Below are 57671 nucleotides of genomic sequence, written 5' to 3'. Positions count from 1 at the left end.
ATATGAAAAAAATTAATAAATTTGCTTTATCTTTTGCTGTGGCAGCTGGTTTTACCGTTGCAACTGCTGCTGTTGCTAGCGCCGATACAGTAACTGTTAAATCAGGCGATACATTATCACAAATCGCACAAAACTATAACACCACTGTTGATTCTATTCAAAAACTCAATAACTTAACTAACATCAACTTAATTTATGTTGGCCAAAAATTACAAGTTAATACTAACAATACTCAAACAACAACTGTTGCAACGCAAGCAACAGCTAATACAAGCCAAGCAACAGTGCAAACAGCCAACACTACCACAGTAGCTAGTGCTAATACTAGCACCAATACCAATACAACTGCTGCTTCAACTGTAACGACGACAGCTTCAACAACAGAAGCTGCAGCTCGTGAATGGATTGCAGCCCGTGAATCAGGCGGCAGCTACACTATTACTAACGGGACTTATGTGGGCAAGTACCAATTAGCCGGCTCTTACCTCAATGGTGATTATTCAGCTGCTAACCAAGAAAAAGTTGCCAACAACTATGTTTTATCACGTTATGGTTCTTGGGCAAACGCCAAGGCACACTGGCTTTCAACCGGCTGGTATTAAAATTTTTAAGAGAGGCTTAGGCCTCTTTTTTTTTGCAGTTTTATCAGTAAAGTAATTTATGCTATAATTAATTGAAATATAATGAGACTGAGGTGGAGAAGTTGCGGTTATCAATCGTTTTGATTATTCTGTTATTTGCCTTCTTCGGTTTATTAATGATTGTCAGTGCAGTGGGTATGCATGAACGTGATTCATGGGTGACACGAATTATTTTATTTATTGTCGGGGTCGGCTGTCTCATATTGGGTGGATATCTGTTTTATATTTACGTTTTAGCAAGTTAAATATGAAATAAAAGAGCTTATTTATAAGGTAAGCTCTTTTTTCATGCTTTTTTTTAGAAATACGGTATAATGGAAGAAAAACATACGAAGGATGAAAAACGATGAAATATGATTTAGCCCAAGAAAAAGAACAATTTACTAACTTTATGATGGATCAATACAACATCTACAAGGAAGTAAATAATATTTATCAAGATTATTTAAAATTGCCGCTTTTATTAACAGATGCCTTATTTACCATGGCTAAACATGCCGGCTTATATACTAGCATGAGGATTACCAAAACAGCTTTGGATGCCGGTCAACAAAATGTTGCCATGGACGACGATGATTGGGAATTAGTGGTTACTATTCACAACAAATTGGTTGATTTTATTTCCGATACTTTAGGGCCTAAATTTGACCCGCAAGCAATTGATATTGTTGCTGAAGATGATGAAGATTTTGCTCAAAAAGTGATGGCCATTGTTGATGGCACCTTCTCGCAAGCTTTAGGCGTTGAAGAAGAAGCTGATGAAGACCAGGATGAAACTTCACAAAACATGCAGCTTTTGAAGCATGATGATCAAAAATAAGGATTAGAAAAGGTGGTTGCTGATGACTGTGCCTTCTAAAAGAACTAAGCGGAAGACCAGGAAAAAAGCACCGGTTAAAAAAAGCAAAAGGCCTGTTAAGACCCGCAACTTCAAAAAGCCGAAAGCTAAAAAAAGTTTTTTAGGCAAGATGGTTTGGGGCGTTTTACTGGGACTGATATTAGGTGTCGGTGGCTATGTGGCAGCGCAGTTTTATCCTAGCCAAGCCAAAAAAATAGAATTGACGGTTGTTGGTAAGTATAAGGATTTAAAAGAAAATCTAAGCAAATTTTTACCAGTTAAGCCGACGGAGACCGGTTTGGTGCACAAAAAGCATGTTGAATTTGATGTGCCGCAAATTAATCAGCTGGATTTTCCCCGCTATGAAAATGGTTGTGAGGTTACTTCCTTAGCGATGCTTTTAAATTACCGCGGGATTAATGTGACCAAGTCTGAATTAGCTGCTAAAATTGCTAAAGTGCCTTATCAATATGCTAATGGCCAATATGGCAACCCTAATGTCGGTTTTGTCGGTTCGATTGCTGGAACAGATGAGCCCGGGTTTTGTGTCTATCATGATCCCATTTACCAGTTGGCTAAGCAATATACTAAGCACGTTTATGATTTAACCGGCTCGAATTTTTCGACGATTATTGAAACGTTGGAAGAAGGCAACCCGGTTTGGACGGTGACGACCTTAACCTTTACGCCGGCTGATGATATGCGGGTGTGGGATACACCGCAAGGCAAAGTAAATATTACTTATAAGGATCACAGTGTAGTGATTACAGGTTTTGACCGTCAGCAAAAATTAATTTATGTCAACGATCCCATGGGGTATAAGAACCGCGCTGTTTCTTGGCAAATTTTTGTTAAAACCTACAATCAGATGGGAAAGCAGGCTATTTATGTAGCACAGTAAAAGTACGGCTAGGCCGTGCTTTTTATTATGCTTTATTTACACCAAATTTGATAAATGTTAAGATTAAAATGCTTATATAAAAGAGAATTTAGGTGAAGAGATTTGGCACAATTAACTTTAACGGTTGCGGTTGAATTGCTAAAGCAGCATCAGTTGCTTAAACGAGTGGTTAAGCCGGCCAAGGGGATTGAGATTACTTATGTGAGCTATGATTCGCGCAATATCAAAAAGCAAACGATGCTATTTTGTAAGGGAAATTTTAAATACGAGTACCTTTTAACAGCTATACCTCAAGGGGTTATGGTTTATGTAGCCGAACATGAATATGATGTTGAGATTTGCGGCCTAATTGTGACTGATATTCAAAAAGCGATGGCGCTTTTGGGGGCTGCCTTTTACGGCAACCCTGAGAAAAAATTGCATATTGCAGCTTATACGGGAACCAAAGGCAAGACGACCTCGGCTTATTTTACTTATAATATTTTGCAGCAGTATACTAAGCAGCATACGGCGCTTTTTTCTACGGTGGACCGGATTTTAGGCTTGCATGATCAATTTAAGTCAGAATTGACGACGCCCGAATCGCTTGATTTATTTCACGATATGCGCAAAGCAGTTGACAATGGGATGACTCATTTGGTGATGGAAGTATCGTCACAGGCGTATAAGATGAATCGGGTGTATAACCTGCATTATGATGTTGGGGTCTTCTTAAATATTTCGCCTGACCATATCGGTCGAAATGAGCATCGTGATTTTCAAGATTACCTGCAATGCAAGCTGGAATTAGTCAAAAATTCTCGAACGGTTATTTTAAATGGCTCTAGTCAAGTATATGATACTTTACGGGCGACAGCTGAAAAATATTGTCAGCATATTTATACTTATTCCAGTCTGGATGGGGTGGGCGACGTTTGTTTTACCCAGGTTAAGACGACACTGCAAGGCAGTACCTTTAGGCTTGAAACGCGAAATCAGGCGCAAAAGCTGGCTTTAGACGGGCCTTATCAAATCAAAATTGCGGGCAGCTATAACGTGGAAAATGCCACCAGTGCAGCTTTGGTAGCCAGTCTTTTGGGAGCTGAGCCAAAAGATATTAGGCAGGGGCTTTTAGTAACTAAGGTTAAAGGGCGCATGGAATCGTTGGATGCCAAAAATCATGGAATGGTTTATATTGATTATGCGCATAATTATTTGAGCTTAAAAGCTCTGCTGGCTTTTTTGAAAAAACAAACCCATGCCGGACGCGTGATTGCCGTTTTAGGTTCACCCGGGGATAAGGGGATTTCGAGGCGGCCTGGTTTTTCAGAAGCTTTAAATGAAGAAGCTGATGAAGTCTATCTGACGGCTGATGATCCAGGTTTTGAAGATCCTTTGGAAATTGCCCAGGAAATTGACCGTTTTATTGATCATGATTTAGTTAAGGTGCATTTTGAGATGGACCGTGCTCAAGCCATCAAAAAAGCTATTTTAGCTAGCTGTCAGCATGATATTGTTGTTTTGGCTGGTAAGGGTGAAGATCCTTATCAAAAGATTAAAGGAAAAGATTACCCTTATCCAACCGATGGGGTGATTGCTAAGAAAGTTATTGAGGAATTTGATTAATGAGTAATTTACCTGAATTTACGCCTATTTTATTAGGCAGTGACTTTAACGTTTACGGGATGGCCCGCTCCTTTTATGAATTAACGCAAAAACCGGTTAAGGCCTATGCTCAAGCTGATTGGGCGCCCACCCGCTACACTAAAATTGTTGATCGGACCATTATTCCAGGATTTTCAGAGGATCCAACTTGGATTAATACCATGCTGAAATTAAAAGAAGAGTACCGGACGCATACAGAACCGGTGCTTTTAATCGGCTGTGGCGATGGGTATGCGGAATTAATTGCCAAACATAAGCATGAATTAGATGATGTCTTTATTTGCCCTTATGTCGATTATGATTTGATTATTAAGCTCAATAATAAAGAAAACTTCTACCAAATGTGTGAAAAATATGGTCTGCCTTACCCTAAAACACAGATTATTACTAAAAAAATGTTTGAAGAAAATGCCGTTAAGCAGCCGTTTGCCTACCCGGTAGCTTTGAAGGCCGCCAATAGTATTGAATGGCTGGAAGTGGATTTTGAAGGGCGCAAGAAGGCTTTTCGAATTCAAAATGATCAGGAATTAAGCTATGTGTTAGAACAAGCCTACCATAACGGCTATCAGTCAGATTTTATTTTGCAAGATTTTATCCCCGGCGATGATAGTAAGATGCGCGTTTTAAATGCATATGTTGACCAAAATAGCCACGTCAAGATGATGTGCATGGGACATCCGCTTTTGGAAGACCCTGAACCTGACGCTATTGGCAATTATGTGGCGATTTTGCCTGATTTTAACCAAGAGATTTGTGATAAAATTAAATCCTTTTTAGAAGCAATTTCATTTACTGGCTATGCTAATTTCGATATGAAGTATGATGAGCGCGACCACAGCTATAAGTTATTTGAAATGAACTTAAGACAGGGACGCAGCAGCTTTTTTGTGACCTTATTCGGCTATAATTTGGCGCAATGGGTGGTGCGCGATTATGTGGTCAAAAACTTAAAGGACGCCCCTATCGTGTTAGCCAAACAGGATAAAACTAAGGACGCTTTGTGGCTAGGCGTACCACCAACTGTTTTTGCCAAGTATGCTCGGCAAAATGATGATAAAAAATTAGCGCTGGCTTTGATTAAGCAAAAACGGTATGGTAAAACATATGAGTATGCTAAAGATATGAACTTTAAACGCTGGCTTTTAATCAAGTGGCTTGAACATAACTATGCTAAAAACTTTGACCGCTACTTTAAAGAAAATAAAGGATGATTTGCAATGAAAAACTTTTTTGTCGTATTAGGCGGTATGGGAACGATGGCTACTGAGAGCTATATCCATGCTGTTAATGAATTAACCAAGGGTAAAAATGATCAGGATTTTTTGGATTATATTTTAGTAAATCATGCGACGATTCCTGATCGCACAGCTTATATTTTAGATCATACTAAACCCAGCCCGTTAATGCCTTTGTTAGATGATATTAAAAATTTTAATCAATTAAAGCCCGCTTTTTATACGCTGCCTTGCAACACCGCTCATTATTTTTATGACGAATTAAGCAAGGCATGTCAGGCACCTTTGCTGAACATGCCGCAAGAAACGGTTAAAGAAATTAGAATGAAATATCCGCAAGCCAAAAGAATCGGTGTTTTGGCAACGGAAGGAACCATTAAATATGGCATTTACGACCAGGAAATTTTGAATGCTGGCTATGAACTGGTCAATCCGACTGCCGAAATTATGCAATTGACCATGGATTTGATTTATACTGGCGTTAAAAAGCAAAATTACGTTGATCGGACTTTGTATCATACTTTAGTTAAAAAAATGGTTGAAGAACTCAACTGTGATGCTATTATTTTGGGTTGTACCGAATTGTCGGTGGCTCAAGAAAGAGAACCGGTAACAAACCTGCCTGTGGTTGACAGTCAAATTGTTTTAGCTCAAAGAACAGTTGATTTAGCCCGGAAAATGCGCAAATAAAAAGATGCCCCGATTTCTTCGGGGCATCTTTTTATTTGATAAAAGTTAAATTAGTCGGTTGTTTGGCGGTTAAATGGTCATGCTTTTTGAGGTAAGCTACAATTAAACCAGCCACAGGGTTTTCATCGACTTTGACCATCTTATCAGCCGAAAACATCGGATAGTTGCCACCACCGACGCCACGGTATTGGTTAATAACGACTTTAAGCTTTTGGTCCTTAGCAACAGGATGGTTATGGTAAGTTAAAGCCGTAATTCGTTGGCCTTTAGGTTTGGTGATATCAATAGTATAGTCAATTCCAGAATAATAGTCATAGTTATACAATTCAACTTTAGGAGTGGAAAATTCCGCTGAGATGCCGACGGTTCCATCAGCGTTTAACTCAAAGAAACTGGCGCTGCGCTCCAAAGCGTCGTATAAATCTTGACCGCTAATTTCTTCGACAGCCAAGGTGTTAGGATAAACGTAAGAATTCATGACATTTCGCATGGTAACGACTTCATCTAAGCCCCTTACTTCATCGTTAAATAACGATGTTCCTGAAATATCAACGCCTAAAGCGTCCATTTGTACCTGGTTGACCAAGGCTAAGTAAGGATGGCCAAACATCCGGGCTTGCATGTGGTCAGTAATATTCATGCCACCGTCGATTTGAGCTAAAGGCTGGTCTAGCCACGTTTGCACCTTGGATTGCAAATCATTGACCAAGGGCATCATGTCAGCTTTTAAAGGAGCATCTTTAACATCGAGCAGTTCGGAAGAAGCAGCTGCAACATGCTTATTTGAATCCAAATCTAAGGTCAGCATGCCGACAGTTTCCCCGCGAAAACCCGGCTGCGTAGTGGGAATCTGCTTTTTTACTGTGGCAATTTTGCGGTGCTGGTGGCCGGTGACTAAAGCATCAATTCCTGGAACATTGGTTAAAAGCTCATAGCCCTCATTTTCACCGGTTAATTTTTCGGTAGGTTGGCCTGAAGTTAAATCTTTTTCAAAACCGCCATGGTAAGCAACGACTATCAAATCAACCTGATTTTTAAATTGGGCGATAGTGCGTTTAGCAGCAGAGGCTGCAGCTTCAAAATGCCAGCCTGAAATGTGCTCAGGCTTTTCCCAGTGGGGAATATATTGGGTTGTTAAGCCAATAATGGCAATCTTTACGCCTTTTTGTTCCACAATGCGGTAAGGAGCAGTAATAATATGACTATTGGGTCCTTCTTTAATATTGGCTGCTAAGATAGGAGCTTTAAGTCCTTGGTAGCAGCTTTCCAAATATTCAGGACTGTAGTTGAATTCATGGTTGCCTAAGATAACAGCATCCGGAGCCATCATGTTTAAAATTTTAGCAAAATTTTGATGATAATGGCCGCAAGCTGCGTCTTTTGTTTGATAGGCATAATCGGTCAGCGGCGAGCCTTCTAAAAAGTCGCCGTTTTCAATATATAAGATGATGTCATCTGGGTTTTGCTGGCGAATTTGGTCAATTACGCTGGCAGCTTTGAGGTAGCCGAAAGGATGATAGTCGGTTTGACTGGCATAGTTGGTTGGAAAAAAGTTTCCATGCACATCACTGGTAGATAAAATGCGAACTTTCATTTAGACCAGCTTCTTTCTTAAGGTACCAGACAACCAGTCAATGGCGGTAACCATGATGATAATCCCTAACAAAATAATGCCGACACGAGGCCAGGTTCTGGTTTGAATGGCAAATAATAACGGCGTACCAATCCCGCCGGCGCCAACCATTCCTAAAATGGAAGCGGAACGGACGGCAATTTCAAACCGGTATAAGGTAAATGACAAAAATTCAGGGATAATTGTCGGAATAGTAGCTAAGGTAAAAACATCAGCACTGGATCCGCCGGCAGCGATAATGGCTTCATCGGCACTGCGATCCATATTTTCGATTGCTTCAGAAAACAATTTGCCAAGCATCCCGATGGAGTGGATTGACACCGCTAAGACCCCGGCAAAAGAACCTGGTCCAACAGCTTTGATGAACATAATAGCCAACACCAATTCAGGAAAGGTTCTGATTAAAACCAGGATAAATTTACCACTGGTTGATTTAGGGTGAATCTTTTGGCCTCTTTCTTTAGGACTGCGGGCAGCCCAAAAAGCAAAGGGAATTGACAAGATAGCCGAAACGATGGTACCCAAAAAGGCAATGGCTAACGTTTGAATAATGAGCGAAACTAAATCTTCACCGGAACCATCATAAACATAAGACCAGTCTGGATGAAAGAGGCCATGAATGATTGATTTAGAAACTTCACCAGCTGAATCTTGGATACCCGAAAAAGTTAAGCCAGTAATAGCCCATACGTAAAAGCAAATAACTAAAACAACAATGGCCAGCCAGCCATAACGCTGCCAAGGTGTTTTTTTGATTTCAAGATTTTTATTTTCCATCTTATTGTAATTTCTCCCGTAAGGTATTTGATACTGCATCGATAACAACCACAACTACTAAAATAGCCAAAATAATGACTGCTGTTTGGTCATATCTGAAGGACGAAAGTGACCGCTGCAAGAAGACACCAATCCCGCCGGCACCTAAGTAACCTAAAACAGTGGAAGCACGCACATTAATTTCAAAAGTATAAAGGAAATATGAGATAAAACCATTTAACACTTGTGGAATAACGGCAAAGACAATTACTTGGATGTTATTAGCGCCGGCAGCTCTTAAAGCTTCTAGCGGGCCGCTTTCGATGGTTTCGATGGTTTCGTAAAAAAGCTTGGAAATCATCCCAAAGGAGAAAATAGCCAAGGTCCAAACACCAGCGGTAGCCCCAATTCCTACAATGGCCACCGCTAAAGCTGCTAAAAGCAAGTCAGGCAAAGTTCTGACCAAATTTAAGATAAAGCGGATAACCCCTCTTAAAAAGGCGTTTTTGACGATGTTGCGCGCTGCTAAAACGGCAAAAGGTACGGCAAAAATCGTTCCTAAGGTTGTCCCTAACAAGGCCATTTGAATGGTTTCAATGATAGGTTGAATCACAATTGAAGTATAGCTACAATCGGGATGGGCCATCCGATGGAACAATTCGAGAAATTGATCAAAGTTTTTGAAGAAGTCAGACCATTTGACCCCCGTCGAAATGCTGGATAATTCCAACAAAACAAGCAAAATGACAGTCCAAAAAATGCCTTTAACATGGTATTTTTGCAGCCAGGTCTTTTGAGGTACTTGATTTTCCATCTATTTCACCTTTCCATTTTCGTCATAGATGCTGTCAAAGTCAGTTTCTTTAACGTCGGCAATCATCTTATCGTAAACTAATTGACCTGCTCTTAAACCGATAATCCGGTCGGCATATTTCAAAGCCAATGGCACTGAGTGGAGGTTAACTAAAACAGTCATACCAAAATCACGGTTGAGCTGCTTTAAGTCATCCATCACGGCTTCAGTAGTCAAAGGATCAAGGGAAGCAACAGGTTCGTCGGCTAAGATAATCTTAGGGTTTTGCATGAAAGTTCGTGCAATCGCAACCCGCTGTTGCTGACCGCCGGAAAGTTCATCGGCACGTGAATAAATTTTGGAAGCCATGTTAACCCGCTGTAAAGCTTCTACAGCTTTAGCTTTATCTTCTTTAGTAAACAAGCCTAAAACACTCTTCCAAGTAGGGTAATAGCCCACACGTCCGGATAAAACGTTGCGTTCAACAGAAGAACGTTTAACCAAATTGAAGCCTTGGAAAATCATCCCTACGCTGCGGCGTAAGTTGCGCAAAGCTTTGCCTTTATAGTGGATAATCGATTTACCTTCAAGCAAAATATCACCATCAGTAATATCATGCATACGGTTGATAGTGCGGAGCAAAGTTGATTTGCCGGCGCCGGATAAACCAACGACTACGACAAATTGGCCTTCTTCAATATCAAGGTTGATATCTTTTAAACCAACTGTGCCGTTAGGGTAAATTTTTTGTACATTTTTAAATTGAATCAATGGTTTTGTTTCCATTATTTATCCTCTTTCTCATAAAAAAGCTGGGAAAGGTAAGATTCCCCAGCTTTATTTGTTATTTATCTAATTTAGTAGCAATTTTGTCGTATTCACGAATGATATCAAAGTTGCTGTCTTTGGAGTTAGTGTAGCCTTCATGTGAGTAAACACTTGAAACAATCTTGTGACCTTTTTTAGTCTTAGCAATCTTTTTGAAGGCTTTTTGAATCTTCATTTGCCACTTAGCACTCATATCGCCACGCACGGAAATCGTATCGTTTGGAATCTTAGCTGTAGTGTAGATTGGAACAACTTTTGTCATCACACCAGAAGCATCTTTCTTAACTAAAGCACGTGCACCTTGGAAGATGAAGGCAGCATCGGTGTTTTTGTTGTAAACAGATAAAACGCCTTGATCGTGACCTTTAACAACAACAGTTGAAATGTTTGACTTGTTGATGTTAACACCTTTTTTGTACATAGAAACAGCTGGGAAAATCCAACCGGCTGTTGAAGTTGTATCTTGAACAGCGATTTTTTTGCCTTTCAAATCTTTGATGGATTTGATTTTGCTGTCTTTACGAACAACGATTTGGGAACGGTAGTAATCAACAAGCTTAGTCTTGTCTAAAACATCATTTGAATTAGGCTTGTAGCCATAACGCAAAGCTTGCAAGATAACTTTAGCGTTGTATTGTTTATGTGCTAAAACATAAGCATCAGGTGGCAAGAAGCCGACATCAACTTTTTTAGATCCCATAGCTTCAACGATAGTATTGTAATCAGTTGAAACGGAAACTTTAACGGGAATACCTAATTCCTTCTTCAACAATTTTTCTAAAGGCTTAGCTTTAGCTTCAATTGTAGTAGCGTTAGAGGATGGGACAAATTGGACGGTTAATTTCTTAGGTGCATAAGAAGCTTGAGCAGTACGGTTATTGGCGAGAACGCCTGCACCGAAGCCAGCTACTAAAGCAAACACAACCATGAGTTTTTTGAAGACTTTCACGATAATTGCTCCTTAAATTTATAAAGTTTTTCTTAACAAGACCGATTATATTAGACATTCTTTTGTAAGGCAAACAGGTGACATCACATGTTTCTATAATTAAAAATTAATAAAAACCGGTTTCAGACTAGTTGTGATCGTTTTTGCAAAAACTATTTGTAAAAAATAAGCACATGTCGTGTGTGTCATTCGGTTTTAAAACCATTTACTAATGTTGAACGCTTAAAAAACAATTAGTTAAAATTAATTTAAATTTTTTGAGTTTCGTAAGAATTTTGTCAAATAATGGTAAAAAGCGAAATATTTCGCGGTACATTGTGATGTTTGTTGGTAATAATGTTAATAATATATGCTTTAGCTAACAAAAAAGTGCGTAAAAAAACTAGGCCTAAAAGCCTAGTTTTTTATCGTTTAGTTGTGCTATCGCGGACAACCAATTTAACGGGCAGGGTGATTTCTTGCGCAGGACCATCATTTTGATCAATGCGTTGACAGAGTAATTTAAAGGCGTAAAAGCCCAGGTCGTTAATTGGCTGTGCAATGGAAGTCAAAGGCGGATTTAAGTATTCATCCAAGTCGATGTTATCATATCCTACCACGGAGTAATCAGCAGGAATTTTTTTGCCGGCCATATTTAACCCGCGGTAAAGCCCTAAAGCCACTTCGTCATTAACCGTTAAAACAGCCGAAGCTTCGGTTTGAATAAGCTTTTTGGCGGCTAAAACGCCGCCTAATTTTGTCATTTCTGTTGGGATAACCAGCTTTTCATCAAAAGGGATGTGATGGCTGGCTAAGGCATTTTTGTAGCCTTGCAAGCGGCGCTTTAAGTTATCAGTGGGATTTTGAGCCATAATCATGGCGATTTTGCGGTGGCCCAATTGAATTAGGTGATCAACAGCTAATTTGGCGCCGAGAGCATCATCGGTCATTACACGGTCGCCGTCAGCCGAGTTTTGATCAATAAGCAGGTAAGGAATATGATTTTTTTTGAGCAAAGAGTCAATTTCTTTTTGACCTGTGGAAGGGCTGGCGATAATTAAGCCATTGACCGAACGATGTACCAGCTGATCCAGATACTTAAGTTCCAATTCTTTATTGGCATTGGAACTAAGAATCAACGGAATATAATTTTCTTCCATGGCGCTGTGCTCAATGCTTTTGACAAAGGTGCTAAAAAAGGGGTTGCCGATATCAGGGACAATGACACCAATTGTCTTGACGGCATTGGTAATGAGGTTGCGGGCATTAAAATCAGGAACATAGTTCAGCTTATCTCTGGCTTCGAAGACTTTTTGGCGGGTTCTTTCCGTAAAACGTTTTGACTTGCCATTTAAAATCAAAGAAACAGTTGTCATTGAAACTCCAGCATGACGAGCAACATCTTTAATGGTAACTTTATTTTTCATGGTTAAATTAGGTCCTTTGTGGTGGTGGAATTTGCTATTATAATGCATATTTATGATAAATTGAATAAATTATAGCATACTTGAAAAAATATTTTCACGTAAAATACATAATAAAATCAATTATAAAAGTGAGAAATAGATTATTATATGATTAATGCGTAAATGAGAATATGGAGTAATTGGAGGAATATACATGAGGATTTATTTAAAAAAAGCAAAGGAGAAAAAGCCGAAACATAAGTCGCTAGGGCGGTTTGTCAGCTGGCTGACAATCGCTAGTGCAGTCATTTCTATTTTGGCGATGTTTTGGGTCTCGTATCGGTTGACACAAAGCATCTTGAATGAAAGAAATGAACTTTCTAAAGAGACGGCAACGGAAGTTATGGAAAAGACACTTTCGGATATTTCGTCGGAAGCTGAAGCCAAATTGAATGCCGGGACGAGTTTGACGGGCTTTACCCAAGGAAGTTTCAATAAAGATACCATCGAAGATACTTTAAAGACAGCTTTTTCAGGCAATAGTATTTACTCGAATGCTTATTTTGCTACGCAAAGCGGCAAACTTTATACGTTAAACAGTTTAACGCAAAAGATTAATCCTAAAACGCAGGATTGGTATCAAGGAGCTTTAAATAATACTTCCAGCTTTTACTGGACGAAACCTAAATATGATGCTGCAAGCGGCCAGTATTATTCCATCGTGGCGGGCGCCGTTTCAAATAGCAGCGGGCAAAGCGGGGTTTTGGCTTTAAGAGTTGAATATGACAAGGTTGAAGCGACAATTGGACCTTTGAATGTGGGTAAAAAGGGTACAGTAGCCATGGTTTCAAAGCAGGGTAAAATCATGGGGACTAAGACAGGGTCAAGCAGTGAAGCTTTCAAAAAAGGACAGGATATTTCTAACCGTGAAATCTTTAAAGCCATTAAAAAAGCTAAAAAATCAAGTGGTACGCTTACTTTAAAAAACTCCGGCACAATTACCAGCATCCACTATAACCGAGGCGGAGCTAACAGCCAGGCTTGGTCATTTGCCTATGTTCCTAAGGATGACTTGCGCGAAGAATTGAAGCGCTTAGGCGAAGGCTCAGGTATTGTGGCTTTGATTATGCTTTTGGTAATTATCGGCGTCTCCGTATTCGTTAACCGGACCATCAGGGCAATGCTTGGTGTCTTCACCAGGGCTTTTGGCAGGGGACAAGCAGGCTATTTGGAACGGATTAGTCCTGATCATTTGCCTAATAATCCGATTGGACGTTTTGCTAAAATGGCAGTGGAAGCTCGAACAGACAAAAGCGAACTTAATTTAATGGCGTTTGAATACAATTCAATGATGGATTCAATTGCTGCTTTGGCTCAAAGAGTTAAGCAAAACTCAATTGATACGGCTAAGAATGCTGAATTTTTGCGGCAAACAGCTGAACAAACCGCCAGTGCTGTTGATGAAGTTTCCCAAACGATTACTGATGTAGCAACGGTAACAGAAAATCAAGCACGCGAAACGGTTGAAAGCGACCGGCAAATGAAGACTTTATCAACGGTTGTGGAAAAATTAGCTGATGATGTTATGGTATTAGATACCGTTTCGCAAAAAGCGGCTACTTTAAACCAGCAGAACATGGAAATGATGACTGAAGTTAGTGCTAACTGGGATACATCACAAGAACAGACAGTTCGCTTAGTTTCAGAAATGCAAAATCTGAGTGACAGTGTGCAAAATATCACCAAGGTTATCGGTGTTATCAGCGAAGTAGCACGGCAAACAAATCTTTTGGCTTTGAATGCTTCTATTGAGGCAGCTAGTGCCGGCGATGCAGGGAAAGGTTTTGCGGTTGTGGCACAAGAAATCCGCAAGTTAGCGGTTCGAAGCCATGATGCTACGGTTGAAATTGCGGGAATTATTAATGAAATTAAGGCCAAATCAGACAGTTTATCCGATGAAGTTCAAACTGCTAATGAAGTTGGCAAGCGGCAAACAGAATTAATTGATCAAGCAATTGATTCAACCAAGGGTGTTTATGAACATACTAAGCAATTGATTGATACTTCAAAGCGGATTAAGCAAGGCAATGACCAGCTTAATGAAATTAAAGTCAAGGTTAGTGCCAGCTTGGAAAATATTTCAGCTTCAATTGAAGAAAATGCGGCTGGGACGCAGGAAGTTTCCGCTAATGCTGAAGAAGTATCAGCTTCAATGGCTGAATTTGCGGTAGCTGTCAATGATTTAAGCAAGACAGCTAAAGCTTTAGCTGAACAATCACAAAGTTTTAAATAATAAAAAGAAGTTGTCACAAATTAAATGTGCAGAATTGATAGGGATCAGTAGCACTGCCCTTAGCAATTATGAAACAGGTAAGAAGAAGTCTGGATTAGATACTATTGCCAATATCGTAAAAGCATTGGATGTTTCAATTGACTATTTATGTTATGGAACAAATCCGCAACTTCTTTTAACCAATTCTGATTCATATGGCGAAAACTTGATCAATAGTATCGTCGCGCTTGGGGAAAAAGATATGATCGACTACATTGGGAGCTCGAATCAAAAAACTGCAATATTTCTGAAAAATGCTGATCCTCAGATTTTAAAAATGTGGTCACAGATTCAGACCTTCGAACAACAGCAAGATATGATCCCTGATCCTGATTCATACAAGAAAACGATCATTAATTCCAGTATCGAAATTGTCAAGAACAATGAAATATACCAGAAAAAGATAAATGAGAAGCTGGCAGTTGTGGTTCGTGTTCCATAATCTGGTAGAGAAAGACATTAAATTATGACTCTAATTAAGTAGTAACGACGATGAAAAAGATGACGATTTTATTTCCTGGCAGTTACATGAATTACCATGTCATAGACGATGATATGAGCGAAGAATTTCAAGCTGCTGAAAAAACAGAGCTTTTTAACACGGTCTTGTTTAACTACGACAATTGGCTGGCCGGAGACAAACTAAAGCTGACCGATCACGGCAACATTTCAAATCCTGTTATTTACCGGGGCTGGATGCTGAAACCGGAGGAATATCAGCGGCTTTACGAGGAGCTTGAAGCTAATGGAATTCACTTGTTGACCAAGCCAGAAGCTTATTCGAACATGCATCTCTTTCAAAATGTCTATCCGCTAATAGACAAGCAAAACCTCCCTCTAGATTACTAGGGGGAGATTTTTTAGAATATAGGCTATAATAAGCAACAGAATAAGAATTTGATGCGTTAAGGGGTAGGAAAAATGAAGTTTCCGATAGAACAGCTGACTTGGACCAGAGAGCCAGCCAGCTATACTATTTCGGCTGATAAGATTGGGATCGTGACCAAGCCGCACACGGACTTGTGGCAGCGGACTTACTACCATTTCCGCAATGACAATGCCCCGGTTCTGCAAGTGTCCAGTGATGAGAAGTTCTTTTCTTTCATCGTTAAAACTAACTTTGCCAGTCACCACCGCTTTGACCAATGCGGGGTGGTGCTGTACCTCGACAGCGAAAACTGGCTTAAGGGGTCAATAAAAAAGTTACTCAGCAGCGGCGTCTCTGATTCAAGTTATGTGGAGAAAACGCTTTACTAACAAGGGATGGGCTTATCAAATTCGTAGTACTTTGGAAGTATGATTAACATCTGCTATCAGTAATTTTCAATTATAATACGTTCCAAAAACGTTATAGCAAAATATGAGTAATGTCATATCGGAGACTAAATAGCGTGACATATGTAAGCGGTTAATCGAAGAAATGGTGACAAATAGTATCTTTGCAAGCGCTTTTACGAGTGATAAACTCAACTGCGAAAGTTAATCAAGGAGGTAAGAAAGTGAAGAAGAGAAATCTTGCTGTTTCATTGGTTGTTCCGTTGATGATGTGTTCAAGCACATTAATGATGTACTCGGGCACGAAACCAGTATTTGCCGATTATACTACGAGCAAATCTGAAGAATCAAAGGGCGACTTTAATACAAATTTGAAATTTACCACTCTTAACGGTTCTTATGAATACACGAAGGATGGCTTAAGAGGTCACGGTAATGGCGATAACTTTCTCTACAGTGATACGCAGGGGAAAGACTTTGTTTATGAGGCTGATGTTCATTTCAACGAACGCAAAGGTGCCGCATCACTTGTCTTCAGAGCCGACAAAGATCACAAGTATATGTATGTCGCTAACCTGAATGGACAAAATGGCGAATGTCGTGTCTTCAAATTTGGTGACCCTGTAGATCTTGGCCCCATCAAGAAAGTTGATTTGACCAAGGATAACAACTATCACTTGAAGATAGTTGCTATTGGCAAACATATTCTTTATTACGTCAATGGTCAATTGATGATAAATACTGCTGACTATACGATGAGCAATGGTCATTATGGCCAAAATGACGCGCTGACAGACGGCAATTTTGGAATTTTGACTTGGGAATCTGACGTAAATTATAAGAATGTAAAGTTTTCTCCAATCACTGATGACAACTCTCCGCAATTAAAGGACTTGTCTATCAGCTCTAATGAAGGCAAAGTAAACATGCCAATTCAGTTTTACAAGGACCAGTATGTTTACATTGCTTACGTATCTAATGATACCAAGACGATTAAAATCAATCCTAAGACTGATAACGGCACTAAGGTTGAAGCATTTGGTGAAAATAACCAGCAAGTTGATTTGAACAAGGTGCCTGTACTTGAAAAGAAGCAAGTCATTACTTTAAAGTGCACTAAAGGTAATGCAAATGTTATTTATCGGTTAAGAATTCACCGTTCAGAGAAAGAGAGCAGCTATTACAATGAGCCGTGGCGTGATCAGTACCACTACTCAGTTAAGGATGGCTGGGCTAATGACCCGAACGGGATGGTTTACTTCAACGGTGAATGGCATCTTTACCACCAATACTATGATGCTACCAAGTGGGGCCCAATGCACTGGATTCACGCTACAAGCAAGGACCGGATCCACTGGACTCAACATGCTGTAGATGTTTATCCTGATGAATATGGGACGATGTTCTCTGGCTGTGCGGTAGTGGCTGACCACAAGACTGCTCCAGACATCTTCAAAGAAGGTGAAAAGGGGCTTGTTTACTTGATTACAGCTAACGGTGCCAACGGCAACGATGACCAGAAGATTATCGGTGCTTACTCATACGATGGCCAAAAGATCTACAAGTACGACAAAGGCAAAGTCTTGATTGACTGGCGCGATGACCCATTGCAAAACAGTGCCTTTAGAGATCCAAAGGTCTTTCGTTTTGACAACAAGTGGTTTATGGTTGTTGCTGGTGGTCCATTAAGAATCTATTCATCAGATGACCTGGTTAACTGGAAGGTTGAGTCGACTTACAAGGACCTGAACACTGAATGCCCAGACTTGTTCCCTGTTTATGTCAAGGATGCTGCCGGCAAAGACACAAACGAAGTCAAGTGGGTTCTCTCACGTGGTGGCCGAAAGTACAAGATCGGTGACTTCAAGAAGGTTGACGGTCACTATCAATTCATTCCATTGGACCAATATAAGTCATCTAACGTCAGCGATGGCATGGGCGATGACGCCAACGATGGTACGATGAACTTTGGCTATGACTCTTACGCAGCGATGACCTTCTATCATGGCGGCTTTGGGACAAGCGACCATTACAACAAGAACGTCTTGGATGACGTCAGTGCTATCAACTGGATGAATACTTGGGAAGGTGGCTTCAACAACGCCATTCCAGATAAGAATGGGAATACGGTCTTTAATGGGACCTTCAACCTCATTTTGAACATGGGGATCAAGAAAGACGACGGGAAGTATTACCTGACCCAGACTCCGGTTAAGGACTATGACAGCTTGAGAGACGTTGACCACGCTTCTACTTACAAGAATATTTTATTAACTGCAGACAACAAGGCTTTCAAGAAGTTCAAGTCTGATTCTTATGAATTGGATGCCCATATTGTGCCTAACCACGCCAAGAAGGTTACCTTTGCCGTAAGAGTTGGCGATCAAGAAAAGACTTTGATTACTTACGATGTTGACAAAGAAGAAGTAACCATGGACCGCAGCGAAAGTGGCATTATCGTCAATGATGGGATGGGTCAAGTAAAACACGCTTTAAAGAAGAATGCTGATGGTTCAGTAGATTTGAAACTTTATGTTGACCGGGCCTCAGTTGAATTGTTCAATGGCGATGATACCGTTGAAGGTGCTTTGCAAATCTTCCCTAAGGAATCGAGCAACGGCTTGAAGATTTACTCAGATGGCGACGCAAAGGGTGACATTACGATTTACCCAATGAAGACTATCTGGAACAAACTTTCTTTGAACCAAGATGAAATTAATGGCTATGTTGGTCAAACTTACAAGCTCAACGCAAACCTCACCGGGAGTGAGAAGAACGTTTCATATAAGGTCAAGAATGGTCAAGATGTCATTTCTTTAAGTCAAGACGGCACTAGTGCCAACGTCAAAGCTTTGAAGAAGGGGACCGCGACGATCACGGTCACGACTGATAGCGGCTTGACGCAAGACATTCCAGTAACGGTTAAGGAAAACAACTTCAAGACTAACCTTGATGTATTTGATGCCGTTAGCGGAAAGTGGGGCATTGATGGCTCAGACTACGTTGGTGACAGTGACGATGAAGGTTTGCTCTTTAACGAATACCAAAAGAAGAACAACTTTACTTATGATGCAGACGTTAACTGGGACAGCGATGAATTCTCCTTGTTGATGAACACCAGCAAGCGTAGCCTGGATGGAACTGGTTATGATTTCACCATTCAAAAGGATGGCTCTTACACCTTTAAGGACTTGGCAGATGGTACTGTATTGGCTGCCGGTAAGGTTACGGTAACTGGTAAAGACCATGTTCAATTTACCAAGAAGGATCATCAATTAAGCTTTTCACTTAACGGCAAGCAGCTCTTTAGCTTGACCGTGCCAGATGCTCACTACTATGACCATGGTTACACTGGCGTCGGCTTCAATGATGGGGAAGTTAAGTTAAGCAACGTTTACTGCTCTGAAATTAAAGACGATACTGACAAGACGCCAACCACTCCGTCGAAGGACAGTGGCAAGGAAACTACTAAAGTCGTCCAAGGAAAGGTAACTATAAATATCGGTACCTTCGCGGCTAAGAAGAATGCATCTTTGAAGAAGATCAAATCTTTGTTGCCAAAGACTTTGTTAATCAACAACGCCAAGAAGACGGTTGTTTGGAATACGAAGGCAGTAAATGCTAAGAAGTCCGGCACTTACAAGGTTACTGGCAAGGCTGGTAATGTAACTTTGACGGCAAAGGTCAAGGTTACCTACCAGGACCCTCGTCTTGCAAAGGTAAAGATTACCAAAGCTTCTTCTAAGAAGAACAAGATATCTCTTAAGTGGAAGTCCGTCAAGAAGGTTAAGTTATATCAAGTGGCTTACCGTACAAGCAAGAAGTGGCACTACAAGAAGGTAAGAAAGACTAACGTCAAGCTTACTCTTAAGCGCCATAAGAAGTACCTTCTTAAGGTTAGAACGGTTGTTGGCAAGAAGAAGGGCACCTTCTCACTGCCGAAGGCCGTAAGAACTAAATAGACTTTAAATTTTTAACTCCTTGAATTGGAGCAAAATCTGTTCAAGGGGTTATTTATGCCGAAATACCGCCTGGGGAGTTCCAGACGGTATTTCAGTTTAAGAAGGATCGTCGATTGTAAAATCAAATTGAACACTGTTCCGATTTAGTGAGTAAAAATCGTTTTTACTGAACCAGACCACAAAAAATCCATTTCAACCTTTTGGTAGAATATGAATTATCATAATACAATTTCTAGAGAGGTTAAAATGGAAAGCAGCTTTCGAAGGATGATCGAATTACAATTCAAATGATGCATTCTATTGGCTGCTCAAATCGTTCCATTGCTAGAGAGCTTAACTGTTCGCCAAGTACATCCTGTGAAAAAGGCAGCGTAGAAGGTTGCACTGGGACTTTCAGATGCTATATTCCTAAGGGAGATTGCATGGATAAATGCAGCGCGGAAGCCATTGCTAAGATCGAAGTATGGTGCAACTCTCTTCCGCTAAAGATCTTAAACTACAAGACTCCAGAAGAGTGCTTTGACGTAGAGCTTGACCATATTTATCGGCGCAGATAGTCAAAATCTACCAGATATTATTGGTAAGTGTTCAATTTGTTTTTTCAATCAGCGTTTCTTTAAAAAAATAAAATTTTTGATAATCTGAGACGTTGTGCTTGATCTTTTTTATAATTGAAGTATTGACTCAGAAAGATAGGAAATTGGTGAAAATTGTTAGTAATGATTTGAATACTAGAGTTAGTAAGCGCAAGAAAAAGAACAAGTTTTGGAAAATCTTTTGGACAGTAATTGCAGTGATCGTGGTAGGTCTAGGTGGTGTCGTTGCCTATGAATACAACAACCTAAAGAATGCAGCAAATACCGCTTATCGATCTGGTGGTTTATCCGATGCAGAAAATGGGAGCAAGAGCTCGGTTTTGAATAATTCAAAACCAATCGCTATCCTTTTGATGGGGACTGATACTGGGGCTTTGGGCAGAACCTACAAAGGCCGAACTGACTCCATTATGGTTGCGGTCTTAAATCCTAAGACTAAGAAGACAACCCTGGTCAGTTTTGAAAGAGACATGCAGGTCAACCTACCGGATTACCCAGAATATTCACCATCAAAGCTAAATGCGGCTTATGCATACGGGAATGCTAAAGAATTAGCCAAGGTCTCAAAGAAGTACTTCAATATACCAATCAACGCCTATGTCTTGATCAATATGGGGGGGCTTGAAGACCATTATCAACAAGGTTGGCGGGGTCGACATTACGCCAACCTTATCCTTCACTTATGAAGGCTACAGAAAAGATGAGCTTAACAGTCAATCTTTACTACCACGGGCAAAACGGCAGTGCCCGCAAGTTCGCGGAAGAAATGAAAGCAAGCGGGGTGGCCCAGGCCATCCGGGAAGAAGCCAGCAACCTCCGCTACGAGTACTTCCAGCCGCTCGCTGACCCGGAAACCATCCTCTTGATCGACAGCTGGGAGAAAGCCAGGAGGCGCTGGACGTCCACCACGCTTCACCGATGATGGGCCAGCTGGCTGAGCTGGTTGAGCGCTATGTTTCAGCAAAAGAAGCAGCTGGCGACGAGCAATTTATCAGAAAATAAAAAAAGCTGGGAATTTCCCGGCTTTTTTTACCTATCAAAAAGTTCAAATAATGCTCTAAAAAATTTCAAGTATGATATATTATGTAAATAAGCCACAAAACGCTTAATTTTTGTTAAAATTTACCGATATAGAGAATAAAGTATTTCAGTTAGTTATGGAGGGAAGAATAGTATGGATATATTTCTGATAATTGGTTTGGTACTTGGGGGTATATGTATTGTTGCAGCCTTACTGTTGAAAGGTGCCAGTGTTGCCATGCTGATTAACGGTGAAGTTGCTGTTATCATCTTTGGCGGTACCATTGCAGCTACAATGGCATCATACACCATGGAAGATATCAAGCGTTTGCCAAAGACCTTTGGAGTGCTTTTTTCAAATAAACATCCTGATTTTAATTCAGCAATTGAAAAGCTGGTTGAATTGTCAAATATTGCTCGGCGTGAAGGCTTGTTAGCTTTGGAAGCACCGGTTAATGAGTTGGAAGATCCTTTTATGAAAAAAGGCTTGGAACTAGTGGTTGACGGGGCTGAAGCTGAACAAATCCGTGATTTATTGGAAGTTGAAGTCGAAGCTATGGAAGGGCGTCACCGCCGGATGTCTGGTTTATTCAAAAGTGCTGGTGCCACTTCACCTACTTTAGGGGTTATGGGGGCTGCCATTGGGCTGATTGGTGCTTTAGGCAACCTGTCTGATATCAACAAATTAGGGCCAATGATTGCGTCCGCCTTTGTTGCCACTATCATGGGTATTTTCTTGGGTTACTTGGTTATGATTCCTTTTGGAACTCGTTTGGAAACCAAGAGCCAAGAAGAAGTTTTGCTGAAAAATATGATTATTGAAGGCGTGATGGATATTCAAGCCGGTCATTCAGCTAAAATCATTGAACAAAAGCTTTATGCACAAATTCCACCAGCAATGCGTAAAGAGGCTGATGAAGAATAGGAGGGATTTGCGTGGCTAGAAGGAAAAAACAACAACACCAAGAAGAGGGAGTGGGTGAAGGCTGGTTGCTGCCATATTCAGATATGCTGACGCTTCTTTTAGGGCTGTTTATCGTTGTGGCTGCGATGTCCAATGTTGATTCGACTAAATTTAACGCTTTGAAGACGGAATTTAACCAGGTAATGGCCTTAAATCCGGTTAACAGCGGCGCTGCAACCAATAGTGTTATCGATACGGGCAAATCAACAGCGAGTGCTACCAGTGGTGCTGACTCGGATAATTCTTCCAGTTCTTCTTTAACCTCCAAAGAAGCTGCTGAATCAAGTGAAAAAGCAACCGAATCAAGCTTGAGAGAGCAAAAAGAAACACAGCAATTAAAGCAGGTTGCTCAAAATTTGCAGAGTGATATTAAGGCGAGCGGTAATTCGGCGAATGCATCGGTTTCTGTTGAAAGTGACGGGATTCACCTCACCTTGTCGTCAAATATCTTATTTAATTCAGGCTCAGCTGACTTGACTTCATCGGTTAAGACGATGCTTTCGAAATTAGTGCCGGATATTAAAAAAGTTAACAGCAATCCGGTTGTGATTGCCGGATATACCGATAATGTACCGTCTAATACTGCTAAGTATCCTTCTAACTGGGAATTGAGTTCAGCACGTGCTTTAACGGTTATGCGGTATTTTGTCTCCCAGGGAGCGATTTCACAAAGCAAAGTTTCCATTCAAGCTTATGGAGAAAATAATCCCAAAGCTTCAAATTCAACGGCTGCTGGTAGAGCGCAAAACCGGCGGGTTGAAATTATTATTCAAAGAACTAACAGTTAAAATTAAAAGAAAGCCTAGAGGCTTTCTTTTTTTATTTTCAGCAAAAAGCGCAGCGGAGACGATGCGTGCAAACGTTTTTAAAAGAACATAAAAAATTCAAAAAAAAGACATATATTTAAGCCTAAAATAAGTTTTTATTAAATAATATTTCAACTAATAGACCTATGAAATTATAATCGCTATGTCATAATTAAATTAGTAATATAGCCCTAATGTATATTTTTTAATTTAAGGCTTAAAGTTAGTTAAAAAAGACATCAAAGTCAGTTAGTAGTTAAGTTTATTTTGGGAGGAAAAAGTATGGATACTTACGGTTTACTTAAAACAGCTTTGAACGTTTCACAAACCCGTTCAGAGCTCATTTCTAATAATATTGCCAATGTTAATACTCCAAATTATAAAGCCCAACGTGTTGTTTTCGAAAGTCAATTATCGCAAGCTATGAATGGTATGAGCTTAACGGAAACACACAAAAATCACATGCAGCCAGGCGGAAGTGATGTAGCTTATGTTACTTCAAGAAGTACCGGTTTTTCTAAGAATGGAAACAACGTTGATATCGATACTGAAATGGTTAATCAAGCTCAAAACAGCTTATATTACAGTGCGCTCACATCACAACTCAACGGGCGTTATAGCATGATGAATTATGTGGTAACACATTAGGAGGTATTTAAATGAGCATTTTTAACGGACTTCAAATTAATGCCAGTGGGCTTTCACTAGAACGTTTGAAGCTTGATGTGGCTTCAAATAATATTTCTAATGTTAATACAACCAGAACTGCTGAAGGCGGTCCTTATAAAAAAGAGACCGTTGAATTTTCCGAAAATCTGAAACAAGCTGAAGGGGCTAATTACTTAACACATGCTGGTGTTAAAGTAACCAATATTGCTCAAGATGATACGACTAAATTAACGTATGATCCTGATAATCCTGACGCAAATGAAAACGGCTATGTTGAATTTCCAAATGTTAACATGGCTGATGAAATGGTCGATATGATTCAGGCTATGCGGACTTATCAGGCAAATGTTTCTTCTAGTGAAGCCAATAAGACCATTTTGAAAAAGGCATTAGAAATTTCTAAAGACTAGTTTTAGAGGAGAAAGCATATGAGTTCAATTAATTCAATTTCAGGTTTAGAAAATTATCAAAATCAATTAGCTAAGATTACGGGGCTTGACACTAACAGTCAAAGCGCATCTAAAACTTCAGCGACATCTTTTGGCGATATTTTGCAAAATGCTATTTCAACTTTGAATAACAATATGAACACCATGGATAGCGCTACCAACGGAATGGTCTCAGGTACTGAAAACGACCTTGGCAGCGTTATGGTGAAGATGACTGAAGCACAATTGTCATTGGAAACGGCTGTACAAGTTAGAAATAAAGTCGTTGAAGCTTATAGTGACATCAAGAATATGCAGTTTTAGTTGTTAGCAGGGGGTAACATTAGTGGATAGAGTAAGAGAGGCTTTAGAAGCATTAAGAGCTAGATGGAGCTCTTTAAGCCGTCTAGTGAAAATTGCTATTATTCTAGGCCTAGTCAGTTTAATTACGATAGGCGGTGTGGCCTACTACTTAAATACACGGGTGCAATACAGTGTTTTGTTCTCTAATTTAAGCCAAGGCGACGCTGGGACTATCACACAACAATTAGAATCAGATAATGTTAGCTATAAATTAGCCGATAACGGGACAACCATTCTGGTTGATAAAACCAAGGTTGACCAATTGCGGATTGATTTAGCGGTAGATAATAAATTGCCAAGCAGTTCGAAAGGGTTTGAATTGTTTGATTCTTCAAATGTTATGACAACTGATTCAGACCGTAAAATTATGTATCAAAGAGCTTTGACTGGCGAATTGGAAAAGTCGATTGAAGCTTTAGATGATGTCAGCAAGGCTAAGGTTAATTTGACCATGGCTTCCAGCGACAATGTTTTTGACAGTTCAAACAGTAAAAAAGCTAAGGCCTCAATTGTGTTGACCCTTAAAAATGGTTCGATTTCAAATGATGCTGTACAAGGGATTGTGGCTTTAACAGTTGGCGCAGTACCTAACTTGAACAAAACCAACGTTAAAGTGGTTGATCAATCAGGCAAAGTCTTGAATAAGAGCGACAGTTCAAGCGATAGTACAACCGCTACTAGCAAGTATATGAAGCTCGAACGTCAATACGAAAAACAGATGGAAAAGAAGATTTTGAAGTTGATTGAACCGATTGTTGGGACTAATAAGATTCGTGTTTCAGTCAATGCTGATTTAAACTTCAATGCCATCCAAAGCAAGACTACTAAATACAGCAATCCACAAGTTAGAAGTGAAAATGTTCAAGCTAGCGGCAATAATACGACCGTAACGCAGGCTCAAACCGGTGCAGTCAACGATAACGTCGATAACGTTTATAACGGCAGTGATGGCAGCAACGCTACTTACAGTCGAACTGTTAATAATGAACTTAATACCGAAATTACCAAGGTGATTAATGCACCGGGGTCAATCAACCGTTTGACCAGTTCTGTGGTAATTGACGGTGATTTATCTGCTGGTGACCGGCGCAGTATTCGGCGACTGGTTCAAGGAGCTTTGGGTTATGATCAAGCTCGTGGTGATACGGTACAAGTGCAGGCTGTCAACTTTGCTCGACAAAAGTCAGCTAAGAAGAAAGCTGCTACGAAAGCTAAAAAGGCTCAAACCAATTGGTGGCTTATTGGCGGTATCATTGCTGGGGTTGTAGTTGCTTTAGGTATTTTAGCCTTTATCTTAATTCGGCGCCGTCGTCGAGCTGAAGAAGAGGAAGAAGAGTACTATGATGATGACTATGACGTTGATGTTACTGGTGAAGATGAGGAAGACGATGCCCAAGCTCAAGCAGCTCAAGCAGAAGCTCAAGCTGAAATTGAACGGCGTGAACGTGAAAATGAAGCAAAACGGCGCCAGGTTGATTCAAATGAACAAAAAGCTAAAGTTTATGCTGAATCCCATCCGGACGTGGCAGCTGATTTGATTACCGCTTGGGTCAAGGAAAGCATGGCTAACGGAAATAACAATAAAAAGTGAGGTGTTTGAGTAGATGGCTGAATTAACGGGGATAAAAAAGGCAGCAATCTTGATGATTGCGTTGGGGTCAGAAACCTCATCTAAAATTATGAAACAACTGCCAGAATCAATGATTCAACAGGTCAGTTATGAAATCGCCAATACCGATTATGTTTCACCTGAAGAACGTGATCAGGTTATGAACGATTTTGTCAATACAGCTCAAGCACGTCAGTATGTACTGGATGGCGGGATTGATTACGCTAGAAATTTGCTTAACCAAGCCTTAGGTCCACAACGTGCTAAAGAAGTTATTGATATTTTAAATCAAATTCAATTGCGGGAAAGGCCTTTTGATATTGCGCGCAAGGCTGATGAAAAGCAACTTTTGAACTTGCTTTTGGATGAACAGCCACAAACCATTGCCCTCATCTTATGCTATTTGCAGCCAGATAAGGCTGCCAGCATGATTTCAGAACTTCCGAATGAATTGCAAGCTGAAGTTGCAGAACGCATTGGTTCGATTTCATCCACTTCACCCTGGGTTATCAAGGCAATTGAAGATGTGATGAAGACCAAGTTTACCAGTTTTGATGAAGTTGAAGCCGAAAAAGTCGGTGGGGTCAATACTTTGGTCAACATCCTCAATGCTGCCAGCCGCAGTACCGAAAAGAATATTATCGACGATTTGGAAAAACGCCAACCGGAACTTGGTGCCGAAGTCAAAGCCAACCTCTTTACCTTCGACGATATCAGTACCTTGGAACCACGCGATGTGCAAAAAGTATTGCGCGATGTGCCAAACGATGTTTTGGAACTTGCCCTCAAGGGTGCTTCCGACGATATCAAAGAATTCCTGTTCCAAAATATTTCATCACGTGCGGCCGACAATATCCGCGAAGATTTGGAATACATGGGGCCAGTTCGGTTGTCTTCAGTCGAAGAAGCTCAACAAAAGATTGTTGCAGTTATCCGCCGCTTAGACGATGCAGGCGAGATTTACATCGGAAGAGGCGATCAAGATGCAGTGGTCAAGTAATCGCAGCAGCATAGTTAAAAATTCAGCGGTTAAACCTGGGGAAGGTAAGGAAATTGTCACCAAAGTTGAAGTTCCTCAAGTAATTGATCCCAAAGAAGCTGAATTACTTAGCGAGGAAGAAAGAAGATTTGCTAAAAACAATCAGCGTTTAGCTAAAATTGAGCTTGAACATAAGCAAAAGTTAGCGCAAATGGAAAAAGATTCGCTTGCTAAGGCCAAAAAAGAAGCTGAAGTTATTCAACAAAAGGCGCAAGAACAAGGATACAAAGCTGGTCAGCAGCAGGGGTATCAAGACGGTTACCAAGCAGGATTAAATGAAGCACAAAAAATCATTGATCAAGAGCAAAAAAATCTTAACCAAACAACGGCTGATTGTCAGAGACTGGCGCAGGAAAAAGAGGCGCAAATGCGTGAATTTTCGATTAAGATGGCCGAAGTCTTGCTCAAAAAGCAGTTGGAACTTAAGCCTGAAATGATTGTGGATGTGATTAATCCGGTTTTGGTTGAGTTTGAAAAACCAGATGAGATGCTGATTATTAGAGCTAATAGCCGGTATCATGAACCATTAAGCGACCGCATGGGAAAAATGCACCAGGAAATTCCTAACCTGCGCTATTCGGTTTTAGATGATGATGCCCTTGGTTTAGGCGAAGTTAAGCTTGAGTCCAATGAATCATTTGTAACTGTTGATATTCAAAAAGAACTGGAACTTTTTTTACAAAGCCTTGACGAAAAAGATAAGGAAGATTAATCATGGTAGAATTGCTTTTTCCGACAGATAAATATTTAAAAAAAGCCGAGCGTCACAAATTTTATACAACTTATGGCAAGGTTAGCGAAGTTGTAGGCTTGATTATTAAAGCTGAAGGCTTAAGCGTATTTGTCGGTGAAATCTGCGATGTTGTAGTTAAGGGCGGGCATAAAGTTACCCCGGCTGAAGTGGTAGGCTTTGTTAAACAAACGGTCCTTTTGATGCCTTTAGATGAACTTGAAGGCATTGGACCGGGTTGTGTGGTGAAACCGACTGGTAAAACTCTGCAAGTTAAGGTAGGACCGCAACTTCTAGGCCATACCTTAGACGGGTTGGGGCGCCCGTTTGAAGCGGATGATATCGATGAGAGTAAGCTCGTCGAATATCCGGTTATTCATGATTCGCCCAATCCTTTCAAACGCAAGCCAATTTCAAATATTTTGCCAACAGGTGTTAGAGCCATTGATGGCCTGTTAACGGTTGGCGAAGGCCAAAGAATGGGGATTTTTGCCGGGTCAGGGGTTGGTAAAAGCACCTTGCTTGGGATGATAGCCCGCTATTGCCAAGCGGATGTGATTGTTATCGGTTTAATTGGTGAACGTGGTCGTGAAGTAAAGGAATTTATCGAAAAAGATTTGGGTCCAGACGGCTATGCCAAATCTGTGGTCGTTTGTGCAACCTCTGATACACCGCCTTTGGTTCGCTTGAAAGGTGCCCATACAGCCACAGCGATTGCGGAATATTTCCGGGATCAAGGCAAAAAAGTTGTTTTAATGATGGATTCTGTAACCCGTTTTGCCATGGCGCAAAGAGAAATCGGCCTTTCGACAGGCGAACCTCCGACAACCAAAGGTTATACCCCTTCTGTTTTTGCTGAATTACCTAAATTGATGGAACGCAGTGGGATGTCGGATAAGGGTTCAATTACGGCCTTTTATACCGTCTTGGTTGAAGGTGATGATATGAATGAACCAATTGCTGATGCGGTTCGTGGTATCTTGGATGGCCACATCGTCTTATCTAGACAAATCGCAGCGCAAAACCATTACCCAGCCATTGATGTTCAGGTCAGTTTAAGCCGTTTGATGAAGGGCTTAGTTTCAGACGAGCACAATAAAGAGGCTGGCGAGGTACGTGAAAACATGGGTGTTTATAACAATTCGAAAGATTTAATTGATATTGGTGCTTATAAAAAAGGATCAAATGCAGTGATTGATTACGCTGTTTCCTTGCATGTGCCGATTGAAGATTTTTTGAAACAGCGGGTTGAAGAATTTTCAAGTTTTGAAGAGACGGAGCAGAAATTGCATAATTTATTTGCTGATATTCCTAACGGTCAATGGGCCGGCTAAAGCCGTGTGAGAGGAGATAGCGATGAAAAAATTTGAATTTTCACTTCAAAAAGTACTTGATTATCGATTAACAGTGGAAGAACAAGCAAAAGCCAAATTCGCTGAAGTTCAACGCCAAATTAATGAAACAGAGCAACTGATTGTTGATTTGGGACATGAAAAGCACGATATGATGGATGTCAGAGAACTGAGCTTAGGACGTCTACAGGTACAACACCGCTATTTAGCTCAGCTCGACAATGAAATTATGATGGCTAATGCGCATTTAAGACAGCTTGATGGCGAGCAACAAAAGACTTTAAATGCATATGTCGAAGCTCAAAGGGAGCGCAAAGTTTTAGAAAAATTACGTGACAAGAAAAAGGCCGAATATCAGCTTGAAGCCAATCATGAAGAGCAAAAGCAGCTTGATGAGATGGCTAACCGACCTAAGTACAGTCTAGATTAACGTTGAAAGGAGGTGAAAAAATGAATCCAACAGTGGCAAACACGATTGATACCGATGCTACTTATCAAGCTAATACCAGCAGCATTAGTAGTGCAGATAAGAACAACTTTAAGCAGATTTTTAAAAGTAAGACTCAAACATCGGCGACAAAGCAAAAGCAAAAGCAAACGTCAACTAAGACTAAGGTGAACCAAGATCCAGATAATGCGGATACTAAGCTTAAAACAGCTGATGATAACACAACTTCAGCAACGGTAACAAAAGACACCACAAAAACAGTTTCTGATGCTAAAGAGCAAACCGTAAAAGACCAAACGGATAATTCAGAAGCGAAAACAACCACGTTAGATGCTGATACGCAGGCAGCGGCTTTATTGGCTAATCAAGTACAAACGATAGCAGATCCGCCAGCAGCTCAAGTTGTGCAAACAACTCCAACTGGGCAAACAGATGCTGCAAGCGAAAATGCAACTGTCGATGTGAAGACAGACACAGATGTGGACGTTAGTCAGGATACGGCCGTTTCCATTGTGGATGTAACGCAGGTTGTCAGCGGTCAAAACGCTGTTAATGATATATCAGGTCAAACAAATAGCAATCCTGATTTGAATCAAAATCAGGGTCAGGCAGCTCAGAATCAATTAACCAGCCAAGCTGTGCAAACTGCAGCCAATAATGTCAACAATGTGCAAACGAACCAACCGGCAGCAGCGGATAACATTACCGTCGAACCTAATTTGGCAGTGGATACGGTTGATGCAACTGTTGATTTGAACCAAGTAGCTAATTTAAGCGGGCAAGCCCAAACAGTGGCACAAAGTACTTCGCCGGCGGTTAAAGCGGCTTTTAGTTCACAATTAACCCAAGCGGCTGATAAGGTAGCTGAACAAATTGCACAGCCGTTGATGGAAAAAGCACAAACAACGGTATCGACTAATGGCGAGGTTAAAACCATTACCTTACAGTTAACGCCGGCTAAATTGGGCAATGTTAAAGTTGTGATGCAAGTTAGCGATCAGGGTGTTTCCTTGAAATTCAATGTGCAAACTTATCAAGCTAAAGAACTATTGCAATCGGTGACTGGCAAATTAGACCAGATTATGAGGAATGCTCAAACAAGTTCGACTAGTCAGGCTAATCAGCTTTTTAATCTGCCGGAACAAAAGCAGACTGAAAATGTGGTTAAAGCCCCTAAATATGAACAAAATTTTGGCAATATGCTTAATTTTAACAGCCAGGGTCAAACGCATCAATTTGGGCAAGATCAGGCTATGCGACAAATGCGCACCGTAGCTGGTTATCAAAAAGCACCAGTTTTAGAAGAAACGAGTGAAACTAAGACTGAAGAGCAAGTACCAACCAGCACAATCAGTATTTTAGCTTAGAAAGGAGCAACAAGATGACAGAAATCGTCAATACAAAAAATACTATTTCTACCGATCTTGCCAATGCCGTAGCCGGTTCATCATCGGCACAAGTTTTAAAAAATATTGGCAATAACAATACCACCATTAAGATGGATGACTTTTTGAAGATTATTTCGACTGCTATGAGTACCCCTTCGCTTGACGGTGATTCATCTTCAAGTTCTAGCAGTACGGATTACATTTCACAAATGTCACAATTTGCGATGTTGCAGGCTGTGACGGATTTGGAAAAAGAAGTTACTTCTTCAATGATGGTTTCGCAGCAGCAACAAGCTTTTTCATTGATTGGCAAAAATGTTACAATTAATGATTCAACCGCCGGTACTGTTACTGGTAAAGTTGAAAAAGCGCAGATTAAAGATGGTTTTGCGCAAGTCTATGTCAACGGAAGTTATTATGACCTAGGCAATTTAACGGAGGTTGGTGGATAAATGCGTATTGCTCAAGTTAATTTGGAAAGTCAAAGCAAAAGTTTAGCTAAAAGGCAAGCTGTTAGCAAGCAAGACTTCGCCAATGCACTTGATACAGCACAGTTGAAAATTTCCAACCATGCCAAAAAGCGAATGAGTGCTAGAAACTTGAATCTAGTCGGCGAAGACTATGCTCAGATTTCAAAAGCTGTCTCTGAGCTCGAAGCAAAGGGCAGTCGTGAATCACTGCTTTTATATAAAGATATGGGCTTAATTGCCAATGTCAAGAACCATACCATTATCACGGCCATGAACATGGGTGAAATTGGTACGGTAACTAATATCGATAGTACAAAATTTATTAAATAACAGCTGGACCGCAAGGAGGCTGTTGTATCCTTTGAATGCTTGAGAAGGATACCGTGATTTAAACAGGAGGAAAAATTAATGATTAGATCTCTTTATTCTGGCGTTAGTGGTATGAAGGGCTTTCAAACCCAAATGGACGTTATCGCAAACAACATTTCAAATGTTAACACGCACGGTTTTAAATCAAGTCGTGTTTTGTTTGAAGATATGATTAGTCAAACAAGTTCTAATGCCTCTGCTCCCGGTTTAGGGCTTGGTGGTGTCAACGCTAAGCAAGTAGGTTTAGGGGTTCAAGTTGGCGCTACAGATATGAACACGTCACGTGGTAACATGGAATCAACCGGTTTGACATCTGATTTGTATATCAGTGGCGAAGGCTATTTTGTAACTAGACGTGAAGCAACCGCCGATTCCGATGCTGAAACCTACTATACCCGTGATGGTGCTTTTAAGCGTGATAGTACCGGTTTGTTGGTTAACCCCAATGGGTACCATGTGAAAGGCCAACCAGCCCGCCAAAATTGGACAACCAATCCGGTTGAATACAATAACTCATTTAGCAGTGCTAATTACTTTACCACACCAACAGGTGCTGATGATTTAGCTGATATCACCATTCCGGCTCAAATTACAGTTAATGGTACGACCCAACGTTTCTCAGCTTATACTATTGATGGTGACGGGTTGGTTACAGCAACTTACGGTAGTACTAAGTATGTTATGGGTAAAGTTGAATTAGCTACCTTCAATAACCCATCTGGCTTGCAAAAAGTCGGCAGCAATAGTTTCCAAGTAAGTAACAACTCCGGTGATCCAAACTTTACTACTCCTGGTGCCGGCGGTTCTGGTTCACTTGAATCAGGTTACTTGGAAATGTCAAACGTTGACTTGGCTGACCAATTCTCACAAATGATTGTTGCCAGCCGTGCTTACCAAGCTAATGCTCGTAGTATTACAACATCTGATACGATGCTGGAAGAATTGATCAATTTGAAGCGTTAATGAGATAATCTAATAAAAAGCGAGTGATGTGTGTGATTGAACTAACAGCTTGGAGTGGCGGACGATTTTTTTTAAATCCAGATATGATCGTCCGCATCGATGAGACGCCAGATACGGTTGTAACCTTAAAAGATGGGACACCGATTGTAATTAAAGATAAAGCTGAAGAAGTGGTGGAACGCATTATTGCATACCGTCGCCAAACTTTTAGCGAATTGTTTAGTGGTAAAATAGCAGCGCATACACCAGAAGCTGCTATCAATGAAGAAAATTAATGACAAGGGAGTTGGGTGAAAATGGATAACAATCAAAAAAAGCCAAGAGGCAAAAAGGTTGAAGAACCTGAAGCAACAGAAGGTAAGAAAGGGCCAAAATGGGGACTCCTAATTCCATTGATTGTCATTTTGACAATTTGCGGAAGTGTTGGCGGGACCGTTTTAGCAACACACTTTCTTTCACCGGATGCAACATCTTCTTCATCTTCATCAAGTTCAGTAAACCGTAACATTGGCAGCGGCAAATTGGGCGAAGGCGAAAAATTAGTTACAGTTTCAAAATTCGTAGTTAATTTAACTTCAAACGATTCTTCAACACATTATGCTCAATTAAAGATTGCTTTACTGGTTTCCAGCTCAACTAAGGCTAAAGAATTAAAGAAAAATATGCCGATTGTGCGTGATGCGGTTATCAGCGTTGTGAAAAAGAAGCAGGCTAGTGACTTACTGAATAATACTGGCAGTGTTACGGCCTTGAAGAATGAACTCAAATCAGGTATCAACGAAGAGTTGGGTGAATCGATAGTTGAACAAGTCTATGTCACTCAACTGGTTGTTCAATAAAACTTCGCAATTTAATTAACATAATTCCGTTGCATGCTTCTTAAAATTTATGATAAATTACATTTAAAAAGTATTTAATATACTGAACATACAACGGCTAGGGGGCTGTGTGAATCACAGCCTCCATCCTTAGTTAATGGTGGAGGCTTATATGGGTACTATTCTCGCATTGATTCGGGTTATTTTGGGGCTGGCAGTCGTTTTGCTATTGCTGATTTTAACGCTGAAATATCTAAATTGCTTTACAAATCAAATGGACAGCCATTTTAAAATTGTCAAAAAAATTGCTGTTACCAAGGAATCATCGCTGGCCATTGTTTTGATTGTTGATACCTACTATGTGATGAGTTTTTCAGAACATGGCAGTGAAATTATCAAAGAATTAACAGAAAATCAAGCCCAGATGCTGCTCGATGAAGAAGAGCAAAATATAAAGCACCAGCAGGAGATGGCAGCTAATTTTAAGCAGATATTTGATAAGGTTAGAAAGAGGAAGTAGGTTATGGGGTTTAAACAAAAAAAAGTTAAATTTGCAGTCTTACTGCTGATGGGAACCTTATTATGTATGCTTTTGACGCTTAAAGTTCCTGATAGTGTTACAGCCGCCAGTGTCAGTGATGCGACTAATACGTTGAATAAATTACTGTCGAGCAATGGTCAAGGGTCATCAACTAGAATTGTTGATACTTTTGTGGTAATGACTCTTTTATCATTTATTCCGATTATTTTAATCATGACTACTTCGTTTACGCGGATTATTGTTGTTTTGTCCTTTGTGAGAACGTCACTGGGGACTAACTCTAATCCGCCTAACCAGGTATTGATTGGATTAGCGCTCTTTTTGACCCTCTTCACAATGAGACCTGTTTACAGCGATGTTTATCAAGATGCGATTAAGCCCTATAATGCTAATCAGATTACTGAACAGCAGGCTTTTAACCGGTCGGAAAACCGCATTAAGCAATTTATGTATGAGCAGGCTAACAAAAAAGATATCAAGTTGTTTAAAGATCTTGATCAAAAAGAAGCTAAAAAGAAGACCAGTTATAAAACCTATAAAGATATTCCTTTCACAGTGATGGCACCGGCCTTCATTTTAAGCGAATTAAAGACAGCCTTCAGTATTGGCTTTTTACTCTTTATTCCGTTTATGATTATCGATATGGTTGTCGCCAGTGTGCTGATGTCGATGGGGATGATTATGCTGTCGCCGGTCATGATTTCACTGCCGTTCAAGATTTTGCTCTTTGTTTTGGTTGATGGCTGGTATCTTTTGGTCGAATCACTGGTTCAGAGTTTCAATTAGTAGGGGGCGCAAAATGACTATTGAAATTGCAACGGATTTAATGCGGGACGCCTTAATGCGGATTTTAATTGTTTCAGCACCGGTTATCTTAGTAACCATGGTGGTGGGACTTATCATCAGTATTTTCCAGGCGACAACGCAGATTCAAGAACAAACACTGAGTTTTGTGCCTAAGTTGGTGGCGATTTTTGTTACATTGATTTTAGCAGGTAATTTTATGATTAATATCCTGCTGGAATTCACACGCAATGTTTTTAATATGATTAGCAAGCTGTGAGGTAAGATTATGAGCATGGTTCAAATTCAAATTCTTGGTTTGATTGCCTGCCGCATCTTTTCCTTTATGGCAACAGCGCCGATTTTATCGGAAAGAAACTTTCCAAATCTTTGTAAAATGGTTTTGGGCTTTTCTTTTGTAATTGCAGCCTTTCCTTTAGTGACAGCTTTTGATAAAGAAGTCGGCATTGTCGTTTTCTTGCTCATGGCGATTAAGGAAACGGTCTTTGGTTTAGCGATGGGCTTTATTTGCCGGCTGGTTTTTTATGGCGTTATGATGACGGGGCAATTTATTGATTTCCAAGTTGGTTTTATCATGGCGCAAGCTTATGATCCAACAATGCAGACAACGACATCGCAATTTGGCAAGATGTACTATTGGTTAGCTACGATGGTCTTTTTTGCTACTGGTTTATATCGGCAAATGATTCGCGGCTTGGTAATCTCTTTTCAAATTGTCAATTTGGGATATCCTAAGCTGTCTAATCTGACCATTGGCGGAGTGGTCAAATTATTTACCCAGTCCTTTGAAATGGCCTTCAGCTTAGGGGCGCCGATTTTAATGTCGGTCTTGTTGATTGATATTGTTTTAGGGATTTTATCGCGGTCGATTCCGCAGCTTAATATTTTGATGTTGTCGTTAAATATTAAAACAACCGTAGCTTTCATTATCCTCATGCTTATTTTGCCAAATGTGATTGACTTTTTAAGCAGCAGCTTGTCAGATACAATTCAAAATATGGCTGATTTCATTAAATCAGCAACATAAATTACGAAAGGTGGGTGAGAAGTGAGATGGGTGATAAAGATGGAAAAACAGAAAAACCGACTGCCAAACGTTTGCGGGATTCGCGCAAACGTGGGGAAGTGGCTAAAAGTATTGACGTGGTTTCAGCCGTCGCACTTTTGGTATACGCCGTTTTGTTTGTTCAACTTTGCGAATTTGCCATCAACCACTTCGCGCCTTATTTTGTTAATTATTTAACGATGTTATCTGATCCCAGCAAGGCTATGGATAATCTCAATAAGATTTTAATTCAAGGCTTGTTGATGATGCTTATTATGGCAGCGCCTTTCATGGTGATAGCTATCTTTATTGGGATTGCAGGTAATTTCATTCAGGTGGGCCTCTTATTTACGACCGACCCGCTGAAACCTGATTTTAAAAGGCTCAATCCAATCAATGGCTTTAAACAGCTTTTTAGTCTTAGTGCTTTGCAAAATTTTGCCAAATCACTGATGAAGTTAGCCATCGTAGGCTACTTGTGTTATCAAGAGTATGTGAAAGCTATTCCTGAATTAACTAAGCTTGATGGTGTCGGTACAGGGAAGATTTTGCAATTTACCTTAGATACCTGCAAAAATTTAGGAACAAAAATCGGGGTTTGCCTAGTAATTATTTCGGTTTTTGACTATGCTTTTCAGCGGTATACTTATACCAAAAACTTGAAGATGACTAAGCAAGAAGTCAAAGATGAAGTTAAGCAAATGGAAGGTGATCCGCAGGTCAAGGCGCAACGGAAGCAAAAACACCAAGAAATTGTGCGCAATGCGGTTTCGAAGGTTAAAGATGCAACCGTAGTTTTAGCCAATCCAACCCACTTGGCCATTGCCATTCAGTATGATGCTGCTGGTGCTGGGGTTCCACAAGTATTGGCCAAAGGGGCCGATGACGTGGCGATGCGGATGAAAGAAGAAGCGCGCAAGCAAAATGTGCCCATTATTGAAAATAAACCTTTAGCGCGGGCACTGTATCCTAAAGTTAACCCAGGTGATTTTATTCCGGCGGAATTTTATGAAGCCATTGCGGAAGTTATTGCCTTAGTTTACAAGTTGGAACGTGAAGCTAAAGGTAAAATTTAGCTAGACAGGAGGAAGAAAGTTGGCCAAGAAGAAAAAAGCGCAAAAAGTCGGTTTGTCCAGACCTGAAATTATTATTTCATTTCTTGTGGTCGGCATTGTGGGATTGATCATGATTCCATTGCCAACCCAGGTATTGGACGTTTTGATTGTTACTAACTTGACAATCGCCATCAATATTTTATTGATGACTTTGTTTACCAAGACTGTCTTGGAATTTTCAACTTTTCCAACTGTATTGCTGTTTACAACCATGTTTAAGCTAGGGCTTAACATGGCTTCAACCAGATCAATTTTAACATCTGGCAATGGTGGGAAGGTTATCGAAGCCTTTGCCGATGTCGTGGCTGGTCAAAATTATGTTGTTGGGATTATTTTATTTGTAATTATCATGATTGTGCAATTGGTCGTCGTTACGAATGGGTCAGGACGTGTCGCTGAAGTTTCAGCACGTTTTACCTTGGATGCGATGCCTGGTAAGCAAATGGCGATTGACTCAGACCTTAATTCTGGTGCCATCACCGAAGAACAAGCCCGCAAACAGCGGCGGGATTTACAGCGGGAAGCTGATTTTTATGGTTCCATGGATGGTGCTTCCAAATTCGTTAAAGGGGACGCGATCGCTGGGATTATTATCGTGCTGGTTAACTTGATTGGTGGGACCATTATCTTTTCCGTCAATGGCAGTATGACGGTTGTTGATGCGCTGAATCAATTTGGTAAGTTATCCATTGGTGATGGGTTGGTAAGTTCAATTCCTTCCTTGCTGATTTCATTAGCAACTGGTGTTATTGTTACCCGTTCAGAAGATGATAGTACTTTTGGGACTGATATGGCTAAGGACGCTTTAAGAAATCCGCAGCTTTTCCGGGTTGTCGGTGTTATCCTGCTGATTTTGGCGTTAGTACCAGGTTTCCCTAAAATTCCATTTATTGCACTGTCAATCGGTATGTTTGTGGCTAATAGCCTGGTTAAGAAAAATGAAGAAAAGGCCATTGAAAGAAGACGCCGTGAAGAGCAGACTTTGGCTTTAAAGCGTAAAAAAGAAGCTCAAGACGAAGAAGAAGATGTGGCTTCCTTCCAGGTTGAACCTTTGTCAATTGAAATCGGCTATGGCTTGATTCCTTTGGTTGATAGTACCGTTGATAATAGTTTGATGAACCGGATTGCAGCTATTCGGCGGCAAACAGCGCATGAATTAGGGATTTTAGTCAGCCCAGTGCGGATTAGAGATAACCTCTATTTGAAGGCTAATGATTACTCGATTAAAATTCGTGGTAATGAAGTGGGACATGGCGATATTTATCCTGATAAATTTATGATTATCAGTCAATCAGATGATGGAACTTTTCCTTTCCAAGGGATTAAAACCAAAGAACCAGCCTTCCAATTGGATGCGATGTGGATTGATGCCAAGGATAAAGAAAATGCCGATTTGCAAGGATTTACTATTATTGAACCTTTGACGGTAATTGCAACACATTTGAAAGAAGTTATCTATAGCCACGCTCCTGAACTTTTGGGACGGCAAGAAGTTCAAAAGCTGCTTGAAGGGATCAAGGCTACCAATAATGTCGTTATTGATGAATTGATTCCCGACATTATGCGGTTGGGTGAAGTTGAAAAAGTTTTACAAAACCTGCTTGAAGAAAAAGTTCCGATTAATGACTTGGCAACCATTTTGGAAACATTAGCCGATTATGGGACAGTTACCAAAGATACTGAAGTCTTGACAGAATATGTTCGTCAAGGCTTGCGACGGACAATTGCCAATAAATACGCTGATGAAAATGACAAGATTAATGTGGTTACTATTCATCCTAAAGTCGAAGAAATGGTTTCACAAAGTATTCAAAAGACCGCTACAGGCTCTTATCCAGTGATGAAGCCTGAAAGTGTCAATAAGATTTTGACAGCCATTGGGAATATGGCACAGCAAATGGCGCTTAATAATAAGCAGTATGTCATTTTGACATCGCCTAAAATCCGCTTAGCCTTTAGAAAGCTGATAGCCTTTAACTTCCCTGATATTGCCGTTTTATCGTTGAATGAAATTCCTAATGAAATCACGATTGAATCGACCGGTAATATTGAAATTTAGTTAGTTTAGTTTTAGTTAGTTTAGTGAAAGGAGATGGGCTATTGCATGTATGAAGTTGATCGTGAACAAGAGATAATGAAGTATTTGCCGTTAGTTGAACGGGTAGCCAATCGAATTTCCATTAAAAATACGGAATATGAATATGATGATTTCTACAATATTGGGGTAATCGGTTTGATTGATGCGATGCAAAAGTTTGATGCCAGTAAAAAAGTTCCTTTTGAAGGTTATGCGACGATTCGCATTAAAGGGGCAATAATTGATGAAGTGAGACGTCATGCCAAGATATCACGCTACCGCATGGAAAATGTCAATAATTTTTACAAGGTCAAACAAGAGCTGAATCAAAAATTGAAAAGAGAGGCTACTGATAAAGAAATTGCTAAAGAAATGGGGCTTACCCAAGAGCAGTTGAATGATATCTATGATAATATTCAGTATCTTTCGTCAGTTTCTTTAGAAAAAACCATTTTTGCTGAAGATGAAAATGTTTCTCTCAAAGATGTTATTCAAGATAATCAAACACCAAACGGCGAAGATGAGCTTTTAAAACAAGAGCGTAAAGCAGAGCTGATTCAGGCTATTCAAAAGTTAACTGACAGAGAACAGTTGATTTTAAGTTTATATTACGAAGAAAATGCTACGTTAAAAGAAATTGCGGCGATATTAGATATATCGATTGCACGTGTGTCGCAATTGCAGGGACGCGCGATTGCTAAATTGCGCAGTTATATTGAGGAGGAGAGTGCTAAATGATTCGAGCAATTGATACTTTGAAAAGTAATTTTGAAGTTTTACAAAAAAGACAAGAAGCGACAGCAGGAAATGTCGCTAACGTTAATACCAATGGTTATCGGGAAAAGAAACTCTTCCAATCAACCTTAGAAAATGTAGCGTTACATAACTATATGGGTGGAGTAAAAAATAACCAATGGGTTGATGTTGGTGATTTTACTTTTGGCAACCAAATTGATGGTTCATACTTGAATACATCATCAGGTGCTTTAAGGCAGACTGATTTGCCAAATGATTTTGCCATCAATGGTGCCGGTTATTTTACGGTGCGGATGAATAATGGCCAAATTGGCTATACCCGCAATGGTAATTTTACGGCTAATGAACAAGGACAATTGGTAACACAAGAAGGCTACACCGTTTTAGGAGCTAATGGCCAAGCGGTCGCAGCCAATACGCAAAATCCGCAACTGATGGTTGTGACTTTTAACGACAACGTTGAATTAGAAAATCAAGGTAATACCATCTATACCACCAATGCTGCCGGAACCCAGATTCGAGGCAATGTCATTCAAGGCATGCTTGAAGGATCAAACACCGATGTAGCTGAAAATATGGTTGATTTGATTAAAACTTCGCGTGAATTTGAAGCTAGCCAAAAGGCTTTGAGTACCATGAATAGCACCTTAGAGAAGGCTGTTAATGGTTTGGGCAGCATTTAGGGGGTAATTAGCGATGAATATGGGACAATTATTATCAATTAGCAAGTCCGGATTAACCGGTTATCAAAATTATTTGGATGTCATTTCAAATAATATCGCTAATGTTGATACTAAAGGTTTTAAAGACAAGCGGGTGGCTTTTCAAGAATTGCTGAACAATGGCACTTACGAAAATGAAGTCGGCTTATCTGACAATGCCCAGCCTTTAGCCATGAATACTGGGGTTAACATTCAGCAAGTCAATGAAAATGAAGCTCAAGGCGCTTTACAAGAAGCATCAGGTGTCTACAATGTGGCTATTGAAGGTGATGGCTATTTTGGGGTAAGGGATGCCAACAATAACCTCTATTTAACGCGTGACGGCTCTTTTTACCGTGATTCGCAGGGAAATTTGGTTAATCAAAATGGTTATCAAGTTGATGTTCAATCCCAACTTCCTGCAAGTCAATGGCCGACAACCGGCGCAGTCAGCATTTCACAGCAGGGATATGTGTCCATTGGCAATACACGGGTTGGACGGATTTTGATGTATCGTCCTGAAAATTCAATTGATATGAATGCAGTCGGAAATAACTTGTACCAATGCACTGGTAATCTTATTTCTTCAGCTAATACCAATAATGGTTTTGGGATTATTCATCAGGGAATGTTGGAAAATTCAAACGTTGATATGGCCGATTCTATGTCGAATCTAATTATTACGCAAAGAGCTTATCAGCTCAATGCTAGAGCTTTACAAACGACTGATGAAATGATGGAAACCATCAACAAGTTTACAGAATAAGGTGATGCCCTTTGATTAAATTTACAAACGTCAGCAAGCGTTACGACAATGGCAACTATGGTCTGTTAGATGTTTCATTTAAAATTGATCAGGGGGAATTTGTGTATGTTGTAGGCAAAAGCGGTGCTGGCAAATCAACGCTGCTCAAGATGTTCAACCGTGAAGAAATGCCCACTTCAGGTGAAATATTGATGGGTAACGTTGCACCTAATAAGCTAAAAGCCAAACAAGTTTATAAATTGCGACGGCAAGTAGGCGTTATTAGACAAAAAGACCTCTTTTTACCAAGGAGGTCTGTTTTTGAAAATATTGCTTACGCTTTGGATGCTTGTGAAGTTGATCCTGCAAGGCATCGGGAACTGGCTTTAAAAGCCTTAAAGACCGTGGGAATGGAAGCTTTTTTTGACCGGCAGATTGAAGCACTATCGATTGGACAGCAAAAAAAAATTGCGATTGCGCGGGCGATTGTGAACCAGCCGCCGGTCTTGGTAGCGGATGAAGCAACAGCTAATTTGGATGATAAATCAGCGCTGGACATTATGCGTGTATTCACCAAGATTAATCAGCAGCATTTTACCGTAATTTGTGCCAGCCATGATTCAACGATGGTTAACACCTTCAGGCACCGAACATTGGAACTTTCATATGGAAAATTAGTGCGTGATGATCCTTTTGGCGGATATTCATTAAAATCTGACCCAAAGGACATATATATATGGTAGATTATTCGCAAAAAATTAACAAAAATATACGATATTATTAGTATAGGATCTTCAGTTGGAAATTAAAAAAAGGAGGGCAATTTTTTAAGCAAATTCAAATGAAGATTAAGGGTAATAGTAAAGTTGAAAGGACGTCGTTTCGTTATGAAAAATGTTTTAAGAAAATTAGTTCTATCTTTTATTACATTAGTCATCGTGGTGGCAGCTTACTTCTTGGTTGCACCAGCTAATAAGACTGTTTATTGGGTTTGTGCAGTTATCTTTATTGTTTTGCAAGCTTTATATTTGTTGTTTGGCAACCGGATTGTTGAACAAGCAGGCTTAAGCAGCTTAGGCTTTTTAGAAGATCACTTGCAACAAATTGCTTCAGGCGACTTGCGCAAGGTCGATGAATTAAAAGAAGCTGAAGATGATACCACTGATCTTGGCCGGATTGCTTCTTCAATTCATGCCGTGGGTAATACCTTTAAAGGCTTCACTTATCAATGGACTGAAGATAATAAGGAATCTGAAAAGACAATCTCAGCTTTATCAAATGCTGTCAGTCGTGCTAAGTCATCAACTGATAATGTCGGCAGCACAATGGATTCTTTATCTGACAATGCTCAATCAATGGCACAACATGCACAAGTGGCTACAGAAGATATGAATTCTTTGGCCAATGATATTGATGATATCAACAATGTTATCAATCGCTTAAGCACTTCAGCCGATAAGTCGCAAGAAACGAATCAACGCAACAAAGAAATTATGAGTGCCGTTGCTAGTTCTTGGAGTGAAGAACGTAAGCAGCAAGAACGTTTGGTTCAAGAAGTTGATCAAATGAACAAAGATATTCAAAGTATTGGCAATATCGTTTCTTTGATTAATGATATTTCGGAACAAACCAACTTACTGGCTTTGAATGCTTCTATTGAAGCTGCACGTGCTGGTGAAGCTGGTCGTGGTTTTGCAATTGTGGCCGAAGAAGTTCGTTCCTTGGCTGAACAGTCAGGTTCATCAACAAAGAGTATCCGCGAAATTGTTGAACAAATCAGACGGACTTCGGAACGCATCACCAGTGAATTGAATGAATCATACAGCAATGGTGAAAAGCAGGACAAGGATTTAAAGCAGGCTATTTCAGCTTCTAATGAAGTATCACAAGTGGTGGATGACTTCTCAACAAGTATCAAGGATATGCAGGCAATTGTTCAAGGTGTGGTTGACGTTAAAGACCGTGTAACAGATGCTTATACCAGTATTGCAGATGAAATTGATCAAACATCAGCCGGTGCTCAACAAGTAGCTGCTAGCTTTGAAGACGTGCGCGATTTGATTAATGAATTTGAAAAAGTCGTTGATTCTTTGCAGGAAAATGTTGATTTGAAGAAAATCCAGCAAAGTGCTTTTAAATTATAATTTAGTTGAAGAAAGGAATTGGCGATAATGGAACAATATGTAGTATTTGAAAGTCACAATCAATTGTTCGGTTTGCCTGTAACTATTGTTCGACGGGTTGTTGAAACAGACAAATTTATTCCCCTCCCTGAAGTAGCTGATTATGTTTTGGGGGTTTACGAATATGAAGAACAAATGCTTCCAATTATTGACTTGGGACGCAAATTATTTAATGAATTCACAGAACAGACACATGATGCCAAAGTTATCTTGTGCAATTGGCGCGATCAATCATTAGGCATCTATGTTGAAAAAATCATCGGGATTGTTTACCTTGAAACAACTGATAATCAAAAAGACCTTGAAAAGGCTAAATTAAAGCGAGGCTATATCGGTCAATTCTTGAAGATGGACAAGGATGTTGTTATTTCGCTGGAACTTGATTATTTATTCAACAACGATGAATCCAGCGGCTTAATGAGTTCTTTGGATGATATGGAAGCTGATAAGGCTCTCAGTTCAATTAGCACTGATAATTCAGATGCAGACAAGGAGACCAATGAATAGCGATATCAAGGTGGGAATTGCAGATTATAAAATCGGACAAGCACCAAATCGTATTATGACGGTGGGATTGGGGTCTTGTATCGGAACGATAATCTATGATGAACGGACAAAAATTGGCGGGTTAAGTCACATTATGTTGCCGGATAGCAAACCTTTTGCAGGCAAATCAGACATTAATAAGGCTAAATTTGCAGATACGGCAATTCCCCTGATGTACAAGGAATTAAAGAAAAAGGTGCCCAACGGACGTTTTAAGGCTAAGGTTGTTGGCGGAGCTAATATGTTTTCCTTTAAGTCAACCGCTAGCAATACCGGCAATATTGGCCAAAGAAATGCCGCTGCGGTAATGGAAGTGCTGAAAGAATTAAGGATTCCCGTGGTGGCTTCACATACGGGAGGAAATTCAGGGAGGACCATGATTGTTGATCTCAATGACTTTACCTGCATGGTGAGAATTGTGCATCAAGATGTTATTTATATTTAGAAGGGAAGATACCAAGTGATAAAAGTATTAATCGTCGATGATTCGGCATTTATGCGGAAAGTAATTACTGACCTTTTAAAAAAGATGAATGGCGTTGAGCCAGTTGATATCGCCAGAAATGGCAAGGCTGCAGTAGATTATTTAGCAGACCATAAGGATATTGATTTAGTTCTGATGGACATTGAAATGCCAATCATGAATGGTATCGACGCCCTCAAAGAAATTAAACGTAAATATAAAACGCCAGTTATTATGCTCAGCGCTTTGAGCAATCAAAGTGTAACCATTGAAGCTTTGGAACTTGGGGCGACTGATTTTGTTACGAAGCCGGTTAATCTGACTGCCATTGAAGCAGATTGGATTAACGATTTGGAAGTTAAAATCAAGGCCTCGCAAGATACGAAAAATGCTCGTTTGCATCCTTCCTTTGAAGCGGATCGCAAATTGAAGAAAGAAATTGCCAATACTGACAAAAAATCAGAGCTTGAATTAAACCGCAATGTTCAAGCTGTTGTGATTGGTTCATCAACGGGTGGACCAAAAGCTTTATTGACAGTTATTCGCAGCTTGCCACAAAGAAGCAAGGTTCCAATTTTTATTGTGCAACATATGCCTAAGGGCTTTACCAAGTCCTTCGCTGAACGGATGGATGCGGAATGCGGCCCTAAGGTGGTTGAAGCAGAAGACGGCATGTTAATTGAAAAAAATACCGTTTATCTAGCTCCGGGTGATTTTCACATGACAATTGATGGTCACAAGATTTCCTTGAATCAAAAGCCTAAATTGCATGGGACTCGTCCAGCTGTTGATTATCTGTTCAAGAGCGCCGCTTCGGTATATCGCAATCATTTAGTGGCCTTTATCTTAACCGGTATGGGTCATGATGGGGCTGATGGCATGGTTGATATCGCTAAAAATGGCGGTTATAACTTTGCTCAAAATAAAGAAACATGTGTTGTGTTTGGGATGCCAAGAGCAGCTATTGAAAAAGATGTTGTTAATGAAGTTATGAGTTTAGATGAGCTGGCAACGAAAGTCAATCGGATTGTTAGGTGATAAAAATGGCATTGAATTTTGATTTTTTCAATAAATGGGTCCAAGATAATTTGGGCATTCGTTTAGAAGCATATAAAGAACGTCAAATGCAAAGACGGATTGGCAATATCATGAAGACAACCGGAGCACAGACTCTGGAAGAATACGCTAAGATTTTGTCAACCGATGATAAGGCAAGAGAAGCTTTCATTGAACATTTGACGATTAACGTAACTGAATTTTACCGCAACAAAGATATTTTTAATGAATTCGAAAAAGTTTTAAAAGATGTTGTGGCGAAAAACACAACCAGACCTAAAATTTGGAGTGCAGCTTGTTCCACAGGTGCAGAGCCTTATACTTTGGCAATGATTCTTGATAAGGAAAATATCAATGGCTCGATTGTGGCTACTGATATTGATAAAGTTATCTTAGATAAGGCTAAAAAAGGACAATATGCTCCATCTGAATTAAAAAATGTTTCCAAAGAAGATTTATTGAAATACTTTACGAAACAGACAGATGGCTCATATGTCGTTAAACCTAGTTTGAAGCAAAAGATTACCTTTAAGCGGCATGATTTATTAAAAGACCGCTATGAGAGCCGTTGTGATGTAATTGTTTGTCGCAATGTGACAATCTATTTCAAACCCGATGCACGTGATGAAGTTTACAAAAACTTTGCTGAAGCATTAAATCCGGGCGGAATTTTCTTTACAGGTGCGACTGAGACAATTAACAACCCTGAACAGTTTGGGTTGCATAAAGTTGAATCATTTATTTACCAAAAGGGATAGGCTCGCAGAAGGAGGAATTATTCATGGCTGATGATAACAGTGTTTACCGCGACCTCTTTTTCGAGGAAAGTGATGACAATTTACAAACATTAAACGACAATATTTTGGAACTTGAACAAGAACCAGACAATATTGACTTGATTAACAGTATTTTCCGTGTTGCCCATACTTTAAAAGGAATGTCGGCAACCATGGGTTATGATGTTATGACCAAGCTGACCCACAAGATGGAAGATATGCTTGATTTATTTAAAACCGGCAAACTTAAGGTTAACAGTGATCATATCTCCCTTGTATTTAAATGCTTGGATAAATTACAAGAATTGGTTGATGACTTGCGCGATGATAAGGAACTTTCTGAAGATCAGATTACTGATTTATGGAATGAACTTGACCGTGTTGAATCATCTGCTGAGCAAGGCGAAGCTGGTGGAGAACCTAAGCCGGCCGAAGAAAAACATGATGATGGTGCTTTGACAACAAAATTTGAACATTTTGATGATGCTGATATTGATGTTGTCGGTGAAGCTAGAGTTGAAGGCATGAATGCTTACACGATTGCCATTCGATTGGATAAGGAAACCCTTTTAAAAGGGCCACGTGTTTTCTTGATTAATGAACACTTGGAAAAAGACGGGGAAATTATCCGGACAGAACCATCAGCTGATTTGCTTGAAGATGGTGATTTTGATACTGATTATCGAATGATTTATATCACTAAAGATAGTTTAGATGAAGTTAAACAAAATATTGAATCAAATACTGAAATTGACAGTTATTTGGTAGAAGAATTTAAAGCACCTGAAGAAGATAAAGAGGAAGCTCCTAAAGAGGAAACTAAAGAAGCTCCTAAACAAGCCGAACCAAAGAAAGAAGCCAAGCCGGCTGCTAAGAAGCCAGCTAAAGCTCCCGCACATAAGGTTAAAAATCAAGCCATTCGTGTTGATTTGAACCGTTTGGATCGTTTCTTGAACTTAGTATCTGAATTAGTTGTTTACCGCAATCAATTGGAAGATGCAACTAACCGTGAAAGTATTGGCGAAATAAATGATTCGCTGGAACAAGTTTCACGTTTGACATCTGAATTGCAAGATTTAGTTTTGAAAATCAGAATGCAGCCGGTTAGTGTCGTCTTCTCCCGTTTCCCACGGATGATTCGTGACTTGGCTAACCAGCTTCACAAAGAAATGCACCTGGAAATTATTGGTGAAGAAACGGAATTAGATAAGACCGTTGTGTCTGAATTATCAGAACCAATGATTCACTTGCTTAGAAATTCAGCCGATCACGGTATCGAAGATCCTGAAACGAGAAAAAAACTTGGTAAGCCTGAAGAAGGTACGATTACTTTGTCAGCTTATCAAGAAGGTAACAAGGTCTTGATTACTCTGTCAGATGATGGTAAAGGTTTAAACCCTGAAATCATTAAAGCCAGTGCTGAAAGAAAGGGCATTGATACGACAGGATTAACTGATCGTGAAATCCAAATGTTGGTCTTCCACCCTGGCTTTTCAACGGCTAAGAAGATTACAAGTATTTCCGGTCGTGGGGTTGGACTTGATGCGGTTCAATCTAAGATTACAGAATTAGGCGGATCAATTGATGTTGAAAGTAAAGTAGACGTTGGAACAACAACTGTTATTACCTTACCATTGACCCTTTCCATTATTCAGGCTTTGATGGTTAAGATTGGCAACGAAAGCTTTGCTGTTCCTTTGGATGTAGTTGAACGGGTAGTTATGATTCACGAAAAAGATATCATGAAGACGTCTAACCGCGAAGTATGCAAGTTCCAAGAAGGATTGATTCCAATCATCAGAACTGATGAATTGCTGCAAATGCCACCTTCTGATTCAGATAAGAAATATGCGATTATTGTTAAGAGTGGTAAGCAATACTTTGGTATTTTGGTAGATCAAATGATTGGACAGCAAGAAATTGTTATCAAGAAGATTGATCCAATGCTGCAAAAGATTAAGAAGTATCAAGGAGCAACCATCTTAGGTAATGGTTCCATTGCATTGATTTTGGATGTTAACGCTGTATGCAACGGGCGATAGGGGTATTTGATGAAGCAAAAATATACTGATTTGGAGCTTGATGGCTTAAAAGAAGTTATGAATATTGGCGGTGGCAATGCTGCTACTAGTATTTCACAGATGGTCAATAGTAAAATCGATATGAAAGTTCCAAGTGTTGAGATATTATCATATTCCGAACTTTATGATAGAATTATCTCAGACGATGTGGAAGTTCATGCCATTTTAAGTCGAATTGTTGGTGATTTTGAAGGCGCGCTGCTGTTTGTTCTGTCAGATGACGCAGCTGATAAGCTTGCCGGATTAATGATGGGAATGGATGATGTTACTGGCGTTGAGCGGGAGGTTAAAGCCTCTGCTGTAAGTGAATTAACCAACATTGTAGCTAATTCATTTTTAAGAGCAATTGGATCGATGCTGAACATTCAGCTGGTAGCGTCACTTCCCGATGTTTCATATGATTATTTTGGGGCTGTGATTTCTAGTGCATATATGGCATTTGACCAATATGATGAACAAGTTATGGTCATTAGAAATGAGTTCCTGTACATGGACGACAAGTTGGATGCATCCTTGTTTTTGATTCCAGAAGTCGGGATGCTAGATAAGATGTTTAAGTCATTAGGAATTTGAGAGGAGATAATAACAGTGGCTAAAAGAATTTTAATTGTTGACGATGCGGTCTTTATGCGAATGAAGTTAAAGGATATTTTGGAAAAGAACGGCTATGAAGTAGCTGGCGAAGCCCAAAATGGTCAAGAAGCATTTGATAAATACCAAGCAGAAAAACCAGATTTAGTAACGATGGATATTACTATGCCGGAAGTTGACGGCCTTGATGCGCTTAAGATGATTAAGCAAGCTGATCCTAATGCTAAAGTTGTTATGTGCAGTGCCATGGGGCAACAAGGCATGGTTATGGATGCAATCAAGTCTGGTGCCGTAGACTTTATTGTTAAACCATTTGATACAGAACGTGTTATTCAATCTTTAGACAAAGCGCTTTCTTAATGATTTGGAGATGATAATATGCAGATGATTATGTTCAAAATGGACGAGGAAAATTATTTAATTTCAGCTAAGTCCGTCGAAGAAATCATCGACACTGTACCAATCACTTACGTTCCCCTTGCTCCAAATTGGATTAAAGGTTTGATTAATTTGCGTGGGAATGTGATGACAGTCGTTGATTTGTCAGAACTGATTGGCATCCCTTCACCTGAGAAATGTTTAAACATTTTGATTATGAAGAATGAAAATAACGAAGAGGATCGTAAGGGACTTTTAATTGAAGAAGTTAGTGAAGTTGTTGATATTAATCCTGATGATATCGAACTCCCGCCGGAAAAGGCTGGGGACACAGCTTATATTGGGGTAGTTTCCTTAGGCGATAAGGTAGCTAATGTGGTTGATGTTACCAAGATGATTTTTGAAGATACAACCGCTAAGGCATAAAAAAGTTAGTAGTTAGTTGATTAGGAAATTATAGCGGAAAAGGAAGGATACGTGTGGATCAGGTACTGACGCAAGAAGAAATCGATGCTCTTCTCAATGCGATGAATACGGGCGAGATTAGCGAAGATACAATTGAACAAGAACAAGATAATGCGCCAAAGGTCAGAAATTATGACTTTAGACGTCCTACTCGTCTTTCGAAAGACTACATCAATACCTTGCACATGATCTTCGAGGACTTTTCCAAGATGGCTGGTAATGTATTGTCAACACAGCTTCGGACGAATGTTTCCGTTGACTTGGCTGCGATTGAACAGGTTAGTTATGATGAGTTTATGCACTCGATTCCGAGGGTGACGATTTTGGGAATGTTCCATTCTGAACCGTTGAAGGGAACGCAAATGCTGGAAATTAATCCGCAATTGTGCAACTTGATGGTGGAATTATTGTGCGGGGGTTTAGAAGTTAGAAGTCAGCACCCAGATGAAGAGATAAAGACTAAAGAAGAATTTTCTGACATTGATTTGGCTTTAATGCAAGAAATCATCAAGGAAATGGTTAATGTTTATCAAACTGTTTGGAAAGACATTGTTGTTTTAGACTCTAAATTTGATTTAATTGATACTAATCCGCAGCTTTCGCAAGCAATGTCACCTAACGAAGCTGTTATATTAGTAACCTTTACAGTTAAGGTATTTGGATTAAGTACTTTCATCAATCTTTGTATTCCATATGTCTTCCTTGAAGGTATTTTGGATAAATTGAGTATCCGTAATTGGTTCGATTCCAGCAATGACGACAATGAAGATGACTTGCGTGATATTAGACGTGGTTTGAACAATGTTGAAATGGAAATTACCACAAAACTGGGCGATGTTCAAATGAGCGTGGCTGACTTCTTGAATCTGGAAGTCGGCGATGTTGTCCGGTTGGACAAGAAGACCACGGAACCGCTTGAAACGTATATTGAAGACGAGCCATATTACACTGTAAAGCCAGGACAAAAGGATGGCCAGTTGGCAATCGAATTATTGGATAAGATGGAAGGAGAAGAAGATCAATGAGTGACGGTTTATCACAAGAAGAAATTGATGCCTTGATGAATGGCGGCACTGTTTCGGATGATAGTGAAAAAGACAGCGCTAGTGCTCAAGCCGAAGAAGCTAGTGCTGAAGCAGAAGAAAATAAAGAAGAAGACGAAGCTGTCGAAAACGCTTCGTTGGAAGCAGACGATGAAATTATTGCCGGCATGGATGAACAAGCCCGCATGGACTTGATTGGTGAAGTTGGTAATATTTCAATGTCACAAGCAGCAACGACATTATCTTCAATTTTAAACCATCGAGTATCAATTACTACTCCAAGGGTTACCAAGATTAAATTCAGATCTTTGGTTGAAGGTATTAAAACACCTAAAGTTGCAACGACCGTTGAATATAAAGAAGGTGTTATCGGCACTAACTTGATGCTTTTACAAGTGCGCGATGCTTCAATTATTGCCGATTTGATGATGGGCGGCCCTGGTAACGCCAAGGATGATGGCGAATTTGGCGATTTAGAATTGTCTGCGGTGGCAGAAGCGATGAACCAAATGATAGGATCAGCTTCGACTTCCATGGCTACCATGATTAATAAAAAGGTTGATATTTTGCCGCCAAAGGTTAAATTATGGGGTGAACCTGATAATATTTCTTATGATAGTATTGACCTTGATAGTGTGGTATATCGAATTTCTTTTGAACTTGATGTGGAAGGCTTAATTGAAAGTGAAATTATGCAAATCTTCACCAGGGAAATGGTTAACGATATTGCAGCGGCAATGATGGCTGATAAGGCTACGGTGGTTAGTGACCGTGAATTACCGGCTGACAATAAGGCACAAGCGGCACCGCAACCGGCACCGCAGCCGCAACCAGCACCACAGCCGCAACCGGCACCACAGCCGCAGCCGGCACCACAGCCGCAGCCGGCACCACAGCCGCAGCCGGCACCACAGCCGCAGCCGGCACCACAGCCGCAGCCGGCACCACAGCCGCAGCCAACACCACAACCGGCACCGCAGCCGGTTGAAGTTAGTCGTCCTACTTTCCAAACCTTGGACAGTACTTCCCAAGCTGAAGGGGATAATCTTGACTTGCTGATGGATATTCCTTTGAACTTGAGTGTTGTTTTGGGAACGAGCAAGAAGTCGGTGCGTGAAATTTTGACCTTTAATACCGGCTCGGTTATCGAATTAGATAAGTTAACCGATGAGCCGTTGGATATTTTGTTGAACGGTAAATTGATTGCGCGTGGCGAAGTTGTTGTTATTAATGATAATTTCGGTGTTCGAATCACTAGTATCTTGTCACAAAGTCAAAGAATTAATAATATGAAATAATTAAGTCAAGGTAACTTTCAAATTTTTTTCATATTTTCAAAAAAAGTTAAACTTTAAGGGTTTAACTTTTTTTTTAATAGACGATATAGTGTAGTAGAGATAACTTATTAAGGAGGCGAACTTTCATGAAAATCCAAAGAAGTTATGTAGATTATTCAAGTCTGACAGCTTTAAATGGGGTTAAACCCTCAGTTAAGCAAGCTAAGACCCAATCTGCTGGTGATCGGGTAAATATTTCTGATACAGCCCAACAGCTTCTGGCAGGTGCAAAAGTCCAGTCTTCCGATTCGGGCATCGATTCAGCCAAGGTGGCACGTCTGAAAGCAGCTATTAATAATGGGACCTATACGGTTTCGGCACAAAATATTGCTGATCGGATGTTGGCTGCCGTTGATGAAGAGAGGGCATAGCTATGAAAGAAGCAGAATTTCAACGCTACTTAGTGAAATTCAAGGCAATTTTGAAACGTGAAAAACGTTATTTAATTAAAGATGATGGTGAAAAAGTGACCGCGATTGCTGCCGAAAAGGAAGAATATATTCCGATTTTTAATGACTATGAAGGTCCTATTTCAGATAAGACTAGAAAACTAATCGATGAGATTCAAAATTTGCAAAGTTTAAACATGATGCTGACAGAGCAGGCCATTGCTTTTCAAAAGAATTTAATGGATTCTATCCAAAGAAATTTAAAACAGCCTGCGGGCACTTATTCCAAGTACCAGCAACAGCCTCATGAGAGTGCAATTTCATTGTTTGATCAAAAAGCGTAGGGAGGTTAAGTTATGTCAGGTTTATTTGGTGCTTTAGGTACCGCTACAAGTGGGTTATCAGCGAACCAGGTTGCATTGCAAACCAGTGCCCACAACATTGCCAATACAAACACCGATGGTTATTCACGGCAACGTGTTCATATGACGACTAAACCACCATACGTGGTAGCCGGTACAGGTTCTATCGGGACAGGTGTTAATGTTACAGAAATTACACGTGATGTTGATGATTTTGTTCGTTCACAGATTCGAGCTGCTAATTCAAAATATCAGTATAATACGCAAAAATCTGATACTTTAGGCCAATTGGAAGACATTTTAAATGAACCTTCAGATGATGGTGTTGTTACTTCGTTAAACACCTTGATGGATTCATGGCAAAAGTTAGCTGAAAACCCTGAATTAGGTACTTCTAAAACGCTGGTTGTTGAAAATGCCAATTCGTTTGTGGATACAGTTCATCAGATGGCAACATCAGTTGCTCAGCTTAAAAAAGATGCTGTTTCAAGTTTGGAAAAATCCGTTTTGGACTTTAACGAAGATGTTAGCCAATTGAGTGATTTAAATGAAAAAATTTTTGCTGAATCAGCCAGTGGGGAAACGCCCAATGATTTGCTGGATCAGCGTGATAGTTTGCTCAAGAGTATGTCAGGTCTGGTCAATATTTCAACAACTTTTGATTCTTATGGGCGGACTACAGTTAGTCTTGATAATCAAACTATTCTTAATTATGTAGGCACCACTCACAATACCTTGAGTGTGGTCACCGGTTCAGATGCTTCGGGTAATGCAGTCGTATCTGTTGGCGGTGATTCAACAGCAGCTTCTGAATCTTTAGGCCAATCAGCTGATTTGGGACAAGTGCTGTTAACTACAACTGATGCTGATGGCAATAACACTTATACAGAAATCACAACTTCTGAAGGTGACATGGGCGGCTATCAAGCTTCCACTACGGAAATTCAAGAGCACATGGATGAATTGAATGATTTCGTGGCCAAAGTGGCTAAGGTTACCAATATTGTGATGACTGACGGTGCCAGCCAAACCGAAAATGACGGTACAGCTAAAAGCGGCGTTTTCTTTACTTTAGGCTCGGATTCTTCCCAATATGCACTTAATTTTGCAGTTAATAGTACTTTGCAAGATGATCCTTCCAAGTTAGTTGCTGGGGTAGCTGATTCGAACGGGGACATTGCTGCTGGCGATGGATCAAGAGCACTAGCAGTTGCTTGGGCGATGAAGACTAAATTTGCTACACCGGTAAGTGATAGTGATTTATCAACCTACGATACATCAACCATGAAGTTCACGGAAAATCAAGATGGGCAAACATTTGCTGAAACATTCAACAATATTGTTACTAAAAACGGTATTTCAAAGCAAAAAGCCGACAACATGGCTTCAGCCCAAAAGACGGTGTTGGAAGATTTGGAAAGAAAAGATCAATCAGTTTCAGGGGTTAACTTGAACGAAGAAATGTCTGATGTGATTAAGTTCCAGCAAGGCTTTCAAGCTAATGCACGTGTGTTGAGTGTGATCAGCGAAATGCTTGATACTCTGGTTAATAAGACGGGGGTATAATTATGAGAATTTCAACTAATATGACCAGTACTGATTTCATCAATAACTTGGAAACAGCGACTGATCGGGTTCAAAAAACCATGAACCAGCTTTCTTCTTTGAAAGAATACAATAAATCTTCTGATAATCCGTTAGCAGTTTCAAAAATTATGGATTTGAACGTTTCTTTGGCGGAAAATAAATCTTATGCAACGACCATCAGTGATGCTACTAGTTGGGTGCAAACACAAGATAGCGCTTTGCAATCTGTTTCAACAACCTTAAATAGTATTCGAAGTATCATTGTTTCGGCTAATAGTAGCGGTTCTTTGACGCAAGATGAATATAATGCTTATAAGACCCAACTTTCGCAAAATATCGGGACGATCATTGATGTTTTGAATACAAGTTTTGATGGACGTTATATCTTTGGTGGCTCAGCGACAACTACTAAGCCATTTTCAGCAGTAACAGATAATGATGGTAATATTGTTAGTTTGCAATATAACGGCAATACTTCTGAACTTGACCGCGAAATTTCAAACGGGGTTTCGGTAACCTTGCCAACCAATGGGATGCGGGTTATGAAAGATGGTGACGGTAACAATTTAGGTACTTTCTTCACCGAATTGATGAATGATTTAGAACAAGCTGGGACTTCAGCTGATTCCGTTTCAGAAGATTTGTCAAAGAAGTTAGATCAAATTGATTCTTTAAAGAACAATGCTGTTAATTATGATACTAAAGTCGGTGCGATTGAAAACCGCTTAAAAGCTGCTAAAGATCGGAATAGTACCGAAAAGACAACTTTAAAAGATACCTTATCCACAAGACAAGATGTCGATGTTGCCGAAAAATATATGGAATATCAAAACCAAATGTTATCTTATAAGGCTGCTTTGGCGATGGGAACCAAGATTATGCAAACCACAGTCTTGGATTACATGTAAAAAAACAGGTTTTTACACCTGTTTTTTTATTTTATCTCTTAATTTTTAAGGTTAATGACCGATTATGTAACTTGTAGAGGTTATGATTTTACTTTACATCATGTTAAACATTTCCTTTTAAAATCAACAACTAACTAACTGACTTGCCGCCATCTCTCCCTGGATGACGGTTTTTTTATGCATACAGCTTATTATAATGCCGGTCAATAAAATTCACTGTATCAGTGACGTAAGGCTGATAGTCTTTTCCATAAACAGCCTTTAAAGTTAGCGTAACCAGCAATTGTTCAGCGTTAGTTTGTAACATTTTTAAAGAACTGGGCTGATAATTTTTTTTAGCTGCCTGGTAAATTTGTTCAGATTTGTGAAAATCAAAACTTTCTAGCAGTTCGCCGACGGCTTCATGCTGCATGCGATAGAGTTTTTGACATATTTTTTGATTAGCTTGATAGGTATCTTTGAAAACATTTAATTGATACCAAAGTCCTCCTTGAACAAATTGGAACAGTACGAAATTATTAGTGATTTTGGTTTGGTGAATTTTATTGAGCATCACCCAGCTGGTGGAATGCCTTGAGGTTCCGCTAAGCGGCATTAAAATCATTTCTCCCCAAACATAGGCCAAGGGGCCAATTCGTCTTTTATTTTGGGGTAGACAGGTTCTTTCAAATAAGAACCCCAACTTTTGTTTTGCGATAAAATTATTGATAAGACTTTTGGTATATTTAGGTGTGGCGATAATTTGGTAATCATTGATAATTAAAGCATTAATTGGACCAAAATGCTGGTAATTTTTTAAATGGACATCTAAAATGAGATTAGTTTTTTGCGGATGAATCGCAGCTTCAGGTTGATAAAGAGCTAATTTCAATAACTGCGCTAGGCCTGTTTGACTTAAATCCACTGTTTTACACATAAAAGGACCCCCTTTTTTAAAACTAGTGTAATCGCTTACGTCAAAAGGAACAAGTCTTTTGACTATATTAATCAAAATATAATGAATACAGCTTTTTTGTTATGCTTTTTTAAATAAAAGCGGGCTATTACAGGGTTAAAAAAGGCACGATGCAGGTTAAAATACAATTTGTTCAGCTGCTGATCAAAATTCACATAGGGGGATATATAGACGTGAAAGAATTGGATGAAGCTGTCAGTTATTTAAAAAAGGACAATCATTTGGGGATGGTTTATGGCATCATGAAAAAATATGGCGTGAGGCCTGAGCAAGAAGATTATGAGGACCTGGCTTTAAAGGGGCAGATTTTATTTATCAAAGCTTATTTGGAATGCATTAAAAAGGGGATTTTACGGGATGGTAAAATTTTGGCTTATAGCTATCAAAAAATAAAATGGGGCTTGCTCGATGCCCTGAAGCAAAAAGCGCGTTACCAAAAGCAGATTGCCGCCCCAAATAAGGATGAAACTAGCGATTTTTTAACGAATTTACCGGATAAAAACTTAAATGCAGAAAAAAAGCTTATTTTAAAAGAAAATCTACAACAACTGTTTTTACAGTGTAATTTACGTGAAAAAAAGTACCTGGCGCTAAAATTAGCAGGTTTAACGGATATGGACATTGTTCGTAAATATCATCTCAATCATACGCGTGTTTATCGCGTTCGCAATAAAGTGCGTCAAAAAGCTTTTAAAATTTTTTTCAATTAGGGGTTAAACATTTCTTTAAAGCGACGATATAAAAAGTGTAATCGAGAAACGATTATTATTAACCATGCAAGGAGGAAACAATTATGCGTATTAATACAAACGTAGCTGCCATGAACACATACTCACGTTTAACAGCAGCAACAGAAGCAAAGGCAAGTTCTCT

Annotated in this window: 60 protein-coding genes and 5 pseudogenes; 58 read left to right on the top strand and 7 right to left on the bottom strand. The window is 39.8% G+C overall.

From position 1 onward, the window contains the following. Positions 1-2: 2 nt before the first annotated feature. From BMX26_RS04310 to BMX26_RS04280, 7 genes are all read left to right on the top strand, one after another. The gene (locus BMX26_RS04310) at positions 3-602 is read left to right on the top strand and encodes a LysM peptidoglycan-binding domain-containing protein (protein WP_075530230.1); all 600 of its coding nucleotides are present in this window, start codon (positions 3-5) and stop codon (positions 600-602) included. A gap of 92 nt (positions 603-694) precedes the next feature. After that, positions 695-886 (top strand): hypothetical protein, encoded by a 192-nt coding sequence (locus BMX26_RS04305; RefSeq protein WP_225355202.1) that lies wholly within the window; start codon positions 695-697, stop codon positions 884-886. A 101-nt stretch (positions 887-987) separates the two neighbouring features. Then, complete coding sequence (locus BMX26_RS04300) at positions 988-1461, top strand: hypothetical protein (protein ID WP_075530228.1); 474 nt, start codon at positions 988-990, stop codon at positions 1459-1461. Positions 1462-1483: 22 nt separating this feature from the next. Then, positions 1484-2380 carry a C39 family peptidase gene (locus BMX26_RS04295; RefSeq protein ID WP_225355201.1) on the top strand — a complete coding sequence of 299 codons (897 nt, stop codon included), beginning with the start codon at positions 1484-1486 and terminating at the stop codon, positions 2378-2380. 102 nt (positions 2381-2482) lie between these two features. Further along, entirely contained in the window at positions 2483-3985 is a 1503-nt protein-coding gene (gene murE, locus BMX26_RS04290; protein WP_075530227.1) for a UDP-N-acetylmuramyl-tripeptide synthetase, read from the top strand. Beyond that, entirely contained in the window at positions 3985-5235 is a 1251-nt protein-coding gene (locus BMX26_RS04285; protein WP_075530226.1) for a carboxylate--amine ligase, read from the top strand. The genes murE and BMX26_RS04285 overlap by 1 nt, the downstream gene beginning before the upstream one ends. A gap of 6 nt (positions 5236-5241) precedes the next feature. Continuing rightward, entirely contained in the window at positions 5242-5949 is a 708-nt protein-coding gene (locus BMX26_RS04280; RefSeq protein WP_075530225.1) for an aspartate/glutamate racemase family protein, read from the top strand. A 31-nt stretch (positions 5950-5980) separates the two neighbouring features. Here BMX26_RS04280 and BMX26_RS04275 read toward each other — a convergent pair whose 3' ends face one another. The 6 genes from BMX26_RS04275 to rbsR all read right to left on the bottom strand — a co-directional run bounded on the left by BMX26_RS04275 (position 5981) and on the right by rbsR (position 12314). Further along, a complete protein-coding gene (locus tag BMX26_RS04275) occupies positions 5981-7543 on the bottom strand; it encodes a bifunctional metallophosphatase/5'-nucleotidase (RefSeq protein ID WP_075530224.1) in 1563 nt (520 codons plus the stop codon). After that, positions 7544-8359 carry a phosphonate ABC transporter, permease protein PhnE gene (gene phnE / locus BMX26_RS04270; RefSeq protein WP_075530223.1) on the bottom strand — a complete coding sequence of 272 codons (816 nt, stop codon included), beginning with the start codon at positions 8357-8359 and terminating at the stop codon, positions 7544-7546. A 1-nt stretch (position 8360) separates the two neighbouring features. Next, positions 8361-9152 (bottom strand): phosphonate ABC transporter, permease protein PhnE, encoded by a 792-nt coding sequence (phnE, locus tag BMX26_RS04265; protein ID WP_075530222.1) that lies wholly within the window; start codon positions 9150-9152, stop codon positions 8361-8363. Beyond that, on the bottom strand, positions 9153-9917 hold the full coding sequence (phnC, locus tag BMX26_RS04260) for a phosphonate ABC transporter ATP-binding protein (protein WP_075530221.1): 765 nt from the start codon (positions 9915-9917) through the stop codon (positions 9153-9155). 58 nt (positions 9918-9975) lie between these two features. After that, the gene (locus BMX26_RS04255) at positions 9976-10908 is read right to left on the bottom strand and encodes a phosphate/phosphite/phosphonate ABC transporter substrate-binding protein (RefSeq protein WP_075530220.1); all 933 of its coding nucleotides are present in this window, start codon (positions 10906-10908) and stop codon (positions 9976-9978) included. A 404-nt stretch (positions 10909-11312) separates the two neighbouring features. Next, positions 11313-12314, bottom strand: a complete 1002-nt coding sequence (rbsR, locus tag BMX26_RS04250; RefSeq protein WP_075530219.1) for a ribose utilization transcriptional repressor RbsR — start codon at positions 12312-12314, stop codon at positions 11313-11315. 193 nt (positions 12315-12507) lie between these two features. Between rbsR and BMX26_RS04245 the strand changes: the two genes are divergently transcribed. The 50 genes and pseudogenes from BMX26_RS04245 to flgL all read left to right on the top strand — a co-directional run bounded on the left by BMX26_RS04245 (position 12508) and on the right by flgL (position 55843). Beyond that, positions 12508-14586, top strand: a complete 2079-nt coding sequence (locus tag BMX26_RS04245) for a methyl-accepting chemotaxis protein (RefSeq protein ID WP_075530218.1) — start codon at positions 12508-12510, stop codon at positions 14584-14586. Between the two features lie 10 nt (positions 14587-14596). Continuing rightward, the gene (locus BMX26_RS04240; RefSeq protein ID WP_075530217.1) at positions 14597-15067 is read left to right on the top strand and encodes a helix-turn-helix domain-containing protein; all 471 of its coding nucleotides are present in this window, start codon (positions 14597-14599) and stop codon (positions 15065-15067) included. A 50-nt stretch (positions 15068-15117) separates the two neighbouring features. Further along, complete coding sequence (locus tag BMX26_RS04235) at positions 15118-15474, top strand: hypothetical protein (RefSeq protein ID WP_075530216.1); 357 nt, start codon at positions 15118-15120, stop codon at positions 15472-15474. A 72-nt stretch (positions 15475-15546) separates the two neighbouring features. After that, positions 15547-15825 (top strand): annotated as a pseudogene (locus BMX26_RS04230) (DUF1349 domain-containing protein); the annotation flags it as partial. 299 nt (positions 15826-16124) lie between these two features. Next, entirely contained in the window at positions 16125-19862 is a 3738-nt protein-coding gene (locus BMX26_RS04225; protein ID WP_075530215.1) for a GH32 C-terminal domain-containing protein, read from the top strand. 260 nt (positions 19863-20122) lie between these two features. Further along, positions 20123-20203, top strand: a pseudogene (locus BMX26_RS09885) (helix-turn-helix domain-containing protein); the annotation flags it as partial. A gap of 3 nt (positions 20204-20206) precedes the next feature. Next, a pseudogene (locus BMX26_RS04220) lies at positions 20207-20419 on the top strand (IS30 family transposase); the annotation flags it as partial. Positions 20420-20565: 146 nt separating this feature from the next. Beyond that, positions 20566-21151 (top strand): annotated as a pseudogene (locus BMX26_RS04215) (LCP family protein); the annotation flags it as partial. 7 nt (positions 21152-21158) lie between these two features. After that, a pseudogene (locus BMX26_RS04210) lies at positions 21159-21460 on the top strand (putative quinol monooxygenase). A 172-nt stretch (positions 21461-21632) separates the two neighbouring features. Beyond that, the gene (locus BMX26_RS04205) at positions 21633-22403 is read left to right on the top strand and encodes a MotA/TolQ/ExbB proton channel family protein (protein ID WP_075530213.1); all 771 of its coding nucleotides are present in this window, start codon (positions 21633-21635) and stop codon (positions 22401-22403) included. Positions 22404-22414: 11 nt separating this feature from the next. Beyond that, a complete protein-coding gene (locus BMX26_RS04200; RefSeq protein WP_075530212.1) occupies positions 22415-23230 on the top strand; it encodes an OmpA/MotB family protein in 816 nt (271 codons plus the stop codon). A 300-nt stretch (positions 23231-23530) separates the two neighbouring features. Then, on the top strand, positions 23531-23896 hold the full coding sequence (gene flgB, locus BMX26_RS04195; protein ID WP_075530211.1) for a flagellar basal body rod protein FlgB: 366 nt from the start codon (positions 23531-23533) through the stop codon (positions 23894-23896). A gap of 11 nt (positions 23897-23907) precedes the next feature. Next, the gene (gene flgC / locus BMX26_RS04190) at positions 23908-24327 is read left to right on the top strand and encodes a flagellar basal body rod protein FlgC (protein ID WP_075530210.1); all 420 of its coding nucleotides are present in this window, start codon (positions 23908-23910) and stop codon (positions 24325-24327) included. A gap of 18 nt (positions 24328-24345) precedes the next feature. After that, on the top strand, positions 24346-24669 hold the full coding sequence (fliE, locus tag BMX26_RS04185; protein ID WP_075530209.1) for a flagellar hook-basal body complex protein FliE: 324 nt from the start codon (positions 24346-24348) through the stop codon (positions 24667-24669). A 22-nt stretch (positions 24670-24691) separates the two neighbouring features. After that, a complete protein-coding gene (gene fliF / locus BMX26_RS04180) occupies positions 24692-26299 on the top strand; it encodes a flagellar basal-body MS-ring/collar protein FliF (protein WP_075530208.1) in 1608 nt (535 codons plus the stop codon). Between the two features lie 13 nt (positions 26300-26312). Beyond that, entirely contained in the window at positions 26313-27317 is a 1005-nt protein-coding gene (gene fliG / locus BMX26_RS04175) for a flagellar motor switch protein FliG (RefSeq protein ID WP_075530207.1), read from the top strand. Beyond that, positions 27301-28068: a FliH/SctL family protein gene (locus BMX26_RS04170; RefSeq protein WP_075530206.1), complete on the top strand. Its 768-nt coding sequence runs from the start codon at positions 27301-27303 to the stop codon at positions 28066-28068. The genes fliG and BMX26_RS04170 overlap by 17 nt, the downstream gene beginning before the upstream one ends. 2 nt (positions 28069-28070) lie before the next feature. After that, the gene (gene fliI, locus BMX26_RS04165) at positions 28071-29420 is read left to right on the top strand and encodes a flagellar protein export ATPase FliI (protein ID WP_075530205.1); all 1350 of its coding nucleotides are present in this window, start codon (positions 28071-28073) and stop codon (positions 29418-29420) included. 22 nt (positions 29421-29442) lie between these two features. Then, positions 29443-29868 carry a flagellar export protein FliJ gene (gene fliJ, locus BMX26_RS04160; RefSeq protein WP_075530204.1) on the top strand — a complete coding sequence of 142 codons (426 nt, stop codon included), beginning with the start codon at positions 29443-29445 and terminating at the stop codon, positions 29866-29868. 20 nt (positions 29869-29888) lie between these two features. Next, positions 29889-31253: a flagellar hook-length control protein FliK gene (locus BMX26_RS04155; protein ID WP_075530203.1), complete on the top strand. Its 1365-nt coding sequence runs from the start codon at positions 29889-29891 to the stop codon at positions 31251-31253. 14 nt (positions 31254-31267) lie between these two features. Next, on the top strand, positions 31268-31726 hold the full coding sequence (locus tag BMX26_RS04150; protein ID WP_075530202.1) for a flagellar hook capping FlgD N-terminal domain-containing protein: 459 nt from the start codon (positions 31268-31270) through the stop codon (positions 31724-31726). Further along, positions 31727-32074: a flagellar protein gene (locus tag BMX26_RS04145; protein ID WP_075530201.1), complete on the top strand. Its 348-nt coding sequence runs from the start codon at positions 31727-31729 to the stop codon at positions 32072-32074. Positions 32075-32152: 78 nt separating this feature from the next. After that, the gene (locus tag BMX26_RS04140) at positions 32153-33076 is read left to right on the top strand and encodes a flagellar hook-basal body complex protein (protein WP_075530200.1); all 924 of its coding nucleotides are present in this window, start codon (positions 32153-32155) and stop codon (positions 33074-33076) included. A gap of 32 nt (positions 33077-33108) precedes the next feature. Further along, positions 33109-33351 carry a flagellar FlbD family protein gene (locus BMX26_RS04135; RefSeq protein WP_075530305.1) on the top strand — a complete coding sequence of 81 codons (243 nt, stop codon included), beginning with the start codon at positions 33109-33111 and terminating at the stop codon, positions 33349-33351. A gap of 21 nt (positions 33352-33372) precedes the next feature. After that, positions 33373-33915, top strand: a complete 543-nt coding sequence (gene fliL, locus BMX26_RS04130; protein WP_075530199.1) for a flagellar basal body-associated FliL family protein — start codon at positions 33373-33375, stop codon at positions 33913-33915. 151 nt (positions 33916-34066) lie between these two features. Then, on the top strand, positions 34067-34414 hold the full coding sequence (locus BMX26_RS04125; protein WP_075530198.1) for a flagellar biosynthetic protein FliO: 348 nt from the start codon (positions 34067-34069) through the stop codon (positions 34412-34414). Between the two features lie 3 nt (positions 34415-34417). Further along, on the top strand, positions 34418-35221 hold the full coding sequence (fliP, locus tag BMX26_RS04120) for a flagellar type III secretion system pore protein FliP (protein ID WP_075530197.1): 804 nt from the start codon (positions 34418-34420) through the stop codon (positions 35219-35221). Positions 35222-35234: 13 nt separating this feature from the next. Further along, positions 35235-35498, top strand: coding sequence for a flagellar biosynthesis protein FliQ (gene fliQ / locus BMX26_RS04115; protein WP_075530196.1), 264 nt, complete (start codon positions 35235-35237; stop codon positions 35496-35498). A 9-nt stretch (positions 35499-35507) separates the two neighbouring features. After that, the gene (locus tag BMX26_RS04110) at positions 35508-36266 is read left to right on the top strand and encodes a flagellar biosynthetic protein FliR (RefSeq protein ID WP_075530195.1); all 759 of its coding nucleotides are present in this window, start codon (positions 35508-35510) and stop codon (positions 36264-36266) included. Positions 36267-36292: 26 nt separating this feature from the next. Then, positions 36293-37360 (top strand): flagellar biosynthesis protein FlhB, encoded by a 1068-nt coding sequence (flhB, locus tag BMX26_RS04105; RefSeq protein ID WP_075530194.1) that lies wholly within the window; start codon positions 36293-36295, stop codon positions 37358-37360. 19 nt (positions 37361-37379) lie between these two features. Beyond that, entirely contained in the window at positions 37380-39458 is a 2079-nt protein-coding gene (flhA, locus tag BMX26_RS04100) for a flagellar biosynthesis protein FlhA (protein ID WP_075530193.1), read from the top strand. Between the two features lie 45 nt (positions 39459-39503). After that, positions 39504-40214: a sigma-70 family RNA polymerase sigma factor gene (locus tag BMX26_RS04095; RefSeq protein ID WP_075530192.1), complete on the top strand. Its 711-nt coding sequence runs from the start codon at positions 39504-39506 to the stop codon at positions 40212-40214. Beyond that, a complete protein-coding gene (locus tag BMX26_RS04090; protein ID WP_075530191.1) occupies positions 40211-40915 on the top strand; it encodes a flagellar hook-basal body protein in 705 nt (234 codons plus the stop codon). The genes BMX26_RS04095 and BMX26_RS04090 overlap by 4 nt, the downstream gene beginning before the upstream one ends. A 13-nt stretch (positions 40916-40928) precedes the next feature. Further along, positions 40929-41699 (top strand): flagellar hook-basal body protein, encoded by a 771-nt coding sequence (locus BMX26_RS04085; RefSeq protein WP_075530190.1) that lies wholly within the window; start codon positions 40929-40931, stop codon positions 41697-41699. Between the two features lie 11 nt (positions 41700-41710). Next, positions 41711-42421 carry a cell division ATP-binding protein FtsE gene (locus BMX26_RS04080; protein ID WP_075530189.1) on the top strand — a complete coding sequence of 237 codons (711 nt, stop codon included), beginning with the start codon at positions 41711-41713 and terminating at the stop codon, positions 42419-42421. Between the two features lie 144 nt (positions 42422-42565). Next, complete coding sequence (locus BMX26_RS04075) at positions 42566-43822, top strand: methyl-accepting chemotaxis protein (RefSeq protein WP_075530188.1); 1257 nt, start codon at positions 42566-42568, stop codon at positions 43820-43822. Between the two features lie 27 nt (positions 43823-43849). Continuing rightward, positions 43850-44368 carry a chemotaxis protein CheW gene (locus BMX26_RS04070; protein WP_075530187.1) on the top strand — a complete coding sequence of 173 codons (519 nt, stop codon included), beginning with the start codon at positions 43850-43852 and terminating at the stop codon, positions 44366-44368. Then, complete coding sequence (locus BMX26_RS04065; RefSeq protein WP_075530186.1) at positions 44361-44852, top strand: chemotaxis protein CheD; 492 nt, start codon at positions 44361-44363, stop codon at positions 44850-44852. Before BMX26_RS04070 ends, BMX26_RS04065 begins: the two co-directional genes overlap by 8 nt. A gap of 15 nt (positions 44853-44867) precedes the next feature. After that, a complete protein-coding gene (locus BMX26_RS04060; RefSeq protein ID WP_082272476.1) occupies positions 44868-45908 on the top strand; it encodes a protein-glutamate methylesterase/protein-glutamine glutaminase in 1041 nt (346 codons plus the stop codon). 5 nt (positions 45909-45913) lie between these two features. Continuing rightward, a complete protein-coding gene (locus BMX26_RS04055) occupies positions 45914-46684 on the top strand; it encodes a CheR family methyltransferase (RefSeq protein ID WP_075530185.1) in 771 nt (256 codons plus the stop codon). A 23-nt stretch (positions 46685-46707) separates the two neighbouring features. Next, positions 46708-48744 (top strand): chemotaxis protein CheA, encoded by a 2037-nt coding sequence (locus BMX26_RS04050; protein WP_075530184.1) that lies wholly within the window; start codon positions 46708-46710, stop codon positions 48742-48744. A 9-nt stretch (positions 48745-48753) separates the two neighbouring features. Continuing rightward, on the top strand, positions 48754-49356 hold the full coding sequence (locus tag BMX26_RS04045; protein ID WP_075530183.1) for a chemotaxis protein CheC: 603 nt from the start codon (positions 48754-48756) through the stop codon (positions 49354-49356). 15 nt (positions 49357-49371) lie between these two features. Next, a complete protein-coding gene (locus tag BMX26_RS04040) occupies positions 49372-49734 on the top strand; it encodes a response regulator (RefSeq protein ID WP_075530182.1) in 363 nt (120 codons plus the stop codon). Between the two features lie 18 nt (positions 49735-49752). Further along, positions 49753-50178: a chemotaxis protein CheW gene (locus tag BMX26_RS04035; RefSeq protein ID WP_075530181.1), complete on the top strand. Its 426-nt coding sequence runs from the start codon at positions 49753-49755 to the stop codon at positions 50176-50178. 53 nt (positions 50179-50231) lie between these two features. Beyond that, positions 50232-51242: a flagellar motor switch protein FliM gene (gene fliM / locus BMX26_RS04030; RefSeq protein WP_075530180.1), complete on the top strand. Its 1011-nt coding sequence runs from the start codon at positions 50232-50234 to the stop codon at positions 51240-51242. Then, a complete protein-coding gene (gene fliY, locus BMX26_RS04025; protein ID WP_075530179.1) occupies positions 51239-52558 on the top strand; it encodes a flagellar motor switch phosphatase FliY in 1320 nt (439 codons plus the stop codon). The genes fliM and fliY overlap by 4 nt, the downstream gene beginning before the upstream one ends. 125 nt (positions 52559-52683) lie before the next feature. Beyond that, positions 52684-52968, top strand: coding sequence for a flagellar biosynthesis anti-sigma factor FlgM (flgM, locus tag BMX26_RS04020; RefSeq protein WP_075530178.1), 285 nt, complete (start codon positions 52684-52686; stop codon positions 52966-52968). 2 nt (positions 52969-52970) lie between these two features. Then, a complete protein-coding gene (locus BMX26_RS04015; protein WP_075530177.1) occupies positions 52971-53330 on the top strand; it encodes a flagellar motor switch protein in 360 nt (119 codons plus the stop codon). A gap of 12 nt (positions 53331-53342) precedes the next feature. After that, positions 53343-54914, top strand: coding sequence for a flagellar hook-associated protein FlgK (gene flgK, locus BMX26_RS04010; RefSeq protein WP_075530176.1), 1572 nt, complete (start codon positions 53343-53345; stop codon positions 54912-54914). Positions 54915-54916: 2 nt separating this feature from the next. Continuing rightward, complete coding sequence (gene flgL, locus BMX26_RS04005; protein ID WP_075530175.1) at positions 54917-55843, top strand: flagellar hook-associated protein FlgL; 927 nt, start codon at positions 54917-54919, stop codon at positions 55841-55843. A gap of 175 nt (positions 55844-56018) precedes the next feature. On the opposite strand, the gene BMX26_RS04000 is transcribed toward flgL, so the two are convergent. Then, positions 56019-56759, bottom strand: a complete 741-nt coding sequence (locus BMX26_RS04000; protein ID WP_075530174.1) for a hypothetical protein — start codon at positions 56757-56759, stop codon at positions 56019-56021. A gap of 212 nt (positions 56760-56971) precedes the next feature. Between BMX26_RS04000 and BMX26_RS03995 the strand changes: the two genes are divergently transcribed. Beyond that, on the top strand, positions 56972-57508 hold the full coding sequence (locus BMX26_RS03995; RefSeq protein WP_082272473.1) for a hypothetical protein: 537 nt from the start codon (positions 56972-56974) through the stop codon (positions 57506-57508). The last annotated feature ends 163 nt before the right edge of the window (positions 57509-57671 follow it).

Source organism: Ligilactobacillus sp. WC1T17 (genome assembly GCA_900110005.1).
In the GTDB taxonomy this organism is placed as follows: domain Bacteria; phylum Bacillota; class Bacilli; order Lactobacillales; family Lactobacillaceae; genus Ligilactobacillus; species Ligilactobacillus ruminis_A.
Note: the sequence above shows the minus strand (reverse complement) of the source record. Positions and strands in the feature narration are given on the sequence as shown.

What these genes read in the sequence shown, in the direction of transcription:
- BMX26_RS04310 (WP_075530230.1), top strand. Translation starts at nt 3, where the DNA reads ATGAAAAAAATTAATAAATTTGCTTTATCTTTTGCTGTGGCAGCTGGT.
- BMX26_RS04300 (WP_075530228.1), top strand. Translation starts at nt 988, where the DNA reads ATGAAATATGATTTAGCCCAAGAAAAAGAACAATTTACTAACTTTATG.
- BMX26_RS04295 (WP_225355201.1), top strand. Translation starts at nt 1,484, where the DNA reads ATGACTGTGCCTTCTAAAAGAACTAAGCGGAAGACCAGGAAAAAAGCA.
- BMX26_RS04285 (WP_075530226.1), top strand. Translation starts at nt 3,985, where the DNA reads ATGAGTAATTTACCTGAATTTACGCCTATTTTATTAGGCAGTGACTTT.
- BMX26_RS04280 (WP_075530225.1), top strand. Translation starts at nt 5,242, where the DNA reads ATGAAAAACTTTTTTGTCGTATTAGGCGGTATGGGAACGATGGCTACT.
- BMX26_RS04275 (WP_075530224.1), bottom strand. Translation starts at nt 7,543, where the DNA reads ATGAAAGTTCGCATTTTATCTACCAGTGATGTGCATGGAAACTTTTTT.
- phnE (WP_075530223.1), bottom strand. Translation starts at nt 8,359, where the DNA reads ATGGAAAATAAAAATCTTGAAATCAAAAAAACACCTTGGCAGCGTTAT.
- phnE (WP_075530222.1), bottom strand. Translation starts at nt 9,152, where the DNA reads ATGGAAAATCAAGTACCTCAAAAGACCTGGCTGCAAAAATACCATGTT.
- phnC (WP_075530221.1), bottom strand. Translation starts at nt 9,917, where the DNA reads ATGGAAACAAAACCATTGATTCAATTTAAAAATGTACAAAAAATTTAC.
- rbsR (WP_075530219.1), bottom strand. Translation starts at nt 12,314, where the DNA reads ATGAAAAATAAAGTTACCATTAAAGATGTTGCTCGTCATGCTGGAGTT.
- BMX26_RS04245 (WP_075530218.1), top strand. Translation starts at nt 12,508, where the DNA reads ATGAGGATTTATTTAAAAAAAGCAAAGGAGAAAAAGCCGAAACATAAG.
- BMX26_RS04235 (WP_075530216.1), top strand. Translation starts at nt 15,118, where the DNA reads ATGAAAAAGATGACGATTTTATTTCCTGGCAGTTACATGAATTACCAT.
- BMX26_RS04205 (WP_075530213.1), top strand. Translation starts at nt 21,633, where the DNA reads ATGGATATATTTCTGATAATTGGTTTGGTACTTGGGGGTATATGTATT.
- flgB (WP_075530211.1), top strand. Translation starts at nt 23,531, where the DNA reads ATGGATACTTACGGTTTACTTAAAACAGCTTTGAACGTTTCACAAACC.
- flgC (WP_075530210.1), top strand. Translation starts at nt 23,908, where the DNA reads ATGAGCATTTTTAACGGACTTCAAATTAATGCCAGTGGGCTTTCACTA.
- fliE (WP_075530209.1), top strand. Translation starts at nt 24,346, where the DNA reads ATGAGTTCAATTAATTCAATTTCAGGTTTAGAAAATTATCAAAATCAA.
- fliG (WP_075530207.1), top strand. Translation starts at nt 26,313, where the DNA reads ATGGCTGAATTAACGGGGATAAAAAAGGCAGCAATCTTGATGATTGCG.
- BMX26_RS04170 (WP_075530206.1), top strand. Translation starts at nt 27,301, where the DNA reads ATGCAGTGGTCAAGTAATCGCAGCAGCATAGTTAAAAATTCAGCGGTT.
- fliI (WP_075530205.1), top strand. Translation starts at nt 28,071, where the DNA reads ATGGTAGAATTGCTTTTTCCGACAGATAAATATTTAAAAAAAGCCGAG.
- fliJ (WP_075530204.1), top strand. Translation starts at nt 29,443, where the DNA reads ATGAAAAAATTTGAATTTTCACTTCAAAAAGTACTTGATTATCGATTA.
- BMX26_RS04155 (WP_075530203.1), top strand. Translation starts at nt 29,889, where the DNA reads ATGAATCCAACAGTGGCAAACACGATTGATACCGATGCTACTTATCAA.
- BMX26_RS04150 (WP_075530202.1), top strand. Translation starts at nt 31,268, where the DNA reads ATGACAGAAATCGTCAATACAAAAAATACTATTTCTACCGATCTTGCC.
- BMX26_RS04145 (WP_075530201.1), top strand. Translation starts at nt 31,727, where the DNA reads ATGCGTATTGCTCAAGTTAATTTGGAAAGTCAAAGCAAAAGTTTAGCT.
- BMX26_RS04140 (WP_075530200.1), top strand. Translation starts at nt 32,153, where the DNA reads ATGATTAGATCTCTTTATTCTGGCGTTAGTGGTATGAAGGGCTTTCAA.
- fliL (WP_075530199.1), top strand. Translation starts at nt 33,373, where the DNA reads ATGGATAACAATCAAAAAAAGCCAAGAGGCAAAAAGGTTGAAGAACCT.
- BMX26_RS04125 (WP_075530198.1), top strand. Translation starts at nt 34,067, where the DNA reads ATGGGTACTATTCTCGCATTGATTCGGGTTATTTTGGGGCTGGCAGTC.
- fliP (WP_075530197.1), top strand. Translation starts at nt 34,418, where the DNA reads ATGGGGTTTAAACAAAAAAAAGTTAAATTTGCAGTCTTACTGCTGATG.
- fliQ (WP_075530196.1), top strand. Translation starts at nt 35,235, where the DNA reads ATGACTATTGAAATTGCAACGGATTTAATGCGGGACGCCTTAATGCGG.
- BMX26_RS04110 (WP_075530195.1), top strand. Translation starts at nt 35,508, where the DNA reads ATGAGCATGGTTCAAATTCAAATTCTTGGTTTGATTGCCTGCCGCATC.
- flhB (WP_075530194.1), top strand. Translation starts at nt 36,293, where the DNA reads ATGGGTGATAAAGATGGAAAAACAGAAAAACCGACTGCCAAACGTTTG.
- BMX26_RS04095 (WP_075530192.1), top strand. Translation starts at nt 39,504, where the DNA reads ATGTATGAAGTTGATCGTGAACAAGAGATAATGAAGTATTTGCCGTTA.
- BMX26_RS04090 (WP_075530191.1), top strand. Translation starts at nt 40,211, where the DNA reads ATGATTCGAGCAATTGATACTTTGAAAAGTAATTTTGAAGTTTTACAA.
- BMX26_RS04085 (WP_075530190.1), top strand. Translation starts at nt 40,929, where the DNA reads ATGAATATGGGACAATTATTATCAATTAGCAAGTCCGGATTAACCGGT.
- BMX26_RS04075 (WP_075530188.1), top strand. Translation starts at nt 42,566, where the DNA reads ATGAAAAATGTTTTAAGAAAATTAGTTCTATCTTTTATTACATTAGTC.
- BMX26_RS04070 (WP_075530187.1), top strand. Translation starts at nt 43,850, where the DNA reads ATGGAACAATATGTAGTATTTGAAAGTCACAATCAATTGTTCGGTTTG.
- BMX26_RS04065 (WP_075530186.1), top strand. Translation starts at nt 44,361, where the DNA reads ATGAATAGCGATATCAAGGTGGGAATTGCAGATTATAAAATCGGACAA.
- BMX26_RS04055 (WP_075530185.1), top strand. Translation starts at nt 45,914, where the DNA reads ATGGCATTGAATTTTGATTTTTTCAATAAATGGGTCCAAGATAATTTG.
- BMX26_RS04050 (WP_075530184.1), top strand. Translation starts at nt 46,708, where the DNA reads ATGGCTGATGATAACAGTGTTTACCGCGACCTCTTTTTCGAGGAAAGT.
- BMX26_RS04045 (WP_075530183.1), top strand. Translation starts at nt 48,754, where the DNA reads ATGAAGCAAAAATATACTGATTTGGAGCTTGATGGCTTAAAAGAAGTT.
- BMX26_RS04035 (WP_075530181.1), top strand. Translation starts at nt 49,753, where the DNA reads ATGCAGATGATTATGTTCAAAATGGACGAGGAAAATTATTTAATTTCA.
- fliY (WP_075530179.1), top strand. Translation starts at nt 51,239, where the DNA reads ATGAGTGACGGTTTATCACAAGAAGAAATTGATGCCTTGATGAATGGC.
- flgM (WP_075530178.1), top strand. Translation starts at nt 52,684, where the DNA reads ATGAAAATCCAAAGAAGTTATGTAGATTATTCAAGTCTGACAGCTTTA.
- BMX26_RS04015 (WP_075530177.1), top strand. Translation starts at nt 52,971, where the DNA reads ATGAAAGAAGCAGAATTTCAACGCTACTTAGTGAAATTCAAGGCAATT.
- flgK (WP_075530176.1), top strand. Translation starts at nt 53,343, where the DNA reads ATGTCAGGTTTATTTGGTGCTTTAGGTACCGCTACAAGTGGGTTATCA.
- flgL (WP_075530175.1), top strand. Translation starts at nt 54,917, where the DNA reads ATGAGAATTTCAACTAATATGACCAGTACTGATTTCATCAATAACTTG.
- BMX26_RS04000 (WP_075530174.1), bottom strand. Translation starts at nt 56,759, where the DNA reads ATGTGTAAAACAGTGGATTTAAGTCAAACAGGCCTAGCGCAGTTATTG.